The sequence below is a fragment of the Streptomyces sp. NRRL B-1347 genome (genome assembly GCF_000720325.1).
In the GTDB taxonomy this organism is placed as follows: domain Bacteria; phylum Actinomycetota; class Actinomycetes; order Streptomycetales; family Streptomycetaceae; genus Streptomyces.
This window is the reverse complement of sequence record NZ_JOJM01000060.1, coordinates 1-50,776: the sequence shown is the minus strand read 5'-3', so window position 1 is coordinate 50,776 and position 50,776 is coordinate 1. Positions and strand designations below refer to the sequence as shown.

59 protein-coding genes, 3 tRNA genes and 1 pseudogene are annotated in these 50,776 nt (G+C 67.9%); 58 read left to right on the top strand and 5 right to left on the bottom strand.

Annotated features, from left to right (window positions below; translation table 11 throughout):
- Positions 1–9 precede the first annotated feature (9 nt).
- Positions 10–1,242, bottom strand: coding sequence for an amidohydrolase family protein (locus IG74_RS0135045; protein WP_030685539.1), 1,233 nt, complete (start codon positions 1,240–1,242; stop codon positions 10–12).
- Between the two features lie 471 nt (positions 1,243–1,713).
- Between IG74_RS0135045 and IG74_RS0135040 the strand changes: the two genes are divergently transcribed.
- The 8 genes from IG74_RS0135040 (at position 1,714) to IG74_RS0135005 (ending at position 7,010) form a co-directional block, all read left to right on the top strand.
- Positions 1,714–1,786 (top strand) — tRNA-Thr (locus IG74_RS0135040).
- Between the two features lie 46 nt (positions 1,787–1,832).
- Positions 1,833–1,905 (top strand) — tRNA-Met (locus IG74_RS0135035).
- Between the two features lie 88 nt (positions 1,906–1,993).
- Positions 1,994–2,158, top strand: a complete 165-nt coding sequence (gene rpmG, locus IG74_RS0135030; RefSeq protein ID WP_003956487.1) for a 50S ribosomal protein L33 — start codon at positions 1,994–1,996, stop codon at positions 2,156–2,158.
- Between the two features lie 294 nt (positions 2,159–2,452).
- On the top strand, positions 2,453–2,911 hold the full coding sequence (locus tag IG74_RS0135025) for an FAS1-like dehydratase domain-containing protein (protein WP_030685536.1): 459 nt from the start codon (positions 2,453–2,455) through the stop codon (positions 2,909–2,911).
- 4 nt (positions 2,912–2,915) lie between these two features.
- Entirely contained in the window at positions 2,916–3,344 is a 429-nt protein-coding gene (locus IG74_RS0135020; RefSeq protein WP_030685533.1) for a MaoC family dehydratase, read from the top strand.
- Positions 3,345–3,514: 170 nt separating this feature from the next.
- On the top strand, positions 3,515–4,147 hold the full coding sequence (locus IG74_RS0135015) for a TetR/AcrR family transcriptional regulator (RefSeq protein WP_051856003.1): 633 nt from the start codon (positions 3,515–3,517) through the stop codon (positions 4,145–4,147).
- 200 nt (positions 4,148–4,347) lie between these two features.
- Positions 4,348–5,784, top strand: coding sequence for an MFS transporter (locus IG74_RS0135010; RefSeq protein WP_030685528.1), 1,437 nt, complete (start codon positions 4,348–4,350; stop codon positions 5,782–5,784).
- Positions 5,785–5,954: 170 nt separating this feature from the next.
- On the top strand, positions 5,955–7,010 hold the full coding sequence (locus IG74_RS0135005; RefSeq protein ID WP_030685526.1) for a UDP-N-acetylmuramate dehydrogenase: 1,056 nt from the start codon (positions 5,955–5,957) through the stop codon (positions 7,008–7,010).
- A gap of 74 nt (positions 7,011–7,084) precedes the next feature.
- On the opposite strand, the gene IG74_RS0135000 is transcribed toward IG74_RS0135005, so the two are convergent.
- The gene (locus tag IG74_RS0135000) at positions 7,085–7,723 is read right to left on the bottom strand and encodes an NAD(P)-dependent oxidoreductase (protein ID WP_030685524.1); all 639 of its coding nucleotides are present in this window, start codon (positions 7,721–7,723) and stop codon (positions 7,085–7,087) included.
- Between the two features lie 83 nt (positions 7,724–7,806).
- Between IG74_RS0135000 and IG74_RS0134995 the strand changes: the two genes are divergently transcribed.
- The gene (locus IG74_RS0134995) at positions 7,807–8,418 is read left to right on the top strand and encodes a TetR/AcrR family transcriptional regulator (protein WP_030685522.1); all 612 of its coding nucleotides are present in this window, start codon (positions 7,807–7,809) and stop codon (positions 8,416–8,418) included.
- Here IG74_RS0134995 and IG74_RS0134990 read toward each other — a convergent pair.
- Both IG74_RS0134990 and IG74_RS0134985 read right to left on the bottom strand, forming a co-directional pair.
- Positions 8,408–9,427 (bottom strand): adenosine deaminase, encoded by a 1,020-nt coding sequence (locus IG74_RS0134990; protein WP_030685519.1) that lies wholly within the window; start codon positions 9,425–9,427, stop codon positions 8,408–8,410. The genes IG74_RS0134995 and IG74_RS0134990 overlap by 11 nt on opposite strands.
- Positions 9,428–9,555: 128 nt before the next feature.
- Entirely contained in the window at positions 9,556–10,782 is a 1,227-nt protein-coding gene (locus IG74_RS0134985) for a pyridoxal phosphate-dependent aminotransferase (RefSeq protein ID WP_030685517.1), read from the bottom strand.
- 202 nt (positions 10,783–10,984) lie between these two features.
- Here IG74_RS0134985 and IG74_RS0134980 point away from each other — a divergent pair.
- From IG74_RS0134980 to truA, 48 genes are all read left to right on the top strand, one after another.
- A tRNA-Trp gene (locus tag IG74_RS0134980) sits at positions 10,985–11,057 on the top strand.
- A 107-nt stretch (positions 11,058–11,164) separates the two neighbouring features.
- Positions 11,165–11,449 carry a preprotein translocase subunit SecE gene (gene secE / locus IG74_RS0134970; RefSeq protein ID WP_030685514.1) on the top strand — a complete coding sequence of 95 codons (285 nt, stop codon included), beginning with the start codon at positions 11,165–11,167 and terminating at the stop codon, positions 11,447–11,449.
- A 76-nt stretch (positions 11,450–11,525) separates the two neighbouring features.
- Positions 11,526–12,443, top strand: a complete 918-nt coding sequence (gene nusG / locus IG74_RS0134965) for a transcription termination/antitermination protein NusG (protein WP_030685513.1) — start codon at positions 11,526–11,528, stop codon at positions 12,441–12,443.
- Between the two features lie 286 nt (positions 12,444–12,729).
- Positions 12,730–13,257 carry a hypothetical protein gene (locus IG74_RS0134960; protein ID WP_030685510.1) on the top strand — a complete coding sequence of 176 codons (528 nt, stop codon included), beginning with the start codon at positions 12,730–12,732 and terminating at the stop codon, positions 13,255–13,257.
- Positions 13,258–13,525: 268 nt separating this feature from the next.
- The gene (gene rplK, locus IG74_RS0134955) at positions 13,526–13,960 is read left to right on the top strand and encodes a 50S ribosomal protein L11 (protein WP_016645192.1); all 435 of its coding nucleotides are present in this window, start codon (positions 13,526–13,528) and stop codon (positions 13,958–13,960) included.
- Positions 13,961–14,040: 80 nt separating this feature from the next.
- Entirely contained in the window at positions 14,041–14,763 is a 723-nt protein-coding gene (gene rplA, locus IG74_RS0134950) for a 50S ribosomal protein L1 (protein ID WP_030685507.1), read from the top strand.
- A gap of 250 nt (positions 14,764–15,013) precedes the next feature.
- Positions 15,014–15,916 carry a hypothetical protein gene (locus IG74_RS0134945; RefSeq protein WP_030685504.1) on the top strand — a complete coding sequence of 301 codons (903 nt, stop codon included), beginning with the start codon at positions 15,014–15,016 and terminating at the stop codon, positions 15,914–15,916.
- Positions 15,917–16,041: 125 nt separating this feature from the next.
- Entirely contained in the window at positions 16,042–16,905 is an 864-nt protein-coding gene (locus tag IG74_RS0134940) for a hypothetical protein (RefSeq protein ID WP_030685502.1), read from the top strand.
- A 311-nt stretch (positions 16,906–17,216) separates the two neighbouring features.
- Positions 17,217–17,744 carry a 50S ribosomal protein L10 gene (rplJ, locus tag IG74_RS0134935; protein WP_030685499.1) on the top strand — a complete coding sequence of 176 codons (528 nt, stop codon included), beginning with the start codon at positions 17,217–17,219 and terminating at the stop codon, positions 17,742–17,744.
- Between the two features lie 111 nt (positions 17,745–17,855).
- Entirely contained in the window at positions 17,856–18,245 is a 390-nt protein-coding gene (rplL, locus tag IG74_RS0134930) for a 50S ribosomal protein L7/L12 (protein WP_030685497.1), read from the top strand.
- Between the two features lie 605 nt (positions 18,246–18,850).
- Positions 18,851–22,336, top strand: coding sequence for a DNA-directed RNA polymerase subunit beta (rpoB, locus tag IG74_RS0134925; protein WP_030685495.1), 3,486 nt, complete (start codon positions 18,851–18,853; stop codon positions 22,334–22,336).
- Positions 22,337–22,430: 94 nt separating this feature from the next.
- The gene (locus tag IG74_RS0134920) at positions 22,431–26,330 is read left to right on the top strand and encodes a DNA-directed RNA polymerase subunit beta' (protein WP_030685492.1); all 3,900 of its coding nucleotides are present in this window, start codon (positions 22,431–22,433) and stop codon (positions 26,328–26,330) included.
- Positions 26,331–26,446: 116 nt separating this feature from the next.
- Positions 26,447–26,953 carry a DUF1707 and DUF4190 domain-containing protein gene (locus IG74_RS0134915; RefSeq protein WP_234334548.1) on the top strand — a complete coding sequence of 169 codons (507 nt, stop codon included), beginning with the start codon at positions 26,447–26,449 and terminating at the stop codon, positions 26,951–26,953.
- A 314-nt stretch (positions 26,954–27,267) separates the two neighbouring features.
- A complete protein-coding gene (gene rpsL / locus IG74_RS0134910; protein WP_003948652.1) occupies positions 27,268–27,639 on the top strand; it encodes a 30S ribosomal protein S12 in 372 nt (123 codons plus the stop codon).
- Positions 27,640–27,641: 2 nt separating this feature from the next.
- Complete coding sequence (gene rpsG / locus IG74_RS0134905; protein WP_003974303.1) at positions 27,642–28,112, top strand: 30S ribosomal protein S7; 471 nt, start codon at positions 27,642–27,644, stop codon at positions 28,110–28,112.
- Positions 28,113–28,151: 39 nt separating this feature from the next.
- Positions 28,152–30,278: an elongation factor G gene (gene fusA / locus IG74_RS0134900; RefSeq protein ID WP_030685487.1), complete on the top strand. Its 2,127-nt coding sequence runs from the start codon at positions 28,152–28,154 to the stop codon at positions 30,276–30,278.
- 149 nt (positions 30,279–30,427) lie between these two features.
- Positions 30,428–31,621, top strand: coding sequence for an elongation factor Tu (gene tuf / locus IG74_RS0134895; protein ID WP_030685484.1), 1,194 nt, complete (start codon positions 30,428–30,430; stop codon positions 31,619–31,621).
- Positions 31,622–32,133: 512 nt separating this feature from the next.
- The gene (gene rpsJ, locus IG74_RS0134890) at positions 32,134–32,442 is read left to right on the top strand and encodes a 30S ribosomal protein S10 (protein WP_003948644.1); all 309 of its coding nucleotides are present in this window, start codon (positions 32,134–32,136) and stop codon (positions 32,440–32,442) included.
- 14 nt (positions 32,443–32,456) lie between these two features.
- Complete coding sequence (gene rplC, locus IG74_RS0134885) at positions 32,457–33,101, top strand: 50S ribosomal protein L3 (RefSeq protein ID WP_030685482.1); 645 nt, start codon at positions 32,457–32,459, stop codon at positions 33,099–33,101.
- A gap of 8 nt (positions 33,102–33,109) precedes the next feature.
- Positions 33,110–33,760, top strand: a complete 651-nt coding sequence (rplD, locus tag IG74_RS0134880; protein WP_030685479.1) for a 50S ribosomal protein L4 — start codon at positions 33,110–33,112, stop codon at positions 33,758–33,760.
- A complete protein-coding gene (rplW, locus tag IG74_RS0134875) occupies positions 33,760–34,176 on the top strand; it encodes a 50S ribosomal protein L23 (RefSeq protein WP_030685476.1) in 417 nt (138 codons plus the stop codon). The genes rplD and rplW overlap by 1 nt, the downstream gene beginning before the upstream one ends.
- A gap of 38 nt (positions 34,177–34,214) precedes the next feature.
- Positions 34,215–35,051 (top strand): 50S ribosomal protein L2, encoded by an 837-nt coding sequence (gene rplB, locus IG74_RS0134870; RefSeq protein WP_030685474.1) that lies wholly within the window; start codon positions 34,215–34,217, stop codon positions 35,049–35,051.
- A gap of 12 nt (positions 35,052–35,063) precedes the next feature.
- The gene (gene rpsS / locus IG74_RS0134865; RefSeq protein WP_003948639.1) at positions 35,064–35,345 is read left to right on the top strand and encodes a 30S ribosomal protein S19; all 282 of its coding nucleotides are present in this window, start codon (positions 35,064–35,066) and stop codon (positions 35,343–35,345) included.
- Between the two features lie 42 nt (positions 35,346–35,387).
- Positions 35,388–35,735, top strand: coding sequence for a 50S ribosomal protein L22 (rplV, locus tag IG74_RS0134860; RefSeq protein WP_030685471.1), 348 nt, complete (start codon positions 35,388–35,390; stop codon positions 35,733–35,735).
- Positions 35,735–36,574, top strand: coding sequence for a 30S ribosomal protein S3 (gene rpsC, locus IG74_RS0134855; protein ID WP_030567260.1), 840 nt, complete (start codon positions 35,735–35,737; stop codon positions 36,572–36,574). Before rplV ends, rpsC begins: the two co-directional genes overlap by 1 nt.
- A 5-nt stretch (positions 36,575–36,579) precedes the next feature.
- A complete protein-coding gene (rplP, locus tag IG74_RS0134850; protein WP_030685469.1) occupies positions 36,580–36,999 on the top strand; it encodes a 50S ribosomal protein L16 in 420 nt (139 codons plus the stop codon).
- Positions 36,999–37,223: a 50S ribosomal protein L29 gene (gene rpmC, locus IG74_RS0134845; RefSeq protein ID WP_010036720.1), complete on the top strand. Its 225-nt coding sequence runs from the start codon at positions 36,999–37,001 to the stop codon at positions 37,221–37,223. Before rplP ends, rpmC begins: the two co-directional genes overlap by 1 nt.
- On the top strand, positions 37,223–37,507 hold the full coding sequence (gene rpsQ, locus IG74_RS0134840) for a 30S ribosomal protein S17 (RefSeq protein ID WP_030685467.1): 285 nt from the start codon (positions 37,223–37,225) through the stop codon (positions 37,505–37,507). The genes rpmC and rpsQ overlap by 1 nt, the downstream gene beginning before the upstream one ends.
- Positions 37,508–37,616: 109 nt before the next feature.
- The gene (gene rplN, locus IG74_RS0134835) at positions 37,617–37,985 is read left to right on the top strand and encodes a 50S ribosomal protein L14 (RefSeq protein WP_003974257.1); all 369 of its coding nucleotides are present in this window, start codon (positions 37,617–37,619) and stop codon (positions 37,983–37,985) included.
- A 2-nt stretch (positions 37,986–37,987) separates the two neighbouring features.
- Positions 37,988–38,311 carry a 50S ribosomal protein L24 gene (rplX, locus tag IG74_RS0134830; protein ID WP_030685463.1) on the top strand — a complete coding sequence of 108 codons (324 nt, stop codon included), beginning with the start codon at positions 37,988–37,990 and terminating at the stop codon, positions 38,309–38,311.
- Positions 38,311–38,868 (top strand): 50S ribosomal protein L5, encoded by a 558-nt coding sequence (gene rplE / locus IG74_RS0134825; RefSeq protein WP_030685461.1) that lies wholly within the window; start codon positions 38,311–38,313, stop codon positions 38,866–38,868. The genes rplX and rplE overlap by 1 nt, the downstream gene beginning before the upstream one ends.
- A gap of 5 nt (positions 38,869–38,873) precedes the next feature.
- A complete protein-coding gene (locus tag IG74_RS0134820; protein WP_003948630.1) occupies positions 38,874–39,059 on the top strand; it encodes a type Z 30S ribosomal protein S14 in 186 nt (61 codons plus the stop codon).
- A 212-nt stretch (positions 39,060–39,271) separates the two neighbouring features.
- Positions 39,272–39,670, top strand: coding sequence for a 30S ribosomal protein S8 (gene rpsH, locus IG74_RS0134815; RefSeq protein ID WP_018528360.1), 399 nt, complete (start codon positions 39,272–39,274; stop codon positions 39,668–39,670).
- A gap of 24 nt (positions 39,671–39,694) precedes the next feature.
- Positions 39,695–40,234, top strand: a complete 540-nt coding sequence (gene rplF, locus IG74_RS0134810) for a 50S ribosomal protein L6 (RefSeq protein ID WP_030685454.1) — start codon at positions 39,695–39,697, stop codon at positions 40,232–40,234.
- 3 nt (positions 40,235–40,237) lie between these two features.
- Positions 40,238–40,621 (top strand): 50S ribosomal protein L18, encoded by a 384-nt coding sequence (gene rplR / locus IG74_RS0134805; protein ID WP_030685452.1) that lies wholly within the window; start codon positions 40,238–40,240, stop codon positions 40,619–40,621.
- Positions 40,622–40,660: 39 nt separating this feature from the next.
- Positions 40,661–41,266 carry a 30S ribosomal protein S5 gene (rpsE, locus tag IG74_RS0134800; RefSeq protein ID WP_030685449.1) on the top strand — a complete coding sequence of 202 codons (606 nt, stop codon included), beginning with the start codon at positions 40,661–40,663 and terminating at the stop codon, positions 41,264–41,266.
- A 2-nt stretch (positions 41,267–41,268) separates the two neighbouring features.
- Entirely contained in the window at positions 41,269–41,451 is a 183-nt protein-coding gene (rpmD, locus tag IG74_RS0134795; protein ID WP_005481207.1) for a 50S ribosomal protein L30, read from the top strand.
- A gap of 2 nt (positions 41,452–41,453) precedes the next feature.
- Positions 41,454–41,909, top strand: coding sequence for a 50S ribosomal protein L15 (gene rplO, locus IG74_RS0134790; protein WP_030685443.1), 456 nt, complete (start codon positions 41,454–41,456; stop codon positions 41,907–41,909).
- Positions 41,910–42,155: 246 nt separating this feature from the next.
- Positions 42,156–43,469, top strand: coding sequence for a preprotein translocase subunit SecY (secY, locus tag IG74_RS0134785; protein WP_030685440.1), 1,314 nt, complete (start codon positions 42,156–42,158; stop codon positions 43,467–43,469).
- Positions 43,469–44,125, top strand: coding sequence for an adenylate kinase (locus IG74_RS0134780; RefSeq protein WP_030685438.1), 657 nt, complete (start codon positions 43,469–43,471; stop codon positions 44,123–44,125). Before secY ends, IG74_RS0134780 begins: the two co-directional genes overlap by 1 nt.
- Before the next feature lie 150 nt (positions 44,126–44,275).
- Positions 44,276–45,112 (top strand): type I methionyl aminopeptidase, encoded by an 837-nt coding sequence (map, locus tag IG74_RS0134775; protein ID WP_030685435.1) that lies wholly within the window; start codon positions 44,276–44,278, stop codon positions 45,110–45,112.
- A gap of 207 nt (positions 45,113–45,319) precedes the next feature.
- Positions 45,320–45,541 carry a translation initiation factor IF-1 gene (infA, locus tag IG74_RS0134770; RefSeq protein ID WP_003948620.1) on the top strand — a complete coding sequence of 74 codons (222 nt, stop codon included), beginning with the start codon at positions 45,320–45,322 and terminating at the stop codon, positions 45,539–45,541.
- 59 nt (positions 45,542–45,600) lie between these two features.
- Entirely contained in the window at positions 45,601–45,714 is a 114-nt protein-coding gene (rpmJ, locus tag IG74_RS0134765) for a 50S ribosomal protein L36 (protein WP_003948619.1), read from the top strand.
- Between the two features lie 190 nt (positions 45,715–45,904).
- Positions 45,905–46,285 (top strand): 30S ribosomal protein S13, encoded by a 381-nt coding sequence (rpsM, locus tag IG74_RS0134760; protein WP_030685433.1) that lies wholly within the window; start codon positions 45,905–45,907, stop codon positions 46,283–46,285.
- Positions 46,286–46,350: 65 nt separating this feature from the next.
- A complete protein-coding gene (rpsK, locus tag IG74_RS0134755; RefSeq protein WP_003948617.1) occupies positions 46,351–46,755 on the top strand; it encodes a 30S ribosomal protein S11 in 405 nt (134 codons plus the stop codon).
- 129 nt (positions 46,756–46,884) lie between these two features.
- Positions 46,885–47,907, top strand: a complete 1,023-nt coding sequence (locus IG74_RS0134750; protein ID WP_016645160.1) for a DNA-directed RNA polymerase subunit alpha — start codon at positions 46,885–46,887, stop codon at positions 47,905–47,907.
- 137 nt (positions 47,908–48,044) lie between these two features.
- A complete protein-coding gene (gene rplQ, locus IG74_RS0134745) occupies positions 48,045–48,533 on the top strand; it encodes a 50S ribosomal protein L17 (protein ID WP_030685430.1) in 489 nt (162 codons plus the stop codon).
- 137 nt (positions 48,534–48,670) lie between these two features.
- Complete coding sequence (gene truA / locus IG74_RS0134740; RefSeq protein WP_030685427.1) at positions 48,671–49,525, top strand: tRNA pseudouridine(38-40) synthase TruA; 855 nt, start codon at positions 48,671–48,673, stop codon at positions 49,523–49,525.
- Between the two features lie 21 nt (positions 49,526–49,546).
- On the opposite strand, the gene IG74_RS0134735 is transcribed toward truA, so the two are convergent.
- Positions 49,547–50,395 carry a hypothetical protein gene (locus IG74_RS0134735; RefSeq protein WP_030685423.1) on the bottom strand — a complete coding sequence of 283 codons (849 nt, stop codon included), beginning with the start codon at positions 50,393–50,395 and terminating at the stop codon, positions 49,547–49,549.
- Between the two features lie 74 nt (positions 50,396–50,469).
- On the opposite strand from IG74_RS0134735, the pseudogene IG74_RS52330 reads away from it, so the two are divergent.
- Positions 50,470–50,776 (top strand): annotated as a pseudogene (locus IG74_RS52330) (hypothetical protein); the annotation flags it as partial.

Sequence of the window (50,776 nt, the reverse complement as noted above, 5' to 3'; positions counted from 1 at the left end):
CCCCCGGTGTCACGCCCCCCGCCCCTGCCGCGGCAGGTCCAGCGCCACCGCCGCCGCGGAGTCGCAGTACTCGCGCACCGCGCTCGTCCGGGCCACCACGCGCCCCCGGTGCACCACCACGCGGCTGTACGCCAGGGACAGCGCGCCTTCGAGGCTGTCGCCGCGGACGGCGAGGAGCTCGGCGGGGAAGCCCGCCTCGATCCTGACCGGCGGCAGCCCCATGGCCTCGCGAGCGGCCGAACTCACCGCTCCGTACGCCTCGTCGGGGCGCAGGTCGCCACGCGACGCCAGGAGGTACGCCGCCTCCAGGGGATCCGCGCGGCCCACGGGGTTCGCGACGTCCCGCAGCGCGCCGCTGCCCGCCGCGACCCGCACCCCCGCGGCGCGCAACAGGCGTACCGGAGCCGCGCCGTTGCCGCCCGGCAGCGTGCCGCAGCCGCCCTGCGGCAGGCACACGACCGTCACCCCGGCCGCCGCGAGCTGCTCCGCCGCGCGCGCCGCCACGTCGGACGGCAGCCGCCCCAGACCGCCGCACGGGCCGATCGCCACGCCGGTCCGCAAACCCCCGGCCATCGCGGCGAACCGGCCGAGGCGCGCCGGATCGCCGCCGTCCGTGTGCAGGTCCACGGGTCGGCCGTACTCCGCCGCGAGCTCCAGGACCGCCTCCGCGTAACCCGTCGGATCGGGGTCCAGATCCGGGCAACCACCCACTACGGAGGCCCCCATCCGCACCGCGTCCCGCAGCATCGCGACCCCGTCGGCCCCGGCCGCGCCCGTCAGGAGCCGCGGCACCGCGACGACGGACAGGTCGACGAGGCCGCGCAGCGACCTGCGCGCCTGGAGCACCGCCTCCAGACAGCTCAGGCCCTGCACGTCCCCGACGCGCACGTGCGCGCGCAGCGCCGTCGCCCCGTGCCCCAGCTGCAGCAACGCCGCCTCCGTGGCACGGCCCTGGACGTCCCGGGCGTCGTACGAGACGGGCCCCTCGCGGCGCGCGGACAGCGCGGTGTCGCTGTGGGCGTGCGGCTCGGCGGCGGCGGGCAGCAGCAGGAAGCCGCTCAGGTCCACGCGCGCGGCGTGCGCGCTGAGGCTGCCCGCCGTGCCGACGGCCTCGATGCGCCCGGAGCCGAGCCGGACGTCCACGGTCCTGCCGTCCGTGAGCCGCGCCCCGCAGAGCAGCAGGGCCCCGGACGCGGCGTCGGGCTCGGCGGAGTGGGGCTGCTGCGGCTGGCTGTCGGGCATCGCGCTCCTGGGGCTCGGGGGCGGCTGCGGACGGCTCGCAGCGTGCGGTGCCGTGCCCCGGCGCCGCCGCGCGGGCACGGTGCCGGGAGCGCGCGGACGCGGCTTCGGGCGCGCAAGATCACGCAGCGTGAGTCGAGCCTAGGACGGCGGCGGCCCCGCTTCGCGGAGGAGCGCAATAGTCGTACCGCTGTGGTGCGAGAGCCCTGCCGCAGCCGTGGAGCCGTGGTGCGGGCTTGGCTCAGCCGTGCCGGTGCGGCGCCGGTGAGCTCACGTACTGCCGTGGTGCCCGTGTGCTCGGACATCTGCGGATGGGGCTCCAGTGGGCCCGCGTACCGGTGTGGCGCGAGCGCATCATGAGGCGTTGCGATGCGTACGAGACGGGCTGATCGGGGCGGCTGTCACGACCCCGGACGGGCCTCGCGAAACGGATTTGGGCGAACGGCTGCCGAGCGTGTAATGTCTTCATCGCTCGCCCCAATAGCTCAGTCGGTAGAGCGTCTCCATGGTAAGGAGAAGGTCAACGGTTCGATTCCGTTTTGGGGCTCTGATGTGAAGGGTTCCTCGCTTCGGCGAGGAACCGGTCGCATCGCAGCGGTGTAGCTCAGTCGGTAGAGCAAGCGGCTCATAATCGCTGTGTCACCGGTTCAAGTCCGGTCACCGCTACACACAGTAGCCGATTGCGGGGTCGGTCCTTCGATCGGCTACTCTTTATGCGTTCATCCGTCCATCCGTCCGTCATAGGAGCACTCACGTGGCTGCCACCGACGTCCGCCCGAAGATCACGCTGGCCTGCGTGGAGTGCAAGGAGCGGAACTACATCACCAAGAAGAACCGGCGTAACAACCCGGACCGTCTTGAGATGAAGAAGCACTGCCCGCGTTGCAACTCGCACACCGCACACCGCGAGACGCGATAAACACAGGCTAGAACTAGAGGCCGTCCCCGTTCGTTCGGGGGCGGCCTCTAGTCGTTTGCGGATCCACGGATCTCGTTCAGGGATCCGCAGATCCATTTGTAGATCCAGTAGATCCGGAAGAGATCTGCTGGCCCCACTCTTCGTGGATCGCCGGTAGCGTCTCCTGGCCGGTCCGGAGCCCGGTGCGCAGCCCCTTTCGGCCCGCGCCGCGGATCGGTCCGGGTGCGCCGCCGGCGGCACCGGGCTCGCGAGAATCCGAGCTCATTGGAACCCAGCTGCAGGAGGTGCCGAGCCATGGCGCTCGACCAGTCCTTCGTCGGGCGGACCTACCCGCCCACCGACCCGTACGAGGTCGGCCGCGAGAAGATCCGCGAGTTCGCGGTCGCGGTGGGCGACGCCAACCCCGCGTACGCCGACCCGGCGGCCGCCCAGGCGCTCGGCCACCGGGACGTCCTCGCCCCGCCGACGTTCGTGTTCGCGATCACGTTCAAGGCCGCGGGTCAGGTCATCGAGGACCCGCAGCTGGGGCTCGACTACAGCCGCGTCGTGCACGGCGACCAGAAGTTCGCGTACACGCGCCCCGTGTACGCGGGCGACCGGCTCACCGTCACCTCGACCATCGAGGCGATCAAGTCGATGGCGGGCAACGACATCCTGGACATCCGCGGCGAGGTCCACGACGAGGCGGGCGAGCACGTGGTCACCGCGTGGACCAAGCTCGTCGCGCGAGCGGCCGCCACCGAGGAGGCGTGAGGCGATGACGGAGAAGATCGCATACGACGACGTCGAGGTCGGCACGGAGCTGCCGGCCCAGACCTTCCCGGTGACACGCGCCACACTGGTGCAGTACGCGGGCGCGTCCGGGGACTTCAACCCCATCCACTGGAACGAGAAGTTCGCGGTGGAGGTCGGCCTGCCGGACGTCATCGCGCACGGCATGTTCACCATGGCCGAGGCGATCCGCGTCGTGACCGACTGGACCGGCGACCCGGCCGCCGTCGTCGAGTACGGCGTGCGCTTCACCAAGCCCGTCGTGGTCCCGAACGACGACAAGGGCGCGACGATCGAGGTCAGCGCCAAGGTCGCGGCCAAGCTCGACGACAAGAAGGTCCGCGTGGACCTGCTGGCGACCAGCGCCGGGCAGAAGGTCCTCGGCATGTCGCGCGCGGTCGTGCGGCTGGCCTGACGGCGGCGAGGAAGCAAAGAGTAAGGGGCGTTCTCCATGGCGGGGCGCCCCTTACGCGTTGTGGCCCCCCGGTCTGATCAACGCGCCGGGCCGGGGCGGCGTTCCGGAGGTTCCGCCGACGCCGTTCCGCGCCCTTGACTTAGTTAGTGATTGAGTACTAACTTACTCGCATGGTCAGGATGAGTGCGGAGGAGCGGCGCGAGAGCGTCATCCGGGCGGCGATGAGCGAATTCGCCCGCGGCGGCTATCACGGGACGTCCACCGAGGCGATCGCCAAGCGTGTCGGGGTCTCGCAGCCGTATCTCTTCCGCCTCTTCCCCGGCAAGAAGGCGATGTTCCTCGCGGCGTCGGCGCGCTGCTGCGAGGAGGTCCGCAAGGTGTTCGAGGCCGCGAGTGAGGGGCTCGAAGGCGAAGAGGCCCTGCACTCCATGGCGCAGGCGTACCACGGCCTCATCACGGAGGACCCCGACAGGCTGCACATGCAGCTCCAGACGTACGTGGCCGTGGCCGCCGCCGAGGCGGCCGGGGACCAGGAGTTCGGCGAGATGGTGCGCGCCGGCTGGATGGAGCTGTGGGAGACCGTGCACCTGCCGCTCGGCGCCGACGTGGACGAGACGACGACTTTTCTGGCCTACGGGATGCTGCTCAACGCCCTGTCGGCCATGGGCTTTCCGCCCGAGCACCGGGTGTGGGAGGGGTTCTACGCATCGGCTCAGCCCCCGGGGGAGGCCCGAAGGCCCCAGCTCGCGGAGCGGCCGGAGACGGCCCGGCCCGCGGAGCGGTCACCGGGGGAGCGGCCCTAGCAAGGACGCCCCGTAAGGGGGCCTCGTAAGGGCGTCACGTAAGAGCGTTCAGTCGCGTCGCGGGGGAATCGGCGCGAGGGAGTCAGGGAATCGCGGTGAGCGCGTCCGGCTCCCGGTGGAATCGTCCGGGGTCCGGGCATTTCTCTGCCCGCGAAAGTTAGTCATCAATTACTAACCACTACCCAGTGTCTGGGGGAGCGATGTCACAGCAAGCAGCACCGCGCGGGGGAGTCGTGTGGGCCCTCGTCATCACCAGCGTCGCCGGGTTCATGGCAGCCCTCGACAACCTTGTCGTCACCACCGCGCTGCCCTCCATCCGGGAGGACCTCGGCGGCGGAATCGAAGACCTGGAGTGGACGGTCAGCGCCTACACGCTCACCTTCGCCGTGCTTCTGATGTTCGGCGCGGCCCTGGGGGACCGGTTCGGGCGCCGCAAGCTCTTCGGGATCGGCCTCGCCGTGTTCACCGGCGCCTCCGCGGCCGCCGCCCTCGCCCCCGGCATCGAGGAACTGATCGCGGCCCGCGCGGTGCAGGGCGTCGGCGCGGCCATCATGATGCCGCTCACCCTGACCCTCCTCACGGCCGCCGTGCCCGCGGCCAAGCGCGGGATGGCGTACGGGATCTGGGGGGCCGTCAACGGCCTCGCGGTCGCCAGCGGGCCGCTCATCGGCGGCGCCCTGACCGAACACGTCTCCTGGCAGTGGATCTTCTGGCTGAACGTTCCGCTGGGCATCGCCCTGCTGCCGCTCGCCCGCCTGCGCCTCACCGAGTCGTACGGCACCGGCGCCCGGCTCGACGCCGCCGGCACCCTGCTCGCCAGCGGCGGTCTGTTCGGCATCGTCTACGCCCTGATCCGCGGCAACATCGACGGCTGGACCAGCGCGCCCGTCCTGACCGGCCTGATCGCGGGCGCCGCCCTGCTCGCCGGCTTCGTGCACCACGGCATCCACAACCGGGCCCCGATGCTGCCCATGCGGCTGTTCCGCAACCGCGCCTTCTCCGCGATCAACGCCGCCAGCCTGCTGATGTTCGTCGGCATGTTCGGCTCGATCTTCCTGCTCGCCCAGTTCCTCCAGGGCGTGCTCGGCTACTCGCCGACCGAGGCGGGCCTGCGGATGCTGCCCTGGACCGGCATGCCGATGATCGTCGCGCCCATCGCCGGATACCTCTCCGACCGCATCGGCGGCCGCCCGATCGTCACCGCGGGCCTCGCGCTCCAGGCCATGGGCCTCGGCTGGTTCGCGATGATCGTGACCCCGGACGTGTCGTACGCCGCCCAGCTTCCCGCCCTGATCATCAGCGGCATCGGCATGGCCCTGTACTTCGCCCCGGCCGCGAGCCTGGTCATGTCCAGCGTCCGGCCCGCCGAACAGGGCATCGCCTCCGGAGCGAACAACGCGCTGCGCGAGGTGGGCGGCGCGCTCGGCATCGCCGTCCTCGCCTCGGTCTTCTCCGCGCAGGGCGGGTACGAGTCGCCGCGGGCGTTCGTGGACGGCCTGCAGCCCGCGCTGTGGGTGGGCGCGGGGGTCGTCGCCCTGGCGGCCGCCGCCGCGGCGCTGCTGCCCCGGCAGCGCCCCGAGCAGAAGCCGGCCACCGCTCCGGAGCAGGAGCAGGAGCAGGTGCCGGTCAGCGCGTGAGGCCGGTGCCGGGCGGCGCGCGCTCGCCCTCGACCGCCGGACGACGCGCCGTTCCTCCCGGCCATCCACCCACCCGCCCTTCCGGGCGGGTGGGTTCCCGCTTCCCCCGCCCCGGCGCCCCGGAGGCCCGCCGCCCGGGCGCCGGAGCGCGCCCGCATACCCTGGTGTGCGTGCAGGTACTTCACGACGCCCCCCTCGCCCCGCTGACCACCTTCCGGCTCGGCGGCCCCGCCGCCCGGCTGATCACCGCGACGTCCGACGCCGAGGTGGTCGCCGCCGTCCGCGAGGCCGACGCATCCGGTACGCCGCTGCTGCTCATCGGCGGCGGCAGCAACCTGGTCATCGGCGACAAGGGCTTCGCGGGGACCGCCCTGCGCATCGCCACCACCGGCTTCGCGCTCGACGGCGGCACGCTGGAGCTCGCGGCGGGCGAGGTGTGGACGGACGCCGTGGAGCGGACCGTCGCCGCCGGCCTCGCGGGCATCGAGTGCCTCGCCGGGATCCCCGGCTCCGCGGGCGCGACGCCGATCCAGAACGTGGGCGCGTACGGCCAGGAGGTCTCCCAGACGATCACCGAAGTGGTCGCCTACGACCGCAAGGCCGACGAGACGGTCACCCTCTCGAACGAGGAGTGCGGATTCTCGTACCGGCACAGCCGCTTCAAGGCCGACCCCGAGCGCTATGTGGTCCTGCGCGTGCGCTTCGCGCTGGAGGACGCGGACGGGATGAGCGCCCCGATCAAGTACGCGGAGACGGCCCGCACGCTCGGCGTCGAGGTCGGCGAGCGCGTCCCGGCCGCCGTCGCCCGCGAGACCGTCCTGAAGCTGCGCGCGGGCAAGGGCATGGTGCTCGACGCCGAGGACCACGACAGCTGGTCGGCCGGGTCGTTCTTCACCAACCCGATCCTCACCGACGAGGAGTTCGCCGCCTTCCACGCGCGCGTGGCCGACCGGCTCGGCCCGGACGTCGCCCCGCCCGCGTTCCCCGCGGGCGACGGCCGGGTGAAGACCTCCGCCGCCTGGCTCATCGACAAGGCCGGGTTCACCAAGGGCTACGGCCAGGGCCCCGCCCGCATCTCCACCAAGCACACGCTGGCCCTCACCAACCGCGGCGGCGCCACCACGGAGGACCTGCTCGCCCTGGCGCGCGAGGTCGTCGCGGGCGTACGGGACGCCTTCGGGGTCACCCTCGTCAACGAGCCGGTGACGGTGGGCGTCAGCCTGTAGCGCCGCCCCCGCGGCTCTCGCAGGCGCCACGGACCCCAGCGGCCCCGCGGCCCCACACGGGGCCCCGCAGGCGCTCAGTACGCCACGCCCACGCCCTGCTTCACCGTCGCCGGGTCGTCGATCATCGTCAGCATGGCGTGCGCCACGTCGGCCCGGGCGATCTCCCGCGCGCTGCGCGGATTGCGTCCGACAGCCGTCCGGTAGGTGCCCGTCAGCGGCTTGTCGAGGAGCCGCGGCGGGCGCACGGACGTCCAGTCCGTCGCGCTGCGCGCCAGCTCGTCCTCCAGGACGCGCAGATCCACGTACACCGGCTTGAACACTCTGCTCACCACGGCCAGCACGGCGCGGTCGAACAGCGGATCGCGCTCCGCCGCCCGGCCCAGCGGCGCCGCGCTCACCACCAGGAGGCGGCGCACGCCCTCCGCCTCCATGGCGCGCAGCACCGGCACGGTGAGGCGCGTCGCGATGCCCGTGCGCGCGTCCTCACGTCCACGCGCCCCCAGACCGGAGAGCACCGCGTCCCGGCCCGCCACGGCCCCGCGCAGCTCCTCCGCGTCCCCGAGGTCGGACCGGACCACCTTCAGACGGTCCCCGGTCGCCTTGAGGCGCGCCGGATCGCGCACCACGGCCGTGACCTCGTGCCCCGCCGCGAGGCCCTGCCGGACGATCTCCCCGCCGATGCCGCCGCTCGCCCCGAACACCGTGATCCTCATCGCGCCCTCCAGGTGGGTAAGTATTCACTCACCACTAGAGTGAGTATGTACTCACCCCGTCGTCAAGCCCGGTTGGAAGGTTCATGGAACGGCAGGCACCGCAGCGGCCCACACGCGAGCGCATCCTCGACGCGGCCCACGAGCTCATGTGCACGCTCGGCCTCGCCCGGGCCACCACCAAGGAGATCGCGAAGTCCGCGGGCTGCTCCGAAGCCGCGCTCTACAAGCACTTCGCGAGCAAGGAGGACCTGTTCGTCGGCGTCCTCCAGGAGCGGCTGCCCCGCCTCGGACCGCTCCTGCAGCGCCTCATCGAGGAGCCGGGGGAGCGCACCGTCGAGCAGAACCTCACCGAGATCGCCGTCCTGGCCTGCGAGTTCTACGCACAGAGCTTCCCGGTCGCCGCCTCCCTGTACGCGGAGACGAAGCTCAAGCGCCGCCACGACGACGCCATGCGCGAGCGCGGCATGGGCCCCCACATGCCCATCGAGGCCCTGGACGCCTATCTGCGCGCCGAGCGCGACGCGGGCCGCATCGCTCCCGACGCCGACACCTTCGCGGCGGCCTCGCTGCTCCTGGGCGCCTGCGCCCAGCGCGCCTTCGCCTACGACGCCACGGTCGGCAAGCGGCCCCCGCGGTCCGTCGACGCCTTCGCCGCCGGCCTCGCCCGCACGCTCCTCGCCGGCGTCAGTCGCTGATCCACTCGTCGATCCCGGCGAGCAGCTTCTCCTGCACGCCGCCGGGGGCGGCCGAGCCGCGCACCGACTGCCGTGCGAGCTCGGCGAGTTCGGCGTCGGTGAAGCCGTGGTGGCGCCGCGCGATCTCGTACTGCGCGGCGAGCCGCGAGCCGAACAGGAGCGGGTCGTCGGCCCCGAGCGCCATCGGCACCCCGGCGTCGTACAGCGTGCGCAGCGGCACGTCCTCGGGCTTCTCGTAGACCCCGAGCGCCACGTTCGACGCCGGGCACACCTCGCAGGTCACGCCCCGCTCCGCGAGCTTCTTCAGGAGCCGCGGGTCCTCGGCCGCCCGCACGCCGTGCCCGATGCGCCGGGCGTGCAGGTCGTCCAGGCAGTCGCGCACCGACGAGGGGCCCGTCAGCTCGCCGCCGTGCGGGGCCGCGAGCAGGCCGCCCTCCCGCGCGATCGCGAAGGCCCGGTCGAAGTCCCGCGCCATGCCGCGCCGCTCGTCGTTCGACAGGCCGAAGCCGACGATGCCGCGGTCGGCGTACCGGACCGCGAGCCGGGCCAGCGTGCGCGCGTCCAGCGGGTGCTTCATGCGGTTCGCGGCGACCAGGACGCGCATCCCCAGACCGGTCTCGCGCGAGGCGCTGTCGACGGCGTCCAGGATGACTTCCAGGGCCGGGATGAGCCCGCCGAGCCGGGGAGCGTACGACGTCGGGTCGACCTGGATCTCCAGCCAACCGGAACCGTCCCGGAGGTCCTCCTGCGCGGCCTCCCGAACCAGCCGCTGGATGTCCTCCGGCTCGCGCAGACAGGACCGCGCGATGTCGTAGAGCCGCTGGAAGCGGAACCAGCCGCGCTCGTCGGTGGCGCGCAGTTTCGGAGGGTTCCCGCCGGTCAGCGCGGCCGGCAGATGGACGCCGTACTTGTCGGCGAGCTCCAGGAGTGTGGAGGGCCGCATCGACCCGGTGAAGTGCAGGTGAAGATGGGCTTTGGGCAGCTCGCTGACGTCTCGTACACGCTCCATTCCAGGATCTTGCCGTACGCACCCCGGGTCCCGGTAGCCGCTTTTTCCCATGAGGTACGTCACCGAACGAAGGAACGGGCCTTCCGCATCACGTGATGCGGAAGGCCCGTTCCCCGGGGCGGCGGGGGTCAGTCCCGCGCCTCCGCCAGCAGCTTCTGGATCCGCGAGACGCCCTCGACGAGGTCCTCGTCACCCAGGGCGTACGAGAGCCGCAGATAGCCCGGCGTGCCGAAGGCCTCGCCCGGGACGACCGCGACCTCGACCTCGTCGAGGATCAGTGCGGCCAGCTCGACGCTGTCCTGCGGACGCTTGCCGCGGATCTCCTTGCCGATGAGGCCCTTCACCGACGGGTACGCGTAGAAGGCGCCCTCGGGCTCGGGGCAGAGGACGCCGTCGATCTCGTTCAGCATCCGCACGATCGTCTTGCGGCGGCGGTCGAAGGCCTCGCGCATCTTCTCGACGGCGGTCAGATCGCCCGAGACGGCGGCGATGGCGGCGGCCTGCGCCACATTGGAGACGTTGGAGGTGGCGTGCGACTGGAGGTTCGTCGCGGCCTTCACCACGTCCTTCGGGCCGATGATCCACCCCACGCGCCAGCCGGTCATCGCGTACGTCTTCGCGACGCCGTTCACCACGATGCACTTGTCGCGCAGCTCGGGCAGGAGCGCGGGCAGGGAGGTGAACTCCGCGTCCCCGTAGACCAGGTGCTCGTAGATCTCGTCCGTCAGGACCCACAGGCCGTGCTCGTGCGCCCAGCGGCCGATGGCCTCCGCGTCCTCGCGGCTGTAGACCGCGCCCGTCGGGTTCGACGGCGACACGAAGAGGACGACCTTCGTCTTCTCCGTGCGCGCGGCCTCCAGCTGCTCGACGGAGACGCGGTAGCCGGTGGTCTCGTCGGCGACGACGTCGACCGGGACACCGCCCGCCAGACGGATCGACTCCGGGTACGTCGTCCAGTACGGCGCCGGGACGATGACCTCGTCACCCGGGTCGAGGATCGCGGCGAAGGCCTCGTAGATGGCCTGCTTGCCGCCGTTGGTGACCAGGATCTGGGAGACCTCGGGCTCGTAGCCGGAGTCGCGGAGGGTCTTCGCGGCGATCGCGGCCTTCAGCTCGGGCAGACCGCCCGCGGGCGTGTAGCGGTGGTACTTCGGGTTCTTGCAGGCCTCGACGGCCGCCTCGACGATGTAGTCCGGGGTCGGGAAGTCGGGCTCGCCCGCGCCGAAACCGATCACCGGGCGCCCGGCGGCCTTGAGGGCCTTGGCCTTGGCGTCGACGGCGAGGGTCGCGGACTCGGAGATCGCGCCGATGCGGGCGGAGACCCGGCGCTCGGTGGGTGGAGTGACAGCGCTCATGCGCCCATCGTTCCAGACCTCGCGGGGCCCGGGCACACGGGTTTGCCGGACCCGTGATCGCCTCCGGACCGACCGGCGGAACCCGAGCTGTTCGACGGGGCGCCCCGGACCACGTACACTCACTCGTCGTTGGCCCTCACCGGCCGTTCCTTCCACCGCACTCCGTGCACATGGTCGGATGCGGTAGGTTGGGGGAAATCAAAGGGTCGTAGCTCAATTGGTAGAGCACTGGTCTCCAAAACCAGCGGTTGGGGGTTCAAGTCCCTCCGGCCCTGCTACACACACCTTCGCCAGGATGTGTGCGCATGTACGTACTGCAATGCACCGCCGTGCGGCTCAACCGGGCGCGGCACGGCCACGACCCGGAATCAGGTGAGGACGAGTGACGGACGCCGTGGGCTCCATCGACATGCCTGATGCCCAGGACGAGGCGCCGGAGTCCAAGAAGACCCGCAAGGGCGGCAAGCGCGGCAAGAAGGGCCCCCTGGGCCGTCTCGCGCTCTTCTACCGCCAGATCGTCGCCGAGCTCCGCAAGGTCGTCTGGCCCACCCGGAGTCAGCTCACGACGTACACCACCGTCGTGATCGTCTTCGTCGTCATCATGATCGGTCTCGTGACCGTGATTGACTACGGCTTCAGCCACCTCATCAAGTACATCTTCGGCTAGACCGAAAGCGAAGGGCGCCGCTCCAGGCGCCCCTTTCGCGCGTTCCACCCCTTGTATCCAGGAAGAAGCAGCCACCGTGTCTGACCCGAACCTGAACGACGCCATCGAGTCGGCGGAGTCCGTGGAGGACCAGATCGACATCGTCGAGGCGGCGGACGCCGTGGACCCGGACGAGGTCGAGGCTGCCGACGCCGCCGCCGGTGAGGCTGCCGAAGAGGCCGCTGTGCACGAGGACGACGACGCCGAGGCCGTCGCGGAGACCGACGAGGACGCCGCTGCCGCCGAGCTCGTCGAGGACGACGCCGAGGCCGAGGCCGCCGCCGAAGAAGAGGCCGAGGTCGAGGAAGAGGCCGAGGAGGCCGAGCCCGCCGCGCCGGTCGACCCCGTCGCCGCCCTCCGTGACGAGCTCCGCGGCCTGCCCGGCGAGTGGTACGTCATCCACACCTACGCCGGTTACGAGAACCGCGTGAAGACCAACCTCGAGCAGCGCGCCGTCTCGCTCAACGTCGAGGACTACATCTTCCAGGCCGAGGTGCCCCAGGAAGAGGTCGTCCAGATCAAGAACGGCGACCGCAAGACGATCCGCCAGAACAAGCTCCCCGGCTACGTCCTGGTCCGCATGGACCTGACGAACGAGTCCTGGGGCGTCGTCCGCAACACCCCCGGCGTCACCGGCTTCGTGGGCAACGCCTACGACCCGTACCCGCTGACCCTGGACGAGATCGTCAAGATGCTCGCCCCGGAGGCCGAGGAGAAGGCCGCCCGCGAGGCCGCCGAGGCCGAGGGCAAGCCGGCTCCGGCCCGCAAGGTCACCGTCGAGGTCCTGGACTTCGAGGTCGGCGACTCGGTCACCGTCACCGACGGCCCGTTCGCCACGCTCCAGGCGACCATCAACGAGATCAACGCCGACTCGAAGAAGGTCAAGGGCCTCGTCGAGATCTTCGGCCGCGAGACCCCGGTCGAGCTCAGCTTCGACCAGATCCAGAAGAACTGACGCGACGCTCTTCCGACAGGGCCCCCGACCAGCGGCTTTCCGCCGGTCGGGGGCCCTGTCGCACACCCGGCCGCACCCCCGAGCGGAGCAAATGTGTTCCGCACCACAACCATCGGCCGGGTCGGGCTGTCTGACCTGGTAGACGGAACCGCCCGGCCTTCCCGCCGCTCTCCACGACTCACCACCCACGCCCACGGGGATTCCTGCACCTCTGGCGCGGCGATTTGTGGTGCTCTGCTGCGGTATGGCCGGACGGGCTCACTCACCACGAGCAAGGGGACACCTCATGAGAGCTCGTAAGACCGCGATCGCCGCCTCCGCCTGCACCTTCGTGCTGCTCGCCGGCGGCACCGCGCTCGCCGGCACCGGCCCCGCCCCCGCACCCGACGCCCGCAGGGCCGCGCCCCAGTCGACGGCGCCCTCCGCGGACGGCAACCCGAGGAGCGCCAAGGCACAGGCCGCGGGGGTCTGTGCCGACGCCTACCAGATCGGGACCACCGCCTACATCGACAGGAAGGGCGCGCACGCGGCGTCCGTCAAGCAGTTCTACTCGCCCTCGTGCAAGAAGAACTACGGCTACGTGTGGGTGTGGAAGAGCTTCCGCGACAAGATCAAGGACTACGACGTCAGCACCGGCGTCTACAGCTACGCCCGGGACGAGATCGTCGGCCAGGACTGGTGGAACCGCACCAACAGCGCGGAGTTCTGGTCGCTGCCCGCGGACACCGCCGCCGAGTGCACCGCGGCCATCGGCCAGCTGCGCGCTCCCGGCGACGCGCTGCCGGGCCAGGCGCTGACGTCCAAGCGCTGCTGAGCGGGGCCGTCCCCCAAGTGCCCGCTCGGCGGGGCCGCCCTCCCGGCCCTGTCGGGCGGGTCCGGAAGACGTCCGTGGGCCCGTCACACGGGGGCGGGCCCACGGGCCTGCTCGGGGCCGGTTTGGGCCCCGGCGCGTTACCCGTTATCGTAGGGCGGTATGCCTCCATCCAAATGATCCAGACGATCGTGTGACGGTCGTCGCGGAATGCCGCAGGATCATGGTGGATGGGGCTGCTCAACACTCTCACTAGGACCCGGAGAGAGCAATGCCTCCCAAGAAGAAGAAGGTCACGGGGCTGATCAAGCTCCAGATCCAGGCCGGCGCCGCCAACCCGGCCCCGCCTGTCGGCCCCGCGCTGGGCCAGCACGGCGTGAACATCATGGAGTTCTGCAAGGCCTACAACGCCGCGACCGAGTCGCAGCGTGGCTGGGTGATCCCGGTGGAGATCACGGTCTACGAAGACCGCTCCTTCACCTTCATCACCAAGACCCCGCCGGCCGCGAAGATGATCCTCAAGGCCGCGGGCGTGGAGAAGGGCTCCGGCGAGCCGCACAAGACCAAGGTCGCCAAGATCACCGAGGCGCAGGTCCGCGAGATCGCCACCACGAAGATGCCCGACCTCAACGCGAACGACCTGGACGCCGCGTCGAAGATCATCGCCGGCACCGCCCGTTCCATGGGCATCACGGTCGAGGGCTGACCTCACCCCGTTTGACCTGAGTGGCAGGGCCAGCGCTGGCCCGGACCACGAACTCCAAACCTGAACCTCAGGAGTACGAAGTGAAGCGCAGCAAGACTCTCCGCGCTGCGGACGCCAAGATCGACCGGGACAAGCTGTACGCCCCGCTCGAGGCGGTCCGTCTCGCCAAGGAGACCTCCGCGACCAAGTTCGACGGCACCGTCGAGGTCGCCTTCCGTCTGGGTGTCGACCCGCGCAAGGCCGACCAGATGGTCCGTGGCACCGTGAACCTCCCGCACGGCACCGGTAAGACCGCCCGGGTCCTGGTCTTCGCGACCGGTGACCGTGCTGCGGCCGCGGAAGCCGCCGGGGCCGACATCGTCGGCGCCGACGAGCTGATCGACGAGGTCTCCAAGGGCCGTCTGGACTTCGACGCCGTCGTCGCCACCCCGGACCTCATGGGCAAGGTCGGCCGCCTCGGCCGCGTGCTCGGTCCGCGTGGTCTGATGCCGAACCCGAAGACCGGCACCGTGACCCCCGATGTCGTGAAGGCTGTCAACGACATCAAGGGCGGCAAGATCGAGTTCCGCGTCGACAAGCACTCGAACCTGCACTTCATCATCGGCAAGGTGTCCTTCGACGACACCAAGCTGGTGGAGAACTACGCCGCGGCCCTGGAGGAAGTCCTCCGTCTGAAGCCGTCGGCCGCGAAGGGCCGGTACATCAAGAAGGCCGCCATCACCACCACGATGGGCCCCGGCATTCCGCTGGACTCCAACCGCACCCGCAACCTCCTCGTCGAGGAGGACCCGGCCGCCGTCTGAAACTGACGGCAGCCGCGCGTCCGGCGCGTAAACGACGGGTCCCGCAACCATTCGTGGTGCGGGACCCGTCCCCGTTGTACGGGTAGACGCTTACACGGGTAGACGCCGGGGGAGCGGGCTCGCCCCGTACGTGAACGAGCTTTCTCCGCAAGTGACTTCGCCGTACGTGATTTCGGCTACGTACGCAGGACGCCGGGGGGCGGGCCGCGCTAGCGTGCCGGTTCTCCATGGACGCAAGGGGTGGGACGACATGAACGGCACGACAGCGCGCCGCGTGGCGCTGGCGATCGCGGCCGCGACGGCGCTGACCGGCATCACCGCCTGTGGCTCGTCGGGCGGCTCGGACGACGACTCCAAGGGCTCCTCGGGCAAGGGCGGGGGCGGCGGCCTCAGCGTCAGCCCCATAGCCGCCCTGCGCACCATCGAGAAGTCCACCGACAAGGCGGACTCGGCCAAGGTGGAGTCCGAGACCACCATGGGCTCCGTGATGTCCATGAAGGCCAGCGGCGCCCTCGGCTGGGAGGACGGCCTCACCGGCACCATGACGATCACCTACACCGGCGGCCAGCTGGCGGAGACGATGCGCCAGACGGGCAGCACCTCCATGGAGGCCCGCTACCTGCCCGACGCGTACTACGCCAAGATGGGCGACCAGTTCGCCGCGCAGGCCGGCGGCAAGCACTGGGTGAAGTACGCGTACGGAGACCTGGAACGGATCGGCGGCGGCTCGGGCGCGTACATGAAGGACGCGATGCAGAACAGCACGCCGCACCAGTCGGTGAAGATGCTGCTCGCCTCCGGTGACGTGAAGAAGGTCGGCGAGGAGACGGTCCGCGGCGTGAACACCACGCACTACTCGGGCACCGTCGACGTCGCCGCGCTCGCGGAGAAGACCTCCGGGCTCAGCAAGTCCCAACTCACCGACATGAAGCGGCAGCTGGAGCAGGCGGGCATCACCACCGAGACCGTCGACATCTGGGTCAACGACGAGAACCTGCTGGTCAAGAAGGTCGAGAAGGGCCAGATGAAGACCGGCGAGCTGTCCGCGACGGCGTACTACAGCGACTACGGCACCGAGGTCTCCGCCGAGGAGCCGCCCGCGTCCGACACCGCCGACTTCAAGGACCTGATGAACCGCCAGCCCGCCACCTGATCTCGGTCCTGTAGCGGCCCGATCTCGGTCTGACCTCGGGAGATATCCCGGAGACCCCCCGCGTGTCCGTCAGGTAACCTCAGCCCACCGCAATATGTGGATCAAATGTTCCTAGGGGTGGGGTAATGATCATTTCCGTACGTAAGGGTCGTAAGAGAGCGGCGAGCGCCGCCGTGGCGGCCCTGCTGCTCGCCGGTGGTGCGGTGGGCTGCGGCACGGACAAGAAGTCGGACAGCGCGGGGGGTGACCTCTCGCCGGCCGCGGCCGTGAAGAAGGCCGCGAAGAACGGCGAGCGGCTCAAGTCCTTCAGCTTCCGCATGAAGGGCCAGGTGCCCGGGGACGGCCGCGTGCGGGCCGAGGCGTCGATGACGGCGAAGCCGCTCGCCATGCGGATGAAGATGACCTCGCTCGACCAGCCGGGCCAGAAGGCCGAGATCCGGCTCGTCGACGGCGGTCTGTACCTCGGCAGCGGCAAGCCCACCGCCGAGACGGACGGCAAGAGCTGGATGAAGTTCGACGCCAAGGCTATGGAGAAGCAGGGCGCGGGCGAGCCCGGGGGATCCTCCATGTCCAGCCAGGCCGAGAAGAACCCGGCCGAGGAGGCCGCCTTCCTGACCGGCTCCAAGGACGTGAAGAAGGTCGGCGAGGAGACCGTCGACGGCGTCGAGACCACCCACTACGCGGGCACGGTCACCCTGGACGAACTGCGCGCGGACCTGAAGGACGAGGACCCGGAGAAGCGCAAGAGCCGCACGAAGAACATCGAGAAGTTCGCGGACATGGGCATCGAGAAGCTCTCGATGGACATGTGGATCGACGGCGACGACCGCACGAAGCAGTTCCGCACCCAGGGCAAGGGTGACAAGGGCAAGTTCGACATGACGATCACGTTCTTCGACGTGAACAAGCCGGTGCGGGTCACGGCGCCGCCGAAGGGCCAGGTCATGGATCTCGCCGAGATGATGAAGGACACGGGCGCCAAGCGCTGACCCGATTTGCTTGACGCGGCCCGGTTCGCGTAGCCTTCCGGAGAAGCCAAAGACCGCTGGTCGTTGTCGTGTGCTCGTAAGAGTGTGCGGCGGCCGAAGGATCCGCTGAACTGCGGACGACCCGCGCAGGTGACCGAGGAAGTGCTCCTGGACACGTTCGTGTCCGGTCGAGCTCACGCCCCGTGCGCCTGCGCCGGGGCGTTTCGTTTTGTGCAGAGCCCCTTCCTTGTGCCTGATTCAGGCGGTCCGGCGACACGGCTGATCGAGAAGGGTCAGTCGAGGATCATCACCCCGGAAGGAGGCCGAGGCTCATGGCGACGTCCGACAAGGTCGCAGCCGTCGAGGAGATCACGCAGAAGCTGCGCGACTCCAACGCTGCTGTTGTGACTTCTTACACCGGACTGAGCGTGGCGCAGCTCAAGCAGCTCCGCCGTTCTCTCGGCGACAACGCTCAGTACCGTGTGGTGAAGAACACGCTGACCAAGATCGCGGCCAACGAGGCCGGGATTCAGCTGGACGAGCACCTCAAGGGCTCGACGGCTGTCGCCTTCGTGACCGGTGACCCGGTCGAGGCGGCGAAGGGTCTGCGTGACTTCGCCAAGGAGAACCCCGCCCTTGTCATCAAGGGTGGCGTTCTGGACGGCAAGGCGCTGTCCGCCGACGACATCAAGAAGCTTGCGGACCTCGAGTCCCGCGAGGTTCTGCTCTCCAAGCTGGCCGGTGCCTTCAAGGGCAAGCAGTCTCAGGCTGCCTCTGTCTTCCAGGCGCTGCCGTCGAAGCTCGTCCGCACCGTGGACGCGCTCCGTGCCAAGCAGGACGAGCAGGGCGGTGCCGAGTAACTCGGCTCGCACATTGACCGCTGCCTGACGGCGACGGTCACAGCGGGCCAGACGTACGCCCGCCACACCAGTACATCCGGCACCTGCCGAATTAGTGGAAGGACCGCCATCATGGCGAAGCTCACCCAGGACGAGCTGCTCGAGCAGTTCGAAGGCATGACCCTCATCGAGCTCTCCGAGTTCGTGAAGGCCTTCGAGGAGAAGTTCGACGTCACCGCCGCCGCTGCCGCGCCGGTCGTCGTCGCCGGTGGTGCCGCTGGTGGCGCCGCTGCCGCCGCCGAGGAGGAGAAGGACGAGTTCGACGTCATCCTCACCGGTGCGGGCGACAAGAAGATCCAGGTCATCAAGGTCGTGCGTGAGCTGACCTCCCTGGGTCTGAAGGAGGCCAAGGACCTCGTCGACGGCACCCCGAAGCCGGTCCTCGAGAAGGTCGCCAAGGACGCTGCGGAGAAGGCCGCCGAGGCCCTCAAGGGCGCCGGCGCCTCCGTCGAGGTCAAGTAACACCTCACGGGGTCGTACGCGACTCCTCGAGCCTCGTGGTCCTGTGAGGGACCACACGGCTCCCGCGCTGTAACGCGCAGACACTGAAGGGCGATCACCCAGTTGGGTGGTCGCCCTTCGGCATTCCCGTGACGGCTGCCTTGCACTGTCGGCACCGGCGAGTATGGTGATCTTCGTTGTGCCTCCGGACGACCCCCGAAGGTTCCCGAATCGGAGCCTGTCAGGGCTGGGGGGCCTTGACGAACCGCACGCAGCGCGCAATTCTCAGGACGCGTCGTCACAACGATCCGCATCCGAGGCATGGATCGGCGGCGAAGAGGGCAGTATCGATGTGCGTTGAGGACGTGGCTTGCCGCAGGTGTTGAGAACACAAAGGGTCTTCAGAAACCCGCACTGGACATCAGTGGGCCAGGTGGCTACACTGACCCTTTGCGCTGCCTGTTAGCTGCCTCCTGCCCGTCACCAGGGGCATGCCCATCCCTGAGCATCGTGGGTTGTAACCGTCCTGACCTGGCCTTTTAGCCACTTCAAGACCGTCTCTCCCCCGTGCCAAGGCTGGGACCGGTACGCGCGTAGTGAGTCCGAGCCCTCGGAAGGACCCCCTCTTGGCCGCCTCGCGCACTGCCTCGACCGCGAATACGAACAACGGCGCCAGCACCGCCCCGCTGCGCATCTCCTTTGCAAAGATCAAGGAGCCCCTCGAGGTTCCGAACCTTCTTGCGCTGCAAACCGAGAGCTTCGACTGGCTGCTCGGCAACGACGCGTGGAAGGCTCGTGTCGAGGCGGCTCTGGAGTCCGGACAGGACGTCCCCACCAAGTCCGGTCTGGAGGAGATCTTCGAGGAGATCTCCCCGATCGAGGACTTCTCCGGGTCGATGTCCCTGACGTTCCGGGACCACCGTTTCGAGCCCCCGAAGAACTCCATCGACGAGTGCAAGGAGCGCGACTTCACGTTCGCCGCCCCGCTCTTCGTCACCGCTGAGTTCACCAACAACGAGACCGGCGAGATCAAGTCCCAGACGGTCTTCATGGGCGACTTCCCGCTCATGACGAACAAGGGCACCTTCGTCATCAACGGCACCGAGCGTGTCGTGGTGTCGCAGCTCGTCCGTTCGCCCGGTGTCTACTTCGACTCCTCCATCGACAAGACGTCCGACAAGGACATCTTCTCCGTCAAGATCATCCCGTCCCGGGGTGCCTGGCTGGAGATGGAGATCGACAAGCGCGACATGGTCGGCGTGCGCATCGACCGCAAGCGCAAGCAGTCGGTCACCGTGCTGCTCAAGGCCCTCGGCTGGACGACCGAGCAGATCCTCGAGGAGTTCGGCGAGTACGAGTCCATGCGCGCCACCCTGGAGAAGGACCACACCCAGGGCCAGGACGACGCGCTGCTCGACATCTACCGCAAGCTCCGTCCGGGCGAGCCGCCGACCCGCGAGGCCGCGCAGACGCTGCTCGAGAACCTGTACTTCAACCCGAAGCGCTACGACCTCGCGAAGGTCGGCCGCTACAAGGTGAACAAGAAGCTGGGCGCGGACGCCCCGCTCGACGCCGGTGTGCTGACGGTCGAGGACATCCTCGCCTCGATCAAGTACCTGGTGAAGCTGCACGCCGGTGAGACCGAGACCGTGGGCGACAGCGGTGCGTCGATCGTCGTCGAGACCGACGACATCGACCACTTCGGCAACCGCCGCATCCGCAACGTCGGCGAGCTGATCCAGAACCAGGTCCGTACGGGTCTCGCCCGTATGGAGCGCGTCGTGCGCGAGCGCATGACCACCCAGGACGTCGAGGCGATCACGCCGCAGACCCTGATCAACATCCGGCCGGTCGTCGCCTCCATCAAGGAGTTCTTCGGCACCAGCCAGCTGTCGCAGTTCATGGACCAGAACAACCCGCTGTCGGGCATCACCCACAAGCGGCGTCTGAACTCGCTCGGCCCGGGTGGTCTCTCCCGTGAGCGGGCGGGCTTCGAGGTCCGTGACGTGCACCCCTCGCACTACGGCCGCATGTGCCCGATCGAGACGCCCGAAGGCCCGAACATCGGTCTGATCGGTTCGCTCGCCTCGTACGGCCGCATCAACCCGTTCGGCTTCATCGAGACGCCTTACCGCAAGGTCGTCGAGGGCCAGGTCACCGACGACGTCGACTACCTGACCGCTGACGAAGAGGACCGATTCGTCATCGCGCAGGCCAACGCGCCGCTGACCGACGAGCTCCGGTTCGCCGAGGCCCGCGTCCTGGTCCGCCGCCGCGGCGGCGAGGTCGACTACGTCGCGCCGACGGACGTGGACTACATGGACGTCTCGCCGCGCCAGATGGTGTCGGTCGCGACCGCGATGATCCCCTTCCTCGAGCACGACGACGCCAACCGCGCGCTCATGGGCGCGAACATGATGCGCCAGGCCGTGCCGCTGATCACCGCCGAGGCCCCCCTCGTCGGTACCGGCATGGAGTACCGCTGCGCCGTCGACGCCGGTGACGTCATCAAGGCCGAGAAGGCGGGTGTGGTCCAGGAGGTCTCCGCGGACTACATCACCGTCACGAACGACGACGGCACGTACACCACGTACCGCGTCGCCAAGTTCTCCCGCTCGAACCAGGGCACCTCGGTGAACCAGAAGGTCATCGTCGAGGAAGGCGCGCGCGTCATCGAGGGCCAGGTCCTCGCCGACGGCCCCGCCACCCAGGAAGGCGAGATGGCCCTGGGCAAGAACCTGCTCGTGGCCTTCATGCCGTGGGAGGGCCACAACTACGAGGACGCGATCATCCTGTCGCAGCGCCTCGTGCAGGACGACGTCCTCTCCTCGATCCACATCGAGGAGCACGAGGTCGACGCCCGTGACACCAAGCTGGGCCCCGAGGAGATCACCCGGGACATCCCGAACGTCTCCGAGGAGGTCCTCGCCGACCTCGACGAGCGCGGCATCATCCGCATCGGTGCCGAGGTCGTCGCCGGCGACATCCTCGTCGGCAAGGTCACGCCCAAGGGTGAGACCGAGCTGACGCCGGAGGAGCGCCTGCTCCGCGCGATCTTCGGCGAGAAGGCCCGCGAGGTCCGTGACACCTCCCTGAAGGTGCCGCACGGTGAGATCGGCAAGGTCATCGGCGTCCGCGTCTTCGACCGCGAAGAGGGCGACGAGCTCCCCCCGGGCGTGAACCAGCTGGTCCGCGTCTACGTGGCCCAGAAGCGCAAGATCACCGACGGTGACAAGCTCGCCGGCCGTCACGGCAACAAGGGTGTTATCTCGAAGATCCTTCCGATCGAGGACATGCCGTTCCTCGAGGACGGAACTCCGGTCGACATCATCCTGAACCCGCTGGGTGTGCCGTCCCGAATGAACCCGGGACAGGTCCTGGAGATCCACCTCGGCTGGCTCGCCAGCCGCGGCTGGGACGTCTCCGGGCTCGCCGACGAGTGGGCGGAGCGCCTGCAGGCGATCGGCGCCGACTCGGTCGCCCCGGGCACCAACGTCGCCACGCCGGTGTTCGACGGCGCCCGCGAGGACGAGCTGGCCGGTCTGCTCGAGCACACGATTCCGAACCGCGACGGCGAGCGCATGGTGCTCCCGTCCGGCAAGGCGCCGCTGTTCGACGGCCGCTCCGGCGAGCCGTTCCCGGAGCCGATCTCGGTCGGCTACATGTACATCCTCAAGCTGCACCACCTGGTCGACGACAAGCTGCACGCTCGCTCGACCGGTCCGTACTCCATGATCACCCAGCAGCCGTTGGGTGGTAAGGCTCAGTTCGGTGGCCAGCGCTTCGGTGAGATGGAGGTGTGGGCGCTGGAGGCTTACGGCGCCGCGTACGCCCTCCAGGAGCTGCTGACGATCAAGTCCGACGACGTCACCGGCCGCGTGAAGGTCTACGAGGCCATCGTCAAGGGCGAGAACATCCCCGAGCCCGGCATTCCTGAGTCCTTCAAGGTGCTCATCAAGGAAATGCAGTCCCTGTGCCTCAACGTGGAGGTGCTGTCCTCGGACGGCATGTCCATCGAGATGCGCGACACGGACGAGGACGTCTTCCGCGCCGCGGAGGAGCTCGGTATCGACCTGTCCCGGCGCGAGCCGAGCAGCGTCGAAGAGGTCTGACGGGTCCCCCGCCGCCCCGGACTCCGGGGTGGCGGGCCCCCGGACCCCCACAGACCATTGATTGAGACACGACCCTGAGAGGGATTGACGCATAGTGCTCGACGTCAACTTCTTCGACGAGCTCCGGATCGGCCTGGCTACCGCGGACGACATCCGTCAGTGGAGCCACGGCGAGGTCAAGAAGCCCGAGACCATCAACTACCGCACCCTCAAGCCCGAAAAGGACGGACTCTTCTGCGAGAAGATCTTCGGTCCGACCCGGGACTGGGAGTGCTACTGCGGCAAGTACAAGCGCGTCCGCTTCAAGGGCATCATCTGCGAGCGCTGCGGCGTCGAGGTCACTCGCGCCAAGGTGCGTCGTGAGCGGATGGGCCACATTGAGCTGGCCGCGCCCGTCACGCACATCTGGTACTTCAAGGGTGTCCCGTCCCGTCTGGGCTACCTGCTCGACCTCGCGCCGAAGGACCTCGAGAAGGTCATCTACTTCGCCGCGTACATGATCACGTTCGTGGACGAGGAGCGCCGCACGCGCGATCTGCCCTCCCTGGAGGCGCACGTCTCCGTGGAGCGCCAGCAGATCGAGAACCGCCGCGACGCCGACCTCGAGGGCCGCGCCAAGAAGCTCGAGACCGACCTGGCCGAGCTCGAGGCCGAGGGCGCCAAGGCCGACGTGCGCCGCAAGGTGCGCGAGGGTGCCGAGCGCGAGATGAAGCAGCTGCGCGACCGCGCGCAGCGCGAGATCGACCGTCTGGACGAGGTCTGGTCGCGCTTCAAGAACCTCAAGGTCCAGGACCTCGAGGGCGACGAGCTGCTCTACCGCGAGCTGCGTGACCGCTTCGGCACGTACTTCGACGGCTCGATGGGTGCCGCGGCGCTGCAGAAGCGCCTGGAGTCCTTCGACCTCGACGAGGAGGCCGAGCGCCTCCGCGAGATCATCCGCACCGGCAAGGGCCAGAAGAAGACCCGTGCGCTCAAGCGCCTCAAGGTCGTCTCCGCGTTCCTGCAGACCTCGAACAGCCCCAAGGGCATGGTTCTGGACTGCGTGCCGGTCATCCCGCCGGACCTGCGTCCGATGGTGCAGCTGGACGGTGGCCGCTTCGCGACCTCCGACCTGAACGACCTGTACCGCCGCGTGATCAACCGCAACAACCGCCTGAAGCGCCTTCTCGACCTCGGTGCGCCCGAGATCATCGTGAACAACGAGAAGCGCATGCTCCAGGAGGCCGTGGACGCCCTCTTCGACAACGGTCGTCGTGGTCGCCCGGTCACCGGTCCCGGCAACCGCCCGCTGAAGTCCCTGAGCGACATGCTCAAGGGCAAGCAGGGTCGATTCCGTCAGAACCTTCTCGGCAAGCGCGTGGACTACTCCGCGCGTTCCGTGATCGTCGTCGGTCCGCAGCTGAAGCTGCACCAGTGCGGTCTGCCCAAGGCCATGGCCCTGGAGCTCTTCAAGCCGTTCGTGATGAAGCGCCTGGTCGACCTGAACCACGCGCAGAACATCAAGAGCGCCAAGCGGATGGTCGAGCGCGGCCGCACGGTCGTGTACGACGTCCTCGAAGAGGTCATCGCCGAGCACCCGGTCCTCCTGAACCGTGCGCCGACGCTGCACCGCCTCGGCATCCAGGCCTTCGAGCCGCAGCTGGTCGAGGGCAAGGCCATCCAGATCCACCCGCTCGTCTGCACCGCGTTCAACGCGGACTTCGACGGTGACCAGATGGCCGTGCACCTGCCGCTCTCCGCGGAGGCGCAGGCCGAGGCCCGCATCCTGATGCTGTCCTCGAACAACATCCTCAAGCCCGCCGACGGCCGTCCGGTGACGATGCCGACGCAGGACATGGTCCTGGGTCTGTTCTTCCTCACCACCGACGGCGAGCTGCGTGACGTCAAGGGCGAGGGCCGTGCGTTCGGCTCCACCGCCGAGGCGATCATGGCGTTCGACGCCGACGAGCTCGCGCTCCAGTCGGCCGTCGACATCCGCTTCCCGGTGGGCACCATCCCGCCGCGTGGCTGGGTGCCGCCGGTCGCCGAGGAGGGCGAGCAGGAGTACCAGCAGGGCGACAGCTTCCGCCTGCGCACGACCCTGGGCCGCGCGCTCTTCAACGAGCTGCTGCCCGAGGACTACCCGTTCGTCGACTACTCGGTCGGCAAGAAGCAGCTCTCCGAGATCGTCAACGACCTCGCCGAGCGCTACCCCAAGGTCATCGTGGCGGCGACGCTCGACAACCTGAAGGCGGCCGGCTTCTACTGGGCGACCCGTTCCGGCGTCACCGTGGCCATCTCCGACGTCGTGGTCCCCGAGGCCAAGAAGGCGATCGTCGCGGGCTACGAGGCGCAGGACGAGAAGGTCCAGAAGCAGTACGAGCGCGGTCTGATCACCAAGGAAGAGCGCACGCAGGAGCTCATCGCGATCTGGACCAAGGCGACCAACGAGGTCGCCGAGGCGATGAACGCGAACTTCCCCAAGACCAACCCCATCTTCATGATGGTTGACTCGGGTGCCCGAGGAAACATGATGCAGATGCGGCAGATCGCCGGTATGCGTGGTCTGGTGTCGAACGCGAAGAACGAGACCATCCCGCGTCCGATCAAGGCCTCGTTCCGCGAGGGCCTCTCCGTGCTCGAGTACTTCATCTCCACGCACGGTGCCCGTAAGGGTCTGGCGGACACGGCTCTCCGTACCGCCGACTCCGGTTACCTCACCCGTCGTCTGGTCGACGTCTCCCAGGACGTCATCATTCGCGAGGAGGACTGTGGCACCGAGCGCGGTCTGAAGCTGAAGATCGCGGTCCGTGGCGAGGACGGCGTGCTCCGCAAGACGGAGAACGTCGAGACGTCCGTGTACGCCCGCATGCTGGCCGAGGACGTCGTCATCGACGGCAAGGTCATCGCGCCGGCCAACGTCGACCTGGGTGACGTCCTGATCGACGCCCTGGTCGCCAACAGCGTCGAGGAGGTCAAGACCCGCTCGGTCCTGACCTGTGAGTCGGCGGTCGGCACCTGTGCCTTCTGCTACGGCCGCTCGCTCGCCACCGGCAAGCTGGTCGACATCGGTGAGGCGGTCGGCATCATCGCCGCCCAGTCCATCGGTGAGCCCGGTACCCAGCTGACGATGCGTACCTTCCACACCGGTGGTGTGGCCGGTGACGACATCACCCAGGGTCTGCCCCGTGTCGTCGAGCTCTTCGAGGCCCGTACGCCGAAGGGTGTCGCCCCGATCTCCGAGGCCGCGGGCCGCGTCCGCATCGAGGAGACCGAGAAGACCAAGAAGCTCGTCGTCACCCCGGACGACGGCAGCGACGAGACGGCGTTCCCGATCTCGAAGCGTGCCCGTCTCCTGGTGGGCGAGGGCGACCACGTCGAGGTGGGCCAGAAGCTCACCGTGGGTGCCACCAACCCGCACGACGTGCTCCGGATCCTCGGCCAGCGCGCCGTCCAGGTCCACCTGGTCGGCGAGGTCCAGAAGGTCTACAACTCGCAGGGCGTGTCGATCCACGACAAGCACATCGAGATCATCATCCGGCAGATGCTGCGCCGCGTGACGATCATCGAGTCCGGCGACGCGGAGCTGCTGCCGGGCGAGCTCGTCGAGCGTTCGAAGTTCGAGACCGAGAACCGTCGTGTGGTCACCGAGGGCGGTCACCCCGCCTCCGGCCGTCCGCAGCTGATGGGTATCACCAAGGCCTCGCTGGCGACGGAGTCCTGGCTGTCGGCCGCCTCCTTCCAGGAGACGACCCGAGTCCTGACGGATGCGGCGATCAACGCCAAGTCCGACAGCCTCATCGGCCTCAAGGAGAACGTCATCATCGGTAAGCTCATCCCGGCCGGTATGGGTCTGTCCCGCTACCGCAACATCCGGGTCGAGCCGACCGAGGAGGCCAAGGCCGCGATGTACTCGGCCGTCGGCTACGACGACATCGACTACTCGCCGTTCGGCACGGGCTCCGGCCAGGCCGTTCCGCTGGAGGACTACGACTACGGTCCCTACAACCAGTAGTCGCCTCAGTAGCGCGTCACACCGCAGGGCGGTCACCCGATGAGAGTCGGGTGGCCGCCCTGCGGTGCTTTGGCGCATCATGGAGGGCACACGTCGTGTGGGGGAGTGTGCGTCTCGTGACGAATCCGTCGTGGCAGCCGGCGCCGTGGCCGGGACAGCAGGGGCAGCCGTCGATGCTGGCGGGCCACTCCGACCGGGAGCGCGCGGTCGATGTGCTGCGCGCGGGCTTCGCTGAGGGCCGCCTCCAGCAGGAGGAGTACGAGCGCCGCGTGGAGCGGGCCTACCAGGCCCGTACGGTGGGAGAGCTCGCCCTTCTCGTCGCCGATCTGCCGCAGGGCCCGTCGGGCTTCCCGCAGGCCTCGCGCGCGGTGCCCACCTTCATGGCCGCGCCGCCGACGAACGGCAAGGCCACCGCGGCCATGGTCTGTGGAATCGCGACATTTTTCACATTGGGCGCCACGGCCGTGCCCGCGGTGGTGCTCGGCCACGTGGCCCGCGCCGAGATCCGCCGCACCCACGAGAGCGGCGACGGCCAGGCGGTGGCGGGCCTGGCCCTCGGCTGGCTGGCCATCGTGGGCTGGGTACTGCTCCTGCTGCTGGTCACCGCGGCGGCCGGGGGATAGGGCCCGTCCGGCGCTTGAGGACGAGGCCGAAGGCCGATCAGCAGCTCACGCCGCCCGCGGCGCCCGGCGTGTCCGGGGTGCGGGGTATTTGTTTTGACCGCAGCCAATGAGGTAGGTACGCTCAGACCTTGTGCCTGGGGTGTGCCTGGGCTCGCGCGCGTGTCTTCAACCGCATCGTGAGTCCGATTCGGCCACCGCAATCTGCGCCCTTCTCGCCTTTGGCGGGGGTCTGCAGCATTCGACACACCCGACCGCGTGGGTCGGAAACGTTCCAGGTTAGCTTTACTACTCGGCACACAGAAACCGGAGAAGTAGTGCCTACGATCCAGCAGCTGGTCCGGAAGGGCCGGCAGGACAAGGTCGAGAAGAACAAGACGCCCGCACTCGAGGGTTCGCCCCAGCGCCGCGGCGTCTGCACGCGTGTGTTCACGACCACCCCGAAGAAGCCGAACTCGGCCCTCCGTAAGGTCGCGCGTGTGCGTCTGACCTCCGGCATCGAGGTCACGGCCTACATTCCGGGTGAGGGACACAACCTGCAGGAGCACTCCATCGTGCTCGTGCGTGGTGGCCGTGTGAAGGACCTGCCGGGTGTTCGCTACAAGATCATCCGCGGTTCGCTTGACACCCAGGGTGTCAAGAACCGCAAGCAGGCCCGCAGCCGCTACGGCGCCAAGAAGGAGAAGTAAGAATGCCTCGTAAGGGCCCCGCCCCGAAGCGCCCGGTCATCATCGACCCGGTCTACGGCTCTCCTCTGGTGACCTCCCTCATCAACAAGGTGCTGCTGAACGGCAAGCGCTCCACCGCCGAGCGCATTGTGTACGGCGCCATGGAGGGTCTGCGTGAGAAGACCGGCAACGACCCGGTCATCACGCTGAAGCGCGCGCTGGAGAACATCAAGCCGACCCTCGAGGTCAAGTCCCGCCGCGTCGGTGGTGCGACCTACCAGGTGCCGATCGAGGTCAAGCCCGGTCGCGCCAACACGCTGGCCCTGCGCTGGCTGGTGGGCTACTCCCGCGCCCGTCGCGAGAAGACCATGACCGAGCGCCTGCTCAACGAGCTCCTCGACGCCTCCAACGGCCTCGGTGCCGCTGTGAAGAAGCGCGAGGACACCCACAAGATGGCCGAGTCCAACAAGGCCTTCGCGCACTACCGCTGGTAGTCGCTACCCCCATCGAGACCGAGAGAAGACTGAGCCGATATGGCTACCACTTCACTTGACCTGGCCAAGGTGCGCAACATCGGCATCATGGCTCACATCGACGCGGGCAAGACGACGACCACCGAGCGGATCCTGTTCTACACCGGTGTCTCGTACAAGATCGGTGAGGTCCACGACGGTGCCGCCACGATGGACTGGATGGAGCAGGAGCAGGAGCGTGGCATCACGATCACCTCTGCTGCCACCACCTGTCACTGGCCGCTGAACGACGTCGATCACACGATCAACATCATCGACACCCCGGGCCACGTCGACTTCACCGTCGAGGTGGAGCGCTCGCTGCGCGTGCTCGACGGTGCCGTGACGGTGTTCGACGGCGTCGCCGGTGTTGAGCCCCAGTCCGAGACCGTGTGGCGTCAGGCGGACCGCTACGGCGTCCCGCGTATCTGCTTCGTCAACAAGCTCGACCGTACGGGTGCCGAGTTCCACCGCTGCGTCGACATGATCGTCGACCGCCTCGGTGCGACCCCGATCGTCATGCAGCTGCCCATCGGTGCGGAGGCTGACTTCAAGGGTGTCGTCGACCTCGTCACCATGAAGGCCTTCGTCTGGTCCGCCGAGACCAAGATGGGCGAGGCCTACGACATCGTCGACATCCCGGCCACGCACACCGAGGCCGCCGACGAGTGGCGCGGCAAGCTGCTCGAGGCCGTCGCCGAGAACGACGAGCAGATGATGGAGCTGTACCTCGAGGGCCAGGAGCCCACCGAGGAGCAGCTGTACGCGGCGATCCGTCGCATCACCATCGCCTCCGGCAAGGGCGGCGACACCACCGTCACCCCCGTGTTCTGCGGCACCGCGTTCAAGAACAAGGGCGTTCAGCCCCTGCTCGACGCGGTCGTGCGCTACCTCCCCTCCCCCCTGGACGTCGAGGCCATCGAGGGCCACGGCACCAAGGACCCGGAGGAGATCGTCAAGCGCAAGCCGTCCGACGACGAGCCGCTCGCGGCCCTCGCGTTCAAGATCGCGAGCGACCCGCACCTCGGCAAGCTCACCTTCGTCCGGATCTACTCCGGTCGCCTGGACTCCGGCACCGCCGTGCTGAACTCCGTCAAGGGCAAGAAGGAGCGCATCGGCAAGATCTACCGCATGCACGCGAACAAGCGTGAGGAGATCGAGTCGGTGGGCGCCGGTGACATCGTCGCCGTCATGGGTCTGAAGCAGACCACCACGGGCGAGACGCTCTGTGACGACAAGGCCCCGGTCATCCTGGAGTCCATGGACTTCCCGGCGCCGGTCATCCAGGTCGCCATCGAGCCGAAGTCCAAGGGCGACCAGGAGAAGCTGGGTGTCGCCATCCAGCGCCTCTCGGAGGAGGACCCCTCCTTCCAGGTCCACTCGGACGAGGAGACCGGCCAGACCATCATCGGTGGTATGGGCGAGCTTCACCTCGAGGTGCTCGTCGACCGCATGAAGCGCGAGTTCCGCGTCGAGGCGAACGTCGGCAAGCCGCAGGTCGCGTACCGCGAGACGATCCGTCGGGCCGTCGAGCGCGTGGACTACACCCACAAGAAGCAGACCGGTGGTACCGGTCAGTTCGCCAAGGTGCAGATCGCGATCGAGCCCATCGTCGACGGCGATGCCTCGTACGAGTTCGTGAACAAGGTCACCGGTGGCCGCATCCCGCGGGAGTACATCCCGTCGGTGGACGCGGGTGCGCAGGAGGCCATGCAGTTCGGCATCCTGGCGGGCTACGAGATGACGGGCGTCCGCGTCACGCTTCTCGACGGTGCCTACCACGAGGTCGACTCCTCCGAGCTCGCCTTCAAGATCGCCGGTTCGCAGGCCTTCAAGGAGGCCGCGCGGCAGGCCAAGCCCGTGCTGCTCGAGCCGATGATGGCCGTCGAGGTCACCACGCCCGAGGACTACATGGGTGACGTCATCGGCGACATCAACTCCCGCCGTGGCCAGATCCAGGCCATGGAGGAGCGCAGCGGCGCTCGCGTCGTGAAGGGCCTCGTGCCCCTCTCGGAGATGTTCGGCTACGTCGGCGACCTCCGCAGCAAGACGTCGGGTCGCGCAAGCTACTCGATGCAGTTCGACTCCTACGCCGAGGTTCCGCGGAACGTCGCCGAGGAGATCATCGCGAAGGCCAAGGGCGAGTAGCTCACCCGAGCACACGCTTTAGGCTTGACACCGTCGGCCGGGGCAAACCCCGCGACCCGTGAGGAATGCCCCGGCGGTCGGCACCCCAGCAAAGATCACCTGGCGCCGATGAAGTAAGGCGTACAGAACCACTCCACAGGAGGACCCCAGTGGCGAAGGCGAAGTTCGAGCGGACTAAGCCGCACGTCAACATCGGCACCATCGGTCACATTGACCACGGTAAGACGACCCTCACGGCCGCCATTACCAAGGTGCTGCACGACGCGTACCCCGACCTGAACGAGGCCTCGGCCTTTGACCAGATCGACAAGGCTCCCGAGGAGCGCCAGCGCGGTATCACGATCTCCATCGCGCACGTCGAGTACCAGACGGAGACGCGTCACTACGCCCACGTCGACTGCCCCGGTCACGCGGACTACATCAAGAACATGATCACGGGTGCCGCGCAGATGGACGGCGCCATCCTCGTGGTCGCCGCCACCGACGGCCCGATGCCGCAGACCAAGGAGCACGTGCTCCTGGCCCGCCAGGTCGGCGTTCCGTACATCGTCGTCGCCCTGAACAAGGCCGACATGGTGGACGACGAGGAGATCCTGGAGCTCGTCGAGCTCGAGGTCCGTGAGCTCCTCTCCGAGTACGAGTTCCCGGGCGACGACGTCCCGGTCGTCAAGGTCTCGGCGCTCAAGGCGCTCGAGGGCGACGCCGAGTGGGGCAAGTCCGTCCTCGACCTGATGAAGGCCGTCGACGAGGCCATCCCGCAGCCCGAGCGTGACGTCGACAAGCCGTTCCTGATGCCGATCGAGGACGTCTTCACGATCACCGGTCGTGGCACCGTCGTCACCGGTCGTATCGAGCGTGGTGTCCTCAAGGTCAACGAGACCGTCGACATCATCGGCATCAAGACCGAGAAGACCACCACCACGGTCACCGGCATCGAGATGTTCCGCAAGCTGCTCGACGAGGGCCAGGCCGGTGAGAACGTCGGTCTGCTGCTCCGCGGCATCAAGCGCGAGGACGTCGAGCGCGGCCAGGTCATCATCAAGCCGGGCTCGGTCACCCCGCACACCGAGTTCGAGGCGCAGGCGTACATCCTGTCGAAGGACGAGGGTGGCCGTCACACCCCGTTCTTCAACAACTACCGCCCGCAGTTCTACTTCCGTACGACGGACGTGACCGGCGTCGTGACCCTCCCCGAGGGCACCGAGATGGTCATGCCGGGTGACAACACCGAGATGAAGGTGGAGCTCATCCAGCCCGTCGCCATGGAGGAGGGCCTGAAGTTCGCCATCCGTGAGGGTGGCCGGACCGTCGGCGCCGGCCAGGTCGTCAAGATCACCAAGTAAGTACTCCTTGCTTGCTGATCGGGGAGACCCGGTCGCTCTGAACTGAGCGCAGCGAGAGGCCCCACGCGCCGTTACGGCGGGTGGGGCCTCTTGTCGTGTCCGGGGGAGTCGGGCACGGCCGTGCCGCTTGACAATCGGCTCGATTGGCCTTCGTCGTCCCTGGTGTGGCACACTGTTCAGGTTGCTCGGCTGAGTGCCGATGCTGCGCGCCTCCCGCCGGGAGGACTGAAAGCGAGTCCCACAGTACTCGTCGCCCCATCTGCCGTAAGGCAGCGCTGTGGCGGACGTACGGGAATCTTTCGGGAAGTGCAGCGCGGTGGCTCTGCCAGGCGCCCGGTGGGTTTCTTCCCCCGGACCCGCGGTCATTCAGGGCCGCAGCCCCTAGCAGGGAAATCCTTCGGGAGATCTGTGTGAGCGGGACTGCGACACGCCCGACCGCGTGGGTCGGAGGAAGTAGAAAAGCGGACCTTCCGGGGGCCAGAGCGTTCGAGACAAAGGACTACTAAGTAGCCATGGCGGGACAGAAGATCCGCATCCGGCTCAAGGCCTACGACCACGAGGTCATCGACTCCTCGGCGAAGAAGATCGTCGAGACGGTGACGCGTACTGGTGCGTCGGTCGCGGGCCCGGTGCCGCTGCCCACTGAGAAGAACGTGTACTGCGTCATCAAGTCGCCGCACAAGTACAAGGACTCGCGCGAGCACTTCGAGATGCGCACGCACAAGCGCCTGATCGACATCCTCGACCCGACGCCCAAGACCGTTGACTCGCTGATGCGCCTGGACCTTCCGGCCGGCGTTGACATCGAGATCAAGCTCTGAGAGGCACGGAAGAGATGACCAAGCAGATCAAGGGCATCCTGGGCGAGAAGCTCGGCATGACCCAGGTCTGGGACGAGAACAACCGTGTCGTCCCCGTGACCGTGGTCAAGGCCGGGCCCTGCGTTGTTACCCAGGTCCGTACGAATGACAGCGACGGCTACGAGTCGGTCCAGATCGCCTTCGGCGAGATCGACCCGCGCAAGGTGAACAAGCCCCTCAAGGGCCACTTCGCCAAGGCCGACGTGACCCCCCGTCGCCACCTCGTCGAGATCCGTACTCCGGACGCGTCCGAGTACACCCTCGGCCAGGAGCTGACCGCCGAGACCTTCGAGTCGGGCGTCAAGGTCGACGTGACCGGCAAGAGCAAGGGCAAGGGCTTCGCCGGTGTCATGAAGCGCCACAACTTCGGTGGCCTCGGCTCCAGCCACGGCACCCAGCGCAAGCACCGCTCGCCCGGTTCCATCGGTGGCTGCGCCACCCCGGGCCGTGTGTTCAAGGGCCTCCGCATGGCGGGCCGCATGGGCAACGAGCGGGTCACCACCCAGAACCTGACCGTCCACGCCGTTGACGCGGAGAAGGGTCTGCTGCTCATCAAGGGCGCGGTTCCCGGTCCGAACGGCGGCCTCGTCCTGGTCCGCACTGCGGCCAAGGGGGCCTGAGGTAACCGATGAGCACTGTTGAGATCCTTTCGCCGGCAGGCGACAAGGCCGGTACCGTCGAGCTCCCCGCGGAGATCTTCGACGCGAAGGTCAGCATCCCGCTGATCCACCAGGTCGTCGTCGCGCAGCTGGCCGCTGCCCGCCAGGGCACGCACAAGACCAAGACCCGCGGCGAGGTCCGTGGCGGTGGCAAGAAGCCGTACCGCCAGAAGGGCACCGGCCGCGCCCGCCAGGGTTCGACCCGCGCGCCGCAGTTCGCCGGTGGTGGCGTCGTGCACGGTCCCGTGCCGCGTGACTACTCGCAGCGGACCCCGAAGAAGATGAAGGCCGCCGCCCTGCGCGGTGCCCTCACCGACCGGGCCCGCAACAGCCGCATCCACGTCGTCTCCGACGTGGTCGAGGGCGACATCTCCACGAAGGCCGTCAAGGCTCTCCTCGGCAAGATCAGCGAGCGCAAGAACGTGCTCCTGGTCGTCGAGCGCGAGAACGAGAAGGCCGTGCTGTCCGCCCGTAACCTGCCCCAGGTCCACATCCTGGAGCCGGGCCAGCTGAACACGTACGACGTTCTCGTCTCGGACGACGTGGTCTTCACCCAGGCCGCGTTCGAGTCCTTCGTGTCGGGCCCGAAGGCCAATGACACCGAAGGGAGCGAGGCCTGATGGCTATCCGTCACCCCGCTATCGCCTCGAAGGCCGCCAAGGCCGCCAAGGCCGCGCGCGTCGCCAAGGCGAAGCGTCACGCCACCGAGGGCAAGAACACCGTCGAGACGCCGCTGAGCAAGAGCTTCACGGACCCCCGTGACGTTCTCCTCAAGCCGGTCGTCTCCGAGAAGAGCTACGCGCTGCTCGACGAGGGCAAGTACACCTTCGTCGTCGCGCCCGGCGCCAACAAGACCCAGATCAAGCAGGCCGTCGAGGCGGTCTTCTCGGTCAAGGTCACCGGCGTCAACACGCTCAACCGCCAGGGCAAGCGCAAGCGCACTCGTACGGGCTTCGGCAAGCGTGCCGACTCCAAGCGCGCGATCGTGACCCTCGCTGAGGGCGACCGTATCGACATCTTCGGCCAGGCCTCCTAACGGAGACCCTGGTCCGAATATCGGACGAGGACTGAGAAATGGGAATCCGCAAGTACAAGCCGACGACGCCGGGCCGCCGTGGCTCCTCCGTCGCCGACTTCGTCGAGGTCACGCGGTCCACGCCGGAGAAGTCGCTGGTCCGCCCGCTGCACAGCAAGGGCGGCCGTAACAACGCCGGTCGTGTGACCGTTCGCCACCAGGGTGGCGGACACAAGCGCGCCTACCGCGTGATCGACTTCCGTCGTCACGACAAGGACGGCGTGCCGGCGAAGGTCGCGCACATCGAGTACGACCCGAACCGCACCGCGCGCATCGCCCTGCTGCACTACGCAGACGGCGAGAAGCGCTACATCATCGCTCCGCGCAACCTGTCGCAGGGTGACCGGGTTGAGAACGGCCCCGGCGCCGACATCAAGCCCGGCAACAACCTGGCGCTGCGCAACATCCCGGTCGGTACCACGATCCACGCGATCGAGCTCCGTCCGGGCGGCGGCGCCAAGTTCGCCCGCTCCGCGGGTGCCTCGGTGCAGCTGCTCGCGAAGGAGGGCTCGATGGCCCACCTGCGCATGCCGTCGGGCGAGATCCGTCTGGTCGACGTTCGCTGCCGCGCCACCATCGGCGAGGTCGGCAACGCCGAGCAGTCGAACATCAACTGGGGTAAGGCCGGCCGCAAGCGCTGGCTGGGCGTCCGTCCCACCGTTCGCGGTGTCGTGATGAACCCGGTTGACCACCCGCACGGTGGTGGTGAGGGCAAGACCTCCGGTGGTCGTCACCCGGTCTCGCCCTGGGGCAAGAAGGAAGGCCGTACTCGTTCGCCCAAGAAGGCGTCGAACAAGTACATCGTCCGCCGCCGCAAGACGAACAAGAAGCGCTAAGGACGGGTTGAGATGCCTCGTAGCCTGAAGAAGGGGCCCTTCGTCGACGACCACCTGATCAAGAAGGTGGATGTCCAGAACGAAGCCGGCACCAAGAACGTCATCAAGACCTGGTCCCGCCGCTCGATGATCGTCCCGGCCATGCTCGGCCACACGATCGCGGTGCACAACGGCAAGACCCACATCCCGGTGTTCGTCACCGAGTCGATGGTCGGCCACAAGCTCGGCGAGTTCTCGCCGACGCGCACCTTCCGGGGTCACGTCAAGGACGACCGGAAGTCGAAGCGCCGCTAAGGCGGGGTGGAATCGACTATGACTAACACCGAAGGGACAACCATGGAAGCCAGGGCCCAGGCGCGGTACATCCGCGTCACGCCCATGAAGGCCCGCCGCGTGGTGGACCTCATCCGTGGCATGGATGCCACGGAGGCTCAGGCGGTCCTGCGTTTCGCCCCGCAGGCCGCCAGCGTGCCGGTCGGCAAGGTGCTGGACAGCGCCATTGCCAACGCCGCGCACAACTACGACCACACGGACGCCTCGTCGCTGTACATCAGCGAGGCATACGTGGACGAGGGCCCGACCCTGAAGCGGTTCCGTCCGCGTGCCCAGGGCCGCGCCTACCGGATCCGTAAGCGGACCAGCCACATCACCGTGGTCGTCAGCAGCAAGGAAGGAACCCGGTAATGGGCCAGAAGGTAAACCCGCACGGGTTCCGGCTCGGTGTCACGACCGACTTCAAGTCGCGTTGGTACGCCGACAAGCTGTACAAGGACTACGTCAAGGAAGACGTCGCCATCCGTCGGATGATGACGTCCGGCATGGAGCGCGCCGGCATCTCGAAGGTTGAGATCGAGCGCACCCGTGACCGCGTGCGTGTGGACATCCACACCGCCCGTCCCGGCATCGTCATCGGCCGCCGTGGCGCCGAGGCCGACCGCATCCGCGGTGACCTCGAGAAGCTCACGGGCAAGCAGGTCCAGCTGAACATCCTCGAGGTCAAGAACCCCGAGACGGACGCTCAGCTCGTGGCCCAGGCCGTCGCGGAGCAGCTGTCCTCCCGCGTCTCCTTCCGCCGTGCCATGCGCAAGAGCATGCAGTCGGCGATGAAGGCCGGCGCCAAGGGCATCAAGATCCAGTGTGGCGGCCGTCTCGGCGGCGCCGAGATGTCCCGCTCGGAGTTCTACCGCGAGGGCCGTGTGCCCCTGCACACGCTCCGCGCGAACGTGGACTACGGCTTCTTCGAGGCCAAGACGACCTTCGGCCGCATCGGCGTGAAGGTCTGGATCTACAAGGGCGACGTCAAGAACATCGCCGAGGTCCGCGCCGAGAACGCCGCTGCCCGCGCCGGCAACCGCCCGGCCCGTGGTGGCAACGACCGCCCGGCCCGCGGTGGCCGTGGTGGCGAGCGTGGCGGCCGCGGCCGCAAGCCGCAGCAGCAGTCCGCGCCGGCTGCCGAGGCCCCCAAGGCCGAGGCTCCCGCCGCTGCCGCTCCGGCTGCTGAGAGCACCGGAACGGAGGCCTGACCGACATGCTGATCCCCCGTAGGGTCAAGCACCGCAAGCAGCACCACCCCAAGCGCTCGGGCATGAGCAAGGGTGGCACGCAGGTTGCGTTCGGTGAGTACGGCATCCAGGCCATGGGCCCGGCGTACGTCACCAACCGTCAGATCGAGGCCGCGCGTATCGCGATGACCCGCCACATCAAGCGTGGCGGCAAGGTCTGGATCAACATTTACCCGGACCGTCCGCTCACGAAGAAGCCGGCCGAGACCCGCATGGGTTCCGGTAAGGGTTCGCCGGAGTGGTGGATCGCCAACGTCAAGCCCGGACGCGTCATGTTCGAGCTGTCGTACCCCAACGAGAAGATCGCCCGTGAGGCGCTGACCCGTGCGGCCCACAAGCTGCCGATGAAGTGCCGGATCGTCAAGCGCGAGGCAGGTGAAGCGTGATGTCGGCCGGTACCAAGGCGTCCGAGCTGCGCGAGCTGGGCAACGAGGAGCTCCTTAACAAGCTCCGCGAGGCCAAGGAAGAGCTGTTCAACCTCCGCTTCCAGGCGGCGACGGGCCAGCTCGAGAACCACGGCCGTCTGAAGGCGGTCCGTAAGGACATCGCCCGGATCTACACCCTGATGCGTGAGCGTGAGCTGGGCATCGAGACGGTGGAGAGCGCCTGATGAGCGAGAGCAACGTGACTGAAGAGAAGACCGCTCGCGGTTTCCGCAAGACCCGCGAGGGTCTGGTCGTCAGCGACAAGATGGACAAGACCGTCGTCGTCGCCGTCGAGGACCGCGTCAAGCACGCGCTGTACGGCAAGGTCATCCGCCGTACGAACAAGCTCAAGGCGCACGACGAGCAGAACGCCGCGGGCGTCGGCGACCGTGTCCTCCTCGCGGAGACCCGGCCGCTGTCCGCGACGAAGCGCTGGCGCGTCGTCGAGATCCTCGAGAAGGCCAAGTAATTACCTGAAGGGTTTCCTTCAGGTTCAGTTCCGCCAGGCTCGGCAGGGGTCCCCGTTCCGCTAGGGACGAGGCCCCTGCCGGGAACCGGCAGACACACAGGAGATAGACGTGATCCAGCAGGAGTCGCGACTTCGCGTCGCCGACAACACGGGTGCGAAGGAAATCCTCACCATCCGTGTTCTCGGTGGCTCGGGTCGCCGCTACGCGGGCATCGGTGACGTCATCGTCGCCACCGTCAAGGACGCAATCCCCGGTGGCAACGTGAAGAAGGGTGACGTCGTCAAGGCGGTCATCGTTCGCACCGTCAAGGAGCGCCGCCGTCCGGACGGCTCGTACATCCGCTTCGACGAGAACGCCGCCGTCATTCTGAAGAACGACGGCGACCCTCGCGGCACCCGTATCTTCGGCCCGGTGGGCCGTGAGCTGCGCGAGAAGAAGTTCATGAAGATCATCTCGCTCGCGCCGGAGGTGCTGTAAGCATGAAGATCAAGAAGGGCGACCTGGTCCAGGTCATCACCGGTAAGGACAAGGGCAAGCAGGGCAAGGTCATTGCCGCTTACCCGCGCGAGGAGCGCGTCCTGGTCGAGGGTGTCAACCGGGTCAAGAAGCACACGAAGGCCGGCCCGACCGCCAGCGGCTCGCAGGCCGGCGGCATCGTGACCACCGAGGCCCCCGTCCACGTCTCCAACGTCCAGCTGGTCGTGGAGAAGGACGGCAACAAGGTCGTCACGCGCGTCGGTTACCGCTTCGACGACGAGGGCAACAAGATCCGCGTTGCCAAGCGGACGGGTGAGGACATCTGATGACGACCACCACCACTCCGCGTCTCAAGACGAAGTACCGCGACGAGATCAAGGCGAAGCTGCACGAGGAGTTCTCGTACGAGAACGTCATGCAGATCCCCGGCCTCGTCAAGATCGTGGTCAACATGGGTGTCGGCGACGCCGCCCGTGACTCCAAGCTCATGGACGGTGCCGTCCGTGACCTGACCACGATCACCGGTCAGAAGCCGGCCATCACCAAGGCCCGCAAGTCCATCGCGCAGTTCAAGCTGCGTGAGGGTCAGCCGATCGGTGCCCACGTCACGCTCCGTGGCGACCGCATGTGGGAGTTCCTGGACCGCACCCTGTCGCTGGCGCTGCCGCGCATCCGTGACTTCCGTGGTCTGTCCCCCAAGCAGTTCGACGGCCGTGGCAACTACACCTTCGGTCTCACGGAGCAGGTCATGTTCCACGAGATCGACCAGGACAAGATCGACCGTGTCCGGGGTATGGACATCACCGTGGTCACCACGGCGACCAACGACGCTGAGGGCCGCGCGCTCCTTCGTCACCTCGGCTTCCCGTTCAAGGAGGCGTGAGCGAGATGGCGAAGAAGGCTCTGATCGCTAAGGCTGCTCGCAAGCCCAAGTTCGGTGTGCGTGGCTACACCCGCTGCCAGCGCTGCGGCCGCCCGCACTCCGTGTACCGCAAGTTCGGCCTGTGCCGCGTGTGCCTTCGTGAGATGGCTCACCGTGGCGAGCTGCCGGGCGTGACCAAGAGCTCCTGGTAATCCCCTAGTTGGGATGACCGGAGTCTCTCGGTAAGCAATGAGGTCGGTGGGGGCCCGGCCGCGCATGCCTTAGGCTTGTGTGGTTGGGCGCCCTGCCGCCCTCGTACGACTTACTACGCCGTAGGTCCCCGCGCCGCACCCGTCCCGCCCATGAGTGGGGAGAGGGATGGCGCAGACAGGAAACCCCGGCGAGAGAGGCCGAAGGCCAATTCATGACCATGACTGATCCGATCGCAGACATGCTTACGCGTCTGCGGAACGCGAACTCGGCGTACCACGACACCGTGGCGATGCCGCACAGCAAGATCAAGTCGCACATCGCGGAGATCCTCCAGCAGGAGGGTTTCATCACGGGCTGGAAGGTCGAGGACGCCGAGGTCGGCAAGAACCTCGTCCTCGAGCTCAAGTTCGGGCCGAACCGTGAGCGCTCCATCGCGGGCATCAAGCGGATCTCGAAGCCTGGTCTGCGCGTGTACGCGAAGTCCACCAACCTGCCGAAGGTGCTCGGCGGCCTGGGCGTGGCCATCATCTCCACGTCGCACGGTCTGCTCACCGGCCAGCAGGCGGGCAAGAAGGGCGTGGGTGGGGAAGTCCTCGCCTACGTCTGGTAGCGGAAGGGAACGGAGGAAACAGCTATGTCGCGTATTGGCAAGCTCCCCATCACGGTTCCCGCCGGCGTGGACGTCACCATCGACGGCCAGACGGTCCAGGTGAAGGGCCCCAAGGGCACCCTGAACCACACCGTCGTGTCGCCGATCGAGATCGCTAAGGGCGAGGACGGCGTGCTGAACGTCACCCGCCCGAACGACGAGCGTCAGAACAAGGCCCTGCACGGCCTGTCCCGCACGCTGGTGGCGAACATGATCACCGGTGTGACCCAGGGTTACGTGAAGAAGCTCGAGATCAGCGGTGTCGGTTACCGCGTCCTGGCGAAGGGCTCCAACCTGGAGTTCTCGCTCGGCTACAGCCACCCGATCCTGGTCGAGGCGCCCGAGGGCATCTCGTTCAAGGTCGAGTCGCCGACCAAGTTCTCGGTCGAGGGCATCGACAAGCAGAAGGTCGGCGAGGTTGCGGCCAACATCCGCAAGCTGCGCAAGCCTGACCCGTACAAGGCCAAGGGCGTCAAGTACGAGGGCGAAGTCATCCGCCGCAAGGTCGGAAAGGCGGGTAAGTAAGCCATGGCATACGGTGTCAAGATTGCTAAGGGCGACGCTTACAAGCGTGCTGCCATCAAGCGTCGTCACATCCGGATCCGTAAGCACATCTCGGGTACGGCTGAGCGTCCGCGCCTGGTCGTGACGCGCTCCAACCGCCACATCGTGGCTCAGGTCATCGACGACATCAAGGGTCACACCCTGGCGTCGGCGTCGACCCTGGACGCGTCCATCCGTGGTGGTTCGGACGACAAGTCGGCGCAGGCCGGCAAGGTCGGCGCCCTGGTCGCCGAGCGTGCCAAGGCCGCCGGTGTCGAGGCTGTCGTGTTCGACCGTGGTGGTAACCGGTACGCGGGTCGCATCGCGGCCCTGGCCGACGCTGCCCGCGAGGCCGGGCTCAAGTTCTGAGCTCGCTGCGTAGCTAGCGGAAAAGAGAGAGGTAATCCAATGGCTGGACCCCAGCGCCGCGGCAGCGGTGCCGGTGGCGGCGAGCGGCGGGACCGGAAGGGCCGTGACGGCGGCGCAGCTGCCGCCGAGAAGACCGCGTACGTTGAGCGCGTCGTCGCGATCAACCGCGTCGCCAAGGTTGTGAAGGGTGGTCGTCGCTTCAGCTTCACTGCGCTCGTCGTAGTGGGCGACGGTGACGGCACCGTGGGTGTCGGTTACGGCAAGGCCAAGGAGGTGCCGGCCGCCATCGCCAAGGGCGTTGAGGAGGCCAAGAAGCACTTCTTCAAGGTCCCGCGCATCGCCGGCACCATTCCTCACCCGATCCAGGGTGAGAAGGCCGCGGGCATCGTCCTGCTCAAGCCGGCTTCGCCGGGTACCGGTGTTATCGCCGGTGGTCCCGTGCGTGCCGTGCTCGAGTGCGCCGGTGTTCACGACATCCTGTCGAAGTCCCTGGGCTCCGACAACGCGATCAACATCGTGCACGCGACCGTGGCGGCCCTCAAGGGTCTGCAGCGTCCCGAGGAGATCGCGGCCCGCCGTGGTCTGCCGCTCGAGGACGTCGCCCCCGCGGCTCTCCTGCGTGCACGTGCGGGAGCGGGTGCGTAATCATGGCTCAGCTCAAGATCACGCAGACGAAGTCGTACATCGGCAGCAAGCAGAACCACCGTGACACCCTGCGTTCCCTTGGTCTCAAGGGCATCAACACGCAGGTCGTCAAGGAGGACCGCCCCGAGTTCCGCGGCATGGTGCACACCGTCCGCCACCTCGTGACGGTCGAGGAGGTCGACTGATCATGGCGGAGAACAACCCGCTCAAGATCCACAACCTCCGTCCCGCCCCGGGCGCCAAGACCGCCAAGACCCGTGTGGGTCGTGGTGAGGCGTCGAAGGGTAAGACGGCCGGTCGTGGTACCAAGGGCACGAAGGCCCGTTACCAGGTTCCGGAGCGCTTCGAGGGTGGCCAGATGCCCCTCCACATGCGTCTTCCGAAGCTGAAGGGCTTCAAGAACCCGTTCAAGACCGAGTACCAGGTCGTCAACCTGGACAAGCTCACCGCCCTCTACCCCGAGGGTGGCGAGGTCACGGTGGCCGACCTGGTCGCCAAGGGCGCCGTTCGCAAGAACAGCCTTGTCAAGGTCCTCGGCCAGGGCGAGATCACCGTGGCGCTGCAGGTGACGGTTGACGCCGTCTCCGGCTCCGCCAAGGAGAAGATCACCGCCGCCGGCGGCACCGTCACCGAGCTCGTCTGAAGTTCTCAGGCGTCTCGATGACTTGAGCGATCCCGACCGGGGATGCCCCACAAAAGGGGCATCCCCGGTTGGTCGTTCCTAGGGGGGCACGGTCGCCGGTAAGGTGGCGTGCACTGTTACTTTCCGCGCGGTCTGTCCTCGCGACCGACCGGGCGGATCTTGACTTTTAGCTACACACACGTACTTATCCGTCGGACTCACCACCGTCACCTCTGACGCAGTAGCGCGGGGGTCGCAGGAGGCACCGTGCTCACCGCGTTCGCCCGGGCGTTCAAGACGCCCGACCTGCGCAAGAAGCTGCTCTTCACGCTCGGCATCATCGTGATCTACCGGCTGGGGACGCACGTCCCGATCCCGGGCATCAACTACAAGAACGTCCAGACCTGTATCGACGCGGCCAATGCCAACCAGGGCCTGTTCGGTCTGGTCAACATGTTCAGTGGTGGCGCGCTCCTGCAGATCACGATCTTCGCGCTCGGCATCATGCCGTACATCACGGCGAGCATCATCCTGCAGCTGTTGACCGTGGTGATCCCGCGTCTGGAAGCCCTCAAGAAGGAGGGCCAGGCGGGCACGGCGAAGATCACGCAGTACACGCGTTACCTGACCATCGCGCTCGCGATCCTGCAGGGCACCGGCCTGGTGGCCACCGCCCGCACCGGCACCCTGTTCCAGGGCTGCCCGGTCGCCTCGGAGATCGTCCCCGACCAGTCGATCTTCGTCACCATCACGATGGTCATCACGATGACCGCCGGTACGGCCACCGTCATGTGGCTCGGTGAGCTCATCACCGACCGCGGCATCGGCAACGGCATGTCGATCCTGATGTTCATCTCGATCGCCGCGACCTTCCCGGCCGCCCTGTGGGGCATCAAGAAGTCGGGTGACCTGGCCGGCGGCTGGATCGAGTTCGGCACCGTCATCCTCGTCGGCCTGTTCATGGTCGGCCTCGTGGTCTTCGTCGAGCAGGCCCAGCGCCGCATTCCGGTGCAGTACGCGAAGCGCATGATCGGCCGCAGGTCCTACGGCGGTACGTCGACGTACATCCCGCTGAAGGTCAACCAGGCGGGCATCATCCCTGTGATCTTCGCCTCGTCGCTGCTCTACATCCCCGCGCTCGTCGCCCAGTTCGCCGGTGGTCAGTCCGGCTGGAAGACGTGGATCGAGCAGAACCTGACCAAGGGTGACCACCCGATTTACATCGTCACCTACTTCGTCCTGATCGTCTTCTTCGCCTTCTTCTACGTGGCGATCTCCTTCAACCCGGAGGAAGTCGCGGACAACATGAAGAAGTATGGTGGCTTCATCCCGGGCATCCGGGCTGGCCGACCGACCGCTGAGTATCTGAGCTACGTACTCAACCGGATCACCTGGCCGGGCTCGCTGTATCTGGGTCTGATCGCTCTTGTGCCAACGATGGCGTTGGTGGGCTTCGGGGCCAACCAGAACTTCCCCTTCGGTGGAACGAGCATCCTCATCATCGTGGGTGTGGGCCTGGAGACCGTGAAGCAGATCGAGAGCCAGCTCCAGCAGCGCAACTACGAAGGGTTCCTCCGCTGATGCGAATCGTCCTCGTCGGGCCGCCCGGTGCAGGCAAGGGAACGCAGGCCGCGTTCCTTGCCAAGAACCTGTCGATCCCGCACATCTCCACGGGCGACCTCTTCCGCGCCAACATCAGCCAGGGCACGGAGCTCGGCAAGCAGGCGAAGGCATTCATGGACGCCGGCAACCTCGTCCCCGACGAGGTGACCATCGGCATGGCCAAGGACCGCATGGCCAAGGCCGACGCGGAGAACGGCTTCCTCCTCGACGGCTTCCCGCGCAACGTGTCGCAGGCCGAGGCCCTGGACGAGGCGCTCAAGGCGGACGGCCAGAAGCTGGACGCGGTCCTCGACCTGGAGGTCCCCGAGGACGAGGTGGTCAAGCGCATCGCCGGCCGCCGCATCTGCCGCAACGACTCCAGCCACGTCTTCCACGTGACGTACAGCCCGCCGAAGCAGCAGGACGTCTGTGACGTCTGCGGCGGCGAGCTCTACCAGCGCGGCGACGACAAGGAAGAGACCGTGCGCAAGCGGCTCGACGTCTACCACCGCGAGACGGAGCCGATCATCGACCACTACAAGGCGCAGGGCCTGGTCGTCACGATCTCGGCCCTCGGCAAGGTGGACGAGGTCACGCAGCGCGCGATGTCCGCCCTCCAGGGCGAGAGCGCCTGATACAGCTGTGACTGGGCCGCGGCACCCCGGGCGGGTGCCGCGGCCCAGCTGTGGGCGGAGCGCGAGGGGCGCCGTCGCGGCCGTATCGTTGTGGGTACTCCTCGTTTGCCGTACGTCGTACTCGTAGGTTCAGAAAGGCTCAGGCCGGACATGGTGCAGATCAAGACTCCCGAGCAGATCGCCAAGATGCGTGCGGCGGGACTTGTCGTCGCCGCCATCCACCAGGCCACGCGCGCGGCGGCGGTGCCGGGCGCGACCACCAAGGACCTGGACGACGTGGCGCGCAAGGTGATCGCCGAGCACGGCGCCAAGTCGAACTTCCTCGGGTACGGCGGCTTCCCCGCCACCATCTGCACCTCGAAGAACGAGGTCGTCGTGCACGGCATCCCGAGCGACGACGTCGTCCTCGAGGACGGCGACATCATCTCCATCGACGCGGGCGCGATCGTGGACGGCTGGCACGGCGACGCCGCGTTCACGGCGTTCGTGGGCGGTGGTCACGCTCCGGAGCTGGTCGAGCTGTCCCGGGTGACCGAGGAGTCGATGTGGGCCGGCATCGCGGCCATGAAGCTGGGCAACCGGCTCGTCGACGTCTCCCGCGCCATCGAGACGTATATCCGCCGCCAGCCGCGGCCCGCCTCCGGCAAGTACGGGATCATCGAGGACTACGGCGGCCACGGCATCGGCACCGAGATGCACATGGACCCGCACCTGCTGAACTACGTGGAGCGGCGGCGCGGGCGCGGGGCCAAGCTGGTGCCCGGCTTCTGCCTCGCGATCGAGCCGATGGTGTCGCTCGGCACGCCGAAGACCGAGGTCCTGTCGGACGACTGGACGGTCATCACCACGGACGGCACCTGGTCCTCGCACTGGGAGCACTCCGTCGCGCTGACCGAGCAGGGGCCGCTGGTCCTCACCGCGCCCGACGGCGGCAAGGCGAAGCTCGCCGAGTACGGCATCACCGCCGCGCCCGATCCGCTGGGCTAGGCCCCGGTTCGCGGTGCGCGCGGCACCCGGGTGCCGACAGCGTGGAGCCCTGGTGCAGGGCTGCTTAAGGATCTTGCCGGACGGGCATTCTTTCTCGATTCGTCTTTCCGGGTGTACTGACGTAGACTGACGCGTCGGCTCTCGTGCATTCGCATGTCTGCGTCTCCGCAGAGAGTCGATCAAGGTAGTCGATTCGAAGGGCGAAGCGTGGCCAAGAAGCAAGGTGCCATCGAGATCGAGGGCACTGTCGTCGAGTCTCTGCCGAACGCCATGTTCAAGGTCGAGCTCCAGAACGGCCACCAGGTCCTGGCACACATCAGCGGCAAGATGCGCATGCACTACATCCGCATCCTCCCTGACGACCGGGTCGTGGTGGAGTTGTCTCCGTACGACCTGACGCGTGGCCGGATCGTCTACCGGTACAAGTAGATCTTGCCTGTATCCCGCTCGCGCGGGGTGGTGGCACTGACCCGGAGAACCTCACACCCATGAAGGTCAAGCCGAGCGTCAAGAAGATCTGCGACAAGTGCAGGGTGATCCGCCGTCACGGCCGGGTCATGATCATTTGCGACAACCCGCGCCACAAGCAGCGCCAGGGCTGACGCACGTACTGCACTCGCAGATTTTCGCGCGACGCACGTAAAAGCACATATGCAGAGCCCGTCCCTCTTCAGGTCCATCAGGTAATGGAGGGCGGCACCCCCGGTCGGAGGCCGGGGACCCAGTACGTACCTCATACGGCGGCTGGGAGCGGTTCTGCTGAAGACCTCCGAAGATTCACAGGAGCCATGAATGGCACGCGTTGAAGGTGTTGACCTCCCGCGCGACAAGCGCATCGAGGTTGCCCTCACCTATGTGTTCGGCGTCGGCCGGACGCTGTCCCAGCAGACGCTGGACGCCACTGGTGTCGACCGCAACACCCGTGTTCGCGACCTGACCGAGGACGACCTCGTCAAGATCCGCGAGTACGTGGACCAGAACATCAAGACCGAGGGTGACCTCCGTCGCGAGATCCAGGCCGACATCCGCCGCAAGGTCGAGATCGGCTGCTACCAGGGTCTGCGCCACCGTCGTGGCCTGCCCGTCCGCGGTCAGCGCACCAGCACCAACGCTCGCACCCGCAAGGGCCCGCGTCGCGCCATCGCCGGTAAGAAGAAGCCGGGCAAGAAGTAGTCCTCGCTCAGCGGTCTATCGACAGCTGACGCTGCAGGACCGACCACCTCCCGTAGGAGTTAAAGATGCCCCCCAAGGGTCGTCAGGGCGCTGCCAAGAAGGTGCGCCGCAAGGAAAAGAAGAACGTCGCTCACGGCCACGCGCACATCAAGAGCACGTTCAACAACACGATCGTGTCCATCACGGACCCGACCGGCAACGTGATCTCCTGGGCCTCCGCCGGCCACGTCGGCTTCAAGGGCTCGCGCAAGTCCACCCCGTTCGCCGCGCAGATGGCCGCCGAGTCGGCCGCGCGTCGCGCGCAGGAGCACGGCATGCGCAAGGTCGACGTCTTCGTCAAGGGCCCGGGTTCCGGTCGTGAGACCGCCATCCGTTCGCTGCAGGCGACCGGCCTCGAGGTTGGCTCCATCCAGGACGTCACCCCGACCCCGCACAACGGCTGCCGTCCCCCCAAGCGCCGCCGCGTCTGACGCGACGCCGCTTGCGCGGTTGCTTTGAGGATTCGGGCGGTACGTACCCTTCGGGGGCCGTGCCGCCCGTACCCTTGTACTACTCAAGGGCATCAAATAGTGGGTGCCCATGACTGAAGGATTCACTTCATGCTGATCGCTCAGCGTCCCTCGTTGACCGAAGAGGTCGTCGACGAGTTCCGCTCCCGGTTCGTCATCGAGCCGCTGGAGCCGGGCTTCGGCTACACCCTCGGCAACTCCCTGCGTCGGACCCTCCTGTCCTCGATCCCGGGTGCGGCGGTCACGTCCATCCGCATCGACGGTGTCCTGCACGAGTTCACCACCGTGCCGGGCGTCAAGGAGGACGTCACCGACCTCATCCTCAACATCAAGCAGCTGGTCGTCTCCTCGGAGCACGACGAGCCGGTCGTGATGTACCTGCGCAAGCAGGGCCCGGGTCTGGTCACCGCCGCCGACATCGCGCCGCCGGCCGGTGTCGAGGTGCACAACCCCGACCTCGTCCTCGCCACGCTCAACGGCAAGGGCAAGCTGGAGATGGAGCTGACCGTCGAGCGCGGTCGCGGCTACGTCTCCGCCGTGCAGAACAAGCAGGTCGGCCAGGAGATCGGCCGCATCCCGGTCGACTCGATCTACTCGCCGGTGCTGAAGGTCACGTACAAGGTCGAGGCCACGCGTGTCGAGCAGCGCACCGACTTCGACAAGCTGATCGTCGATGTCGAGACCAAGCAGGCCATGCGCCCGCGCGATGCCATGGCGTCCGCCGGCAAGACCCTGGTCGAGCTGTTCGGTCTGGCCCGCGAGCTCAACATCGACGCCGAGGGCATCGACATGGGTCCGTCCCCGACGGACGCCGCGCTCGCCGCCGATCTGGCGCTGCCGATCGAGGAGCTGGAGCTCACGGTCCGCTCCTACAACTGCCTCAAGCGTGAGGGCATCCACTCCGTGGGTGAGCTCGTCGCCCGCTCCGAGGCCGACCTCCTGGACATCCGCAACTTCGGCGCGAAGTCCATCGACGAGGTCAAGATGAAGCTCAACGGGATGGGTCTGGCCCTCAAGGACAGCCCGCCCGGATTCGACCCGACCGCCGCCGCGGACGCCTTCGGCGCCGATGACGACGCGGACGCGGGCTTCGTCGAGACCGAGCAGTACTAAGAGCTCGGGACCGGCCGCTTGATTTTGGCTGCGCGTGCGTTGTGGTTGTTCGCGCAGTTCCCCGCGCCCCTTACGGGGCGCGGTGCCGCTGACCCCGGTACCTGATACGGCCGGGGCAGATCACAAGGAGAAACACCATGCCGAAGCCCACCAAGGGTGCCCGTCTGGGCGGCAGCGCCGCGCACGAGAAGCTGATGCTGGCGAACCTCGCCAAGGATCTCTTCGAGCACGGCCGCATCACCACGACCGAGGCGAAGGCCCGTCGCCTGCGTCCGTTCGCGGAGCGTCTGGTCACCAAGGCGAAGAAGGGCGACCTTCACAACCGCCGTCAGGTGCTCCAGGTCATCACGGACAAGAGCGTCGTCCACACGCTCTTCGCCGAGATCGGCCCGCGCTACGAGAACCGCCCGGGTGGCTACACCCGTATCACCAAGATCGGTAACCGCCGTGGCGACAACGCGCCCATGGCCGTCATCGAGCTGGTGGAGGCCCTGACCGTGGCCCAGCAGGCCACCGGTGAGGCCGAGGCGGCCACGAAGCGTGCCGCCAAGGACGCCGAGGTTTCCGAGGCCAAGGTCGACACGGCCAAGGCTGATGAGGCCGCTGAGGAGTCGAAGGACGCGTAAGCGTTCTGCTGGGGGACCGCGCGTCGTCGGCTGCGGCCTGGTCGTGGCTGGTCGCGCAGTTCCCCGCGCCCCTTGAGGGCGTCGCGGGTCCGCCCTTCGGGGCGGGCCCGCTTTCGTGTGCCTGAGAGGATTGCGGTGTGAGTGAGGAAGTGGAGCCCGGGTTCGTCCGGGTGCGGCTCGACCTGAGCTATGACGGCAAGGACTTCTCCGGCTGGGCCAAGCAGCGCGAGGGCCAGCGGACCGTCCAGGGAGAGATCGAGGACGCGCTGCGGACGGTGACCCGGTCCGCGCGGACGTACGAGCTGACCGTGGCCGGGCGGACCGACAGCGGGGTGCACGCGCGCGGCCAGGTCGCGCACGTCGACCTGCCGGAGAGCGTGTGGGCCGAGCACCGCGAGAAGCTGCTGCGGCGGCTCGCCGGACGGCTGCCGCACGACGTGCGGATCTGGCAGGCGGAGGAGGCGCCGGCGGGGTTCAACGCGCGGTTCTCGGCGATCTGGCGCCGGTACGCCTACCGCGTGACCGACCACCCCGGTGGCGTGGACCCGCTGCTGCGCGGGCACGTCCTGTGGCACGACTGGACGCTCGACCTGGACGCGATGAACGAGGCCGCGCAGGCGCTCATCGGCGAGCACGACTTCGCCGCGTACTGCAAGCGGCGCGAGGGCGCGACCACCATCCGTACGCTCCAGGAGCTGCGGTGGGAGCGGCGGCCCGACGGCGTTCTCGAGGCCACCGTGCGGGCGGACGCCTTCTGCCACAACATGGTGCGCTCCCTGGTGGGGGCCATGCTGTTCGTGGGGGACGGGCACCGGTCGCCGGACTGGCCGGGCAAGGTGCTGGCGGCGGGGGTGCGGGACTCGGCGGTGCACGTGGTGCGGCCGCACGGGCTCACCCTGGAGGAAGTCGGCTATCCGGCGGACGAGCTGCTGGCGGCGCGCAGTGTGGAGGCGCGCAACAAGCGGTCGCTGCCGTCGGCGGGATGTTGCTGAACTCCGGATAGAGCGTTCGTTCTACTCGGGGTTGTTGGCGGCGGCCGACGCCTGTGCCTCGCCGCGGCGGTTGATCTGGTTGAAGGCGAAGCGGGCGAGGTCGTCGCCGACCTCGTACGCCTTGCGGTCCTTCTCGGTGACGTCCTTGGCGGCGAGGAAGCCGGTCGTCGTGAAGTACGCGTAGCGGCCGTACGCGTTGTACGTGCCGCGGCAGACCGCCGTCCGGCAGAACGTGCCGACGCCCTTGCCCGGCAGCGAGGTGACCAGGCCCTTGTCGGCCTGCTTCTTGACCTTGGCGGCCTGGGCCTGGGTGTCGAAGACGGCGACGCCGACGGTGACGGCGACGCCGCCCCGGGCGTAGGTGACGCGCATCAGTTTGGTGCACTTGTTCTGGGTGAGGACGCGGCCGAGGACCGGCTGGGCGACCGAGGCGCACCGCTTGGTGTCGGCGGTGGCGCCCTTCTTGTAGACCTTGTCGCCGGAGGTCAGCTTCGTGCCGGGGAAGAGGATCGCGGCGCTCAGGGGCGCCTTGTCCTTGTCCGCGCTGGAGATGTAGTCCTTCGGGTCCGGCGGGGGCGGGGGAGTGGTCGCCTCGAAGGACGGCTCGGGGGCCGAGGAGGCGCCGGGGATGTCCGGGGACGAGGGCAGCTCGCTCGCGGGCTTGTTGGAGGCGGAGGCGTCGTCGCCGTTGGCGGAGACGACGGCGACGGCCACGGCCGTGGCGACGCCGATGGTGGCGAGTGCGCCGCCGCCCATCAGGAGCCACTTGCGGCGGCGGGCGCGCTTCTCGGACGCTTCGGCCAGTGCCGCCCAGTCCGGGGTCTGCGAGCCCCCCGGACCCCACTGAGGTCCCCCTTGCCCAAAGCTCATGCGCGGCATCTTAGACGGGGCGGTGGGGATGTTGAGCCGGGGTCGAGGCGGGTTCTCGCCCTAGCCTGAGCCGCATGAACGCGGGCAAAAGTGATGTTTCCGGCGGTACGGGATGGTGGCTGCGGCCCGCCGCGTGGCAGGCGTGGGCGGTGCTCGGGGTGGTCCTCGGCGCGCTCGTGCTGCGGGTCGCCTGCCGGGTGCCGGACGGCGGCATGGACAACGGGATCGTGGCGCGGGCGGCCGAAGCATGGCTGGAAGGGCGCTCGCCGTACGCGGACCGGCACTTCCTCTATCTGCCGGGGGCCGTGCTCGCGGCGGTGCCGCAGGCCGTGCTGCCGCAGGGGGTGGTGCGGGTGCTCGTGCCGGTGGGGGTGGTGGGGG

Coding starts and splice junctions, on each gene's coding strand:
- rpmC (WP_010036720.1), top strand. CDS start 36,999: ATGTCGGCCGGTACCAAGGCGTCCGAGCTGCGCGAGCTGGGCAACGAG.
- IG74_RS0134820 (WP_003948630.1), top strand. CDS start 38,874: ATGGCGAAGAAGGCTCTGATCGCTAAGGCTGCTCGCAAGCCCAAGTTC.
- IG74_RS0134940 (WP_030685502.1), top strand. CDS start 16,042: ATGATCATTTCCGTACGTAAGGGTCGTAAGAGAGCGGCGAGCGCCGCC.
- rpsE (WP_030685449.1), top strand. CDS start 40,661: ATGGCTGGACCCCAGCGCCGCGGCAGCGGTGCCGGTGGCGGCGAGCGG.
- IG74_RS0135025 (WP_030685536.1), top strand. CDS start 2,453: ATGGCGCTCGACCAGTCCTTCGTCGGGCGGACCTACCCGCCCACCGAC.
- IG74_RS0134995 (WP_030685522.1), top strand. CDS start 7,807: ATGGAACGGCAGGCACCGCAGCGGCCCACACGCGAGCGCATCCTCGAC.
- rplQ (WP_030685430.1), top strand. CDS start 48,045: ATGCCGAAGCCCACCAAGGGTGCCCGTCTGGGCGGCAGCGCCGCGCAC.
- rplC (WP_030685482.1), top strand. CDS start 32,457: ATGACCAAGCAGATCAAGGGCATCCTGGGCGAGAAGCTCGGCATGACC.
- IG74_RS0135020 (WP_030685533.1), top strand. CDS start 2,916: ATGACGGAGAAGATCGCATACGACGACGTCGAGGTCGGCACGGAGCTG.
- rplV (WP_030685471.1), top strand. CDS start 35,388: ATGGAAGCCAGGGCCCAGGCGCGGTACATCCGCGTCACGCCCATGAAG.
- rplD (WP_030685479.1), top strand. CDS start 33,110: ATGAGCACTGTTGAGATCCTTTCGCCGGCAGGCGACAAGGCCGGTACC.
- IG74_RS0135045 (WP_030685539.1), bottom strand. CDS start 1,242: ATGCCCGACAGCCAGCCGCAGCAGCCCCACTCCGCCGAGCCCGACGCC.
- IG74_RS0134780 (WP_030685438.1), top strand. CDS start 43,469: ATGCGAATCGTCCTCGTCGGGCCGCCCGGTGCAGGCAAGGGAACGCAG.
- rpmJ (WP_003948619.1), top strand. CDS start 45,601: ATGAAGGTCAAGCCGAGCGTCAAGAAGATCTGCGACAAGTGCAGGGTG.
- rpsH (WP_018528360.1), top strand. CDS start 39,272: ATGACCATGACTGATCCGATCGCAGACATGCTTACGCGTCTGCGGAAC.
- IG74_RS0134990 (WP_030685519.1), bottom strand. CDS start 9,427: ATGGAGCGTGTACGAGACGTCAGCGAGCTGCCCAAAGCCCATCTTCAC.
- rpsC (WP_030567260.1), top strand. CDS start 35,735: ATGGGCCAGAAGGTAAACCCGCACGGGTTCCGGCTCGGTGTCACGACC.
- rpsG (WP_003974303.1), top strand. CDS start 27,642: ATGCCTCGTAAGGGCCCCGCCCCGAAGCGCCCGGTCATCATCGACCCG.
- rpsJ (WP_003948644.1), top strand. CDS start 32,134: ATGGCGGGACAGAAGATCCGCATCCGGCTCAAGGCCTACGACCACGAG.
- rpmD (WP_005481207.1), top strand. CDS start 41,269: ATGGCTCAGCTCAAGATCACGCAGACGAAGTCGTACATCGGCAGCAAG.
- IG74_RS0134960 (WP_030685510.1), top strand. CDS start 12,730: ATGAGAGCTCGTAAGACCGCGATCGCCGCCTCCGCCTGCACCTTCGTG.
- rplE (WP_030685461.1), top strand. CDS start 38,311: ATGACGACCACCACCACTCCGCGTCTCAAGACGAAGTACCGCGACGAG.
- rplF (WP_030685454.1), top strand. CDS start 39,695: ATGTCGCGTATTGGCAAGCTCCCCATCACGGTTCCCGCCGGCGTGGAC.
- rplO (WP_030685443.1), top strand. CDS start 41,454: ATGGCGGAGAACAACCCGCTCAAGATCCACAACCTCCGTCCCGCCCCG.
- rplB (WP_030685474.1), top strand. CDS start 34,215: ATGGGAATCCGCAAGTACAAGCCGACGACGCCGGGCCGCCGTGGCTCC.
- rpsK (WP_003948617.1), top strand. CDS start 46,351: ATGCCCCCCAAGGGTCGTCAGGGCGCTGCCAAGAAGGTGCGCCGCAAG.
- rplR (WP_030685452.1), top strand. CDS start 40,238: ATGGCATACGGTGTCAAGATTGCTAAGGGCGACGCTTACAAGCGTGCT.
- IG74_RS0134735 (WP_030685423.1), bottom strand. CDS start 50,395: ATGAGCTTTGGGCAAGGGGGACCTCAGTGGGGTCCGGGGGGCTCGCAG.
- rplP (WP_030685469.1), top strand. CDS start 36,580: ATGCTGATCCCCCGTAGGGTCAAGCACCGCAAGCAGCACCACCCCAAG.
- rplW (WP_030685476.1), top strand. CDS start 33,760: ATGGCTATCCGTCACCCCGCTATCGCCTCGAAGGCCGCCAAGGCCGCC.
- rpsS (WP_003948639.1), top strand. CDS start 35,064: ATGCCTCGTAGCCTGAAGAAGGGGCCCTTCGTCGACGACCACCTGATC.
- IG74_RS0134750 (WP_016645160.1), top strand. CDS start 46,885: ATGCTGATCGCTCAGCGTCCCTCGTTGACCGAAGAGGTCGTCGACGAG.
- rpsM (WP_030685433.1), top strand. CDS start 45,905: ATGGCACGCGTTGAAGGTGTTGACCTCCCGCGCGACAAGCGCATCGAG.
- rplK (WP_016645192.1), top strand. CDS start 13,526: ATGCCTCCCAAGAAGAAGAAGGTCACGGGGCTGATCAAGCTCCAGATC.
- rplL (WP_030685497.1), top strand. CDS start 17,856: ATGGCGAAGCTCACCCAGGACGAGCTGCTCGAGCAGTTCGAAGGCATG.
- fusA (WP_030685487.1), top strand. CDS start 28,152: ATGGCTACCACTTCACTTGACCTGGCCAAGGTGCGCAACATCGGCATC.
- rplJ (WP_030685499.1), top strand. CDS start 17,217: ATGGCGACGTCCGACAAGGTCGCAGCCGTCGAGGAGATCACGCAGAAG.
- IG74_RS0135015 (WP_051856003.1), top strand. CDS start 3,515: ATGGTCAGGATGAGTGCGGAGGAGCGGCGCGAGAGCGTCATCCGGGCG.
- rpsQ (WP_030685467.1), top strand. CDS start 37,223: ATGAGCGAGAGCAACGTGACTGAAGAGAAGACCGCTCGCGGTTTCCGC.
- map (WP_030685435.1), top strand. CDS start 44,276: ATGGTGCAGATCAAGACTCCCGAGCAGATCGCCAAGATGCGTGCGGCG.
- IG74_RS0134985 (WP_030685517.1), bottom strand. CDS start 10,782: ATGAGCGCTGTCACTCCACCCACCGAGCGCCGGGTCTCCGCCCGCATC.
- IG74_RS0134945 (WP_030685504.1), top strand. CDS start 15,014: ATGAACGGCACGACAGCGCGCCGCGTGGCGCTGGCGATCGCGGCCGCG.
- IG74_RS0135000 (WP_030685524.1), bottom strand. CDS start 7,723: ATGAGGATCACGGTGTTCGGGGCGAGCGGCGGCATCGGCGGGGAGATC.
- rplX (WP_030685463.1), top strand. CDS start 37,988: ATGAAGATCAAGAAGGGCGACCTGGTCCAGGTCATCACCGGTAAGGAC.
- IG74_RS0135010 (WP_030685528.1), top strand. CDS start 4,348: ATGTCACAGCAAGCAGCACCGCGCGGGGGAGTCGTGTGGGCCCTCGTC.